This is a genomic window from Porphyromonas gulae (genome assembly GCF_000765945.1).
GTDB lineage: Bacteria > Bacteroidota > Bacteroidia > Bacteroidales > Porphyromonadaceae > Porphyromonas > Porphyromonas gulae.
Genome location: NZ_JRAT01000024.1, coordinates 1 through 56772 on the forward strand (window position 1 = coordinate 1; position 56772 = coordinate 56772).

Annotated in this window: 56 protein-coding genes (1 of these 56 only partly in view); 15 read left to right on the forward strand and 41 right to left on the reverse strand. The window is 52.4% G+C overall.

Features of this window, described 5'->3' with window-relative positions:
• The 5 genes from HQ49_RS08685 to HQ49_RS12780 form a co-directional block, all read right to left on the reverse strand.
• On the reverse strand, positions 1 to 479 hold a 479-nt coding region (locus HQ49_RS08685; RefSeq protein WP_039419551.1), incomplete at its 3' end, for a fimbrial protein.
• Positions 480 to 487: 8 nt separating this feature from the next.
• Entirely contained in the window at positions 488 to 1825 is a 1338-nt protein-coding gene (locus tag HQ49_RS08690) for a FimB/Mfa2 family fimbrial subunit (protein ID WP_039419553.1), read from the reverse strand.
• Between the two features lie 195 nt (positions 1826 to 2020).
• Complete coding sequence (gene mfa2 / locus HQ49_RS08695; protein ID WP_039419554.1) at positions 2021 to 2977, reverse strand: fimbrial anchor subunit Mfa2; 957 nt, start codon at positions 2975 to 2977, stop codon at positions 2021 to 2023.
• 121 nt (positions 2978 to 3098) lie between these two features.
• The gene (locus tag HQ49_RS08700; protein WP_162832561.1) at positions 3099 to 4607 is read right to left on the reverse strand and encodes an Mfa1 family fimbria major subunit; all 1509 of its coding nucleotides are present in this window, start codon (positions 4605 to 4607) and stop codon (positions 3099 to 3101) included.
• Positions 4608 to 5731: 1124 nt separating this feature from the next.
• A complete protein-coding gene (locus HQ49_RS12780) occupies positions 5732 to 5848 on the reverse strand; it encodes a DUF1661 domain-containing protein (protein WP_152566886.1) in 117 nt (38 codons plus the stop codon).
• On the opposite strand from HQ49_RS12780, the gene HQ49_RS12785 reads away from it, so the two are divergent.
• The 3 genes from HQ49_RS12785 to HQ49_RS08710 all read left to right on the forward strand — a co-directional run bounded on the left by HQ49_RS12785 (position 5793) and on the right by HQ49_RS08710 (position 9034).
• Complete coding sequence (locus tag HQ49_RS12785; protein ID WP_152566887.1) at positions 5793 to 5915, forward strand: DUF1661 domain-containing protein; 123 nt, start codon at positions 5793 to 5795, stop codon at positions 5913 to 5915. The genes HQ49_RS12780 and HQ49_RS12785 overlap by 56 nt on opposite strands.
• A gap of 253 nt (positions 5916 to 6168) precedes the next feature.
• Positions 6169 to 8610 (forward strand): FAD-dependent oxidoreductase, encoded by a 2442-nt coding sequence (locus HQ49_RS08705; RefSeq protein WP_039419557.1) that lies wholly within the window; start codon positions 6169 to 6171, stop codon positions 8608 to 8610.
• 43 nt (positions 8611 to 8653) lie between these two features.
• Positions 8654 to 9034, forward strand: a complete 381-nt coding sequence (locus HQ49_RS08710; RefSeq protein ID WP_196246896.1) for a winged helix DNA-binding protein — start codon at positions 8654 to 8656, stop codon at positions 9032 to 9034.
• Between the two features lie 58 nt (positions 9035 to 9092).
• Here the strand turns inward: HQ49_RS08710 and HQ49_RS08715 are convergent, their stop codons facing one another.
• From HQ49_RS08715 to metG, 3 genes are read right to left on the reverse strand one after another with little or no spacing between them, the layout of a single operon-like run.
• A complete protein-coding gene (locus HQ49_RS08715; protein WP_039419558.1) occupies positions 9093 to 9875 on the reverse strand; it encodes a 3'-5' exonuclease in 783 nt (260 codons plus the stop codon).
• Positions 9872 to 11644, reverse strand: coding sequence for a bifunctional metallophosphatase/5'-nucleotidase (locus HQ49_RS08720; protein ID WP_039419559.1), 1773 nt, complete (start codon positions 11642 to 11644; stop codon positions 9872 to 9874). Before HQ49_RS08720 ends, HQ49_RS08715 begins: the two co-directional genes overlap by 4 nt.
• Before the next feature lie 29 nt (positions 11645 to 11673).
• Entirely contained in the window at positions 11674 to 13716 is a 2043-nt protein-coding gene (metG, locus tag HQ49_RS08725) for a methionine--tRNA ligase (protein WP_039419561.1), read from the reverse strand.
• A gap of 282 nt (positions 13717 to 13998) precedes the next feature.
• On the opposite strand from metG, the gene HQ49_RS12790 reads away from it, so the two are divergent.
• Complete coding sequence (locus HQ49_RS12790; RefSeq protein ID WP_394331910.1) at positions 13999 to 14151, forward strand: DUF1661 domain-containing protein; 153 nt, start codon at positions 13999 to 14001, stop codon at positions 14149 to 14151.
• Positions 14152 to 14298: 147 nt separating this feature from the next.
• Here the strand turns inward: HQ49_RS12790 and HQ49_RS08735 are convergent, their stop codons facing one another.
• From HQ49_RS08735 to HQ49_RS08745, 3 genes are read right to left on the reverse strand one after another with little or no spacing between them, the layout of a single operon-like run.
• Positions 14299 to 14907, reverse strand: a complete 609-nt coding sequence (locus HQ49_RS08735; protein ID WP_039419563.1) for an IMPACT family protein — start codon at positions 14905 to 14907, stop codon at positions 14299 to 14301.
• A gap of 3 nt (positions 14908 to 14910) precedes the next feature.
• Positions 14911 to 15459 carry a DUF4924 family protein gene (locus HQ49_RS08740; RefSeq protein WP_018965255.1) on the reverse strand — a complete coding sequence of 183 codons (549 nt, stop codon included), beginning with the start codon at positions 15457 to 15459 and terminating at the stop codon, positions 14911 to 14913.
• A complete protein-coding gene (locus HQ49_RS08745; RefSeq protein WP_039419565.1) occupies positions 15456 to 16691 on the reverse strand; it encodes an alkaline phosphatase family protein in 1236 nt (411 codons plus the stop codon). Before HQ49_RS08745 ends, HQ49_RS08740 begins: the two co-directional genes overlap by 4 nt.
• A 924-nt stretch (positions 16692 to 17615) precedes the next feature.
• On the opposite strand from HQ49_RS08745, the gene hemH reads away from it, so the two are divergent.
• The 3 genes from hemH to HQ49_RS08765 are packed head-to-tail and all read left to right on the forward strand — an operon-like array spanning position 17616 to position 20797.
• Positions 17616 to 18653, forward strand: a complete 1038-nt coding sequence (hemH, locus tag HQ49_RS08755; RefSeq protein ID WP_018965252.1) for a ferrochelatase — start codon at positions 17616 to 17618, stop codon at positions 18651 to 18653.
• Between the two features lie 7 nt (positions 18654 to 18660).
• On the forward strand, positions 18661 to 19635 hold the full coding sequence (locus HQ49_RS08760) for a lipopolysaccharide kinase InaA family protein (protein WP_039419567.1): 975 nt from the start codon (positions 18661 to 18663) through the stop codon (positions 19633 to 19635).
• A gap of 16 nt (positions 19636 to 19651) precedes the next feature.
• A complete protein-coding gene (locus HQ49_RS08765) occupies positions 19652 to 20797 on the forward strand; it encodes a glycosyltransferase family 4 protein (RefSeq protein ID WP_039419569.1) in 1146 nt (381 codons plus the stop codon).
• 137 nt (positions 20798 to 20934) lie between these two features.
• Here HQ49_RS08765 and gpmA read toward each other — a convergent pair whose 3' ends face one another.
• Together gpmA and HQ49_RS12300 are read right to left on the reverse strand one after the other, a co-directional pair.
• Positions 20935 to 21681 carry a 2,3-diphosphoglycerate-dependent phosphoglycerate mutase gene (gene gpmA / locus HQ49_RS08770; RefSeq protein WP_005875265.1) on the reverse strand — a complete coding sequence of 249 codons (747 nt, stop codon included), beginning with the start codon at positions 21679 to 21681 and terminating at the stop codon, positions 20935 to 20937.
• Between the two features lie 13 nt (positions 21682 to 21694).
• Complete coding sequence (locus HQ49_RS12300; RefSeq protein WP_235290109.1) at positions 21695 to 21934, reverse strand: hypothetical protein; 240 nt, start codon at positions 21932 to 21934, stop codon at positions 21695 to 21697.
• On the opposite strand from HQ49_RS12300, the gene HQ49_RS12305 reads away from it, so the two are divergent.
• Positions 21917 to 22006 carry a hypothetical protein gene (locus HQ49_RS12305; protein WP_394331911.1) on the forward strand — a complete coding sequence of 30 codons (90 nt, stop codon included), beginning with the start codon at positions 21917 to 21919 and terminating at the stop codon, positions 22004 to 22006. The genes HQ49_RS12300 and HQ49_RS12305 overlap by 18 nt on opposite strands.
• Here the strand turns inward: HQ49_RS12305 and HQ49_RS08780 are convergent.
• Genes HQ49_RS08780 through rsmA form a run of 4 tightly spaced genes read right to left on the reverse strand, consistent with a single transcriptional unit; the run spans position 21965 to position 26959 of the window.
• Positions 21965 to 23275, reverse strand: a complete 1311-nt coding sequence (locus tag HQ49_RS08780; protein ID WP_039419571.1) for a hypothetical protein — start codon at positions 23273 to 23275, stop codon at positions 21965 to 21967. The two genes, HQ49_RS12305 and HQ49_RS08780, sit on opposite strands and share 42 nt — an antisense overlap.
• Entirely contained in the window at positions 23272 to 24777 is a 1506-nt protein-coding gene (locus HQ49_RS08785; protein ID WP_039419572.1) for a polysaccharide biosynthesis C-terminal domain-containing protein, read from the reverse strand. Before HQ49_RS08785 ends, HQ49_RS08780 begins: the two co-directional genes overlap by 4 nt.
• A 20-nt stretch (positions 24778 to 24797) precedes the next feature.
• Positions 24798 to 26150 (reverse strand): magnesium transporter, encoded by a 1353-nt coding sequence (gene mgtE, locus HQ49_RS08790; RefSeq protein ID WP_039419574.1) that lies wholly within the window; start codon positions 26148 to 26150, stop codon positions 24798 to 24800.
• Between the two features lie 32 nt (positions 26151 to 26182).
• A complete protein-coding gene (gene rsmA, locus HQ49_RS08795) occupies positions 26183 to 26959 on the reverse strand; it encodes a 16S rRNA (adenine(1518)-N(6)/adenine(1519)-N(6))-dimethyltransferase RsmA (RefSeq protein ID WP_039419575.1) in 777 nt (258 codons plus the stop codon).
• Positions 26960 to 27089: 130 nt separating this feature from the next.
• On the opposite strand from rsmA, the gene HQ49_RS08800 reads away from it, so the two are divergent.
• From HQ49_RS08800 to fabD, 3 genes are all read left to right on the forward strand, one after another.
• Complete coding sequence (locus tag HQ49_RS08800) at positions 27090 to 28139, forward strand: lysylphosphatidylglycerol synthase transmembrane domain-containing protein (RefSeq protein ID WP_052073476.1); 1050 nt, start codon at positions 27090 to 27092, stop codon at positions 28137 to 28139.
• Positions 28140 to 28169: 30 nt separating this feature from the next.
• The gene (gene pepD / locus HQ49_RS08805) at positions 28170 to 29624 is read left to right on the forward strand and encodes an aminoacyl-histidine dipeptidase (RefSeq protein WP_018965243.1); all 1455 of its coding nucleotides are present in this window, start codon (positions 28170 to 28172) and stop codon (positions 29622 to 29624) included.
• A gap of 106 nt (positions 29625 to 29730) precedes the next feature.
• Entirely contained in the window at positions 29731 to 30612 is an 882-nt protein-coding gene (gene fabD, locus HQ49_RS08810) for an ACP S-malonyltransferase (RefSeq protein WP_018965242.1), read from the forward strand.
• 182 nt (positions 30613 to 30794) lie between these two features.
• On the opposite strand, the gene HQ49_RS08815 is transcribed toward fabD, so the two are convergent.
• From HQ49_RS08815 to HQ49_RS11505, 16 genes are all read right to left on the reverse strand, one after another.
• Positions 30795 to 32141, reverse strand: a complete 1347-nt coding sequence (locus tag HQ49_RS08815) for a lytic transglycosylase domain-containing protein (RefSeq protein ID WP_039419577.1) — start codon at positions 32139 to 32141, stop codon at positions 30795 to 30797.
• A gap of 18 nt (positions 32142 to 32159) precedes the next feature.
• Positions 32160 to 32867, reverse strand: coding sequence for a DUF5683 domain-containing protein (locus HQ49_RS08820; protein WP_039419578.1), 708 nt, complete (start codon positions 32865 to 32867; stop codon positions 32160 to 32162).
• Positions 32868 to 32886: 19 nt separating this feature from the next.
• Positions 32887 to 33756: a ParB/RepB/Spo0J family partition protein gene (locus HQ49_RS08825; RefSeq protein WP_018965239.1), complete on the reverse strand. Its 870-nt coding sequence runs from the start codon at positions 33754 to 33756 to the stop codon at positions 32887 to 32889.
• A gap of 8 nt (positions 33757 to 33764) precedes the next feature.
• Positions 33765 to 34541 carry a ParA family protein gene (locus HQ49_RS08830; RefSeq protein ID WP_018965238.1) on the reverse strand — a complete coding sequence of 259 codons (777 nt, stop codon included), beginning with the start codon at positions 34539 to 34541 and terminating at the stop codon, positions 33765 to 33767.
• Positions 34542 to 34755: 214 nt separating this feature from the next.
• Entirely contained in the window at positions 34756 to 35634 is an 879-nt protein-coding gene (locus HQ49_RS08835) for a carbon-nitrogen hydrolase (RefSeq protein WP_018965237.1), read from the reverse strand.
• A gap of 17 nt (positions 35635 to 35651) precedes the next feature.
• Complete coding sequence (locus HQ49_RS08840; RefSeq protein WP_039419579.1) at positions 35652 to 36677, reverse strand: agmatine deiminase family protein; 1026 nt, start codon at positions 36675 to 36677, stop codon at positions 35652 to 35654.
• A 350-nt stretch (positions 36678 to 37027) separates the two neighbouring features.
• Positions 37028 to 37414, reverse strand: coding sequence for a preprotein translocase subunit SecG (gene secG, locus HQ49_RS08850; RefSeq protein WP_018965234.1), 387 nt, complete (start codon positions 37412 to 37414; stop codon positions 37028 to 37030).
• Positions 37415 to 37416: 2 nt separating this feature from the next.
• Positions 37417 to 38124, reverse strand: a complete 708-nt coding sequence (locus tag HQ49_RS08855) for a hypothetical protein (RefSeq protein WP_018965233.1) — start codon at positions 38122 to 38124, stop codon at positions 37417 to 37419.
• Between the two features lie 11 nt (positions 38125 to 38135).
• Positions 38136 to 38675: an LPS assembly lipoprotein LptE gene (lptE, locus tag HQ49_RS08860; protein WP_039419580.1), complete on the reverse strand. Its 540-nt coding sequence runs from the start codon at positions 38673 to 38675 to the stop codon at positions 38136 to 38138.
• Entirely contained in the window at positions 38662 to 39915 is a 1254-nt protein-coding gene (locus tag HQ49_RS08865; RefSeq protein WP_039419582.1) for a sigma-54 interaction domain-containing protein, read from the reverse strand. Before HQ49_RS08865 ends, lptE begins: the two co-directional genes overlap by 14 nt.
• A gap of 27 nt (positions 39916 to 39942) precedes the next feature.
• Complete coding sequence (locus HQ49_RS08870) at positions 39943 to 41211, reverse strand: LysM peptidoglycan-binding domain-containing protein (RefSeq protein ID WP_039419583.1); 1269 nt, start codon at positions 41209 to 41211, stop codon at positions 39943 to 39945.
• A 36-nt stretch (positions 41212 to 41247) separates the two neighbouring features.
• On the reverse strand, positions 41248 to 42552 hold the full coding sequence (gene rimO / locus HQ49_RS08875; RefSeq protein WP_039419584.1) for a 30S ribosomal protein S12 methylthiotransferase RimO: 1305 nt from the start codon (positions 42550 to 42552) through the stop codon (positions 41248 to 41250).
• Entirely contained in the window at positions 42549 to 43502 is a 954-nt protein-coding gene (ftsY, locus tag HQ49_RS08880) for a signal recognition particle-docking protein FtsY (protein WP_039419586.1), read from the reverse strand. The genes rimO and ftsY overlap by 4 nt, the downstream gene beginning before the upstream one ends.
• Positions 43503 to 43528: 26 nt before the next feature.
• Positions 43529 to 44665, reverse strand: a complete 1137-nt coding sequence (nspC, locus tag HQ49_RS08885) for a carboxynorspermidine decarboxylase (RefSeq protein ID WP_039419587.1) — start codon at positions 44663 to 44665, stop codon at positions 43529 to 43531.
• Positions 44666 to 44674: 9 nt separating this feature from the next.
• Positions 44675 to 46438, reverse strand: a complete 1764-nt coding sequence (aspS, locus tag HQ49_RS08890; protein WP_039419588.1) for an aspartate--tRNA ligase — start codon at positions 46436 to 46438, stop codon at positions 44675 to 44677.
• A gap of 185 nt (positions 46439 to 46623) precedes the next feature.
• On the reverse strand, positions 46624 to 46809 hold the full coding sequence (locus tag HQ49_RS11505) for a DUF1661 domain-containing protein (protein WP_152569167.1): 186 nt from the start codon (positions 46807 to 46809) through the stop codon (positions 46624 to 46626).
• Between HQ49_RS11505 and HQ49_RS12795 the strand changes: the two genes are divergently transcribed.
• On the forward strand, positions 46808 to 46915 hold the full coding sequence (locus HQ49_RS12795; RefSeq protein WP_152569168.1) for a hypothetical protein: 108 nt from the start codon (positions 46808 to 46810) through the stop codon (positions 46913 to 46915). The genes HQ49_RS11505 and HQ49_RS12795 overlap by 2 nt on opposite strands.
• Here the strand turns inward: HQ49_RS12795 and ribD are convergent.
• Positions 46869 to 47861 (reverse strand): bifunctional diaminohydroxyphosphoribosylaminopyrimidine deaminase/5-amino-6-(5-phosphoribosylamino)uracil reductase RibD, encoded by a 993-nt coding sequence (gene ribD, locus HQ49_RS08895; protein ID WP_039419590.1) that lies wholly within the window; start codon positions 47859 to 47861, stop codon positions 46869 to 46871. The genes HQ49_RS12795 and ribD overlap by 47 nt on opposite strands.
• Positions 47862 to 47885: 24 nt before the next feature.
• Here ribD and prmC point away from each other — a divergent pair, with 24 nt between their 5' ends.
• The 3 genes from prmC to HQ49_RS08910 are packed head-to-tail and all read left to right on the forward strand — an operon-like array spanning position 47886 to position 49973.
• A complete protein-coding gene (gene prmC / locus HQ49_RS08900; RefSeq protein ID WP_039419591.1) occupies positions 47886 to 48767 on the forward strand; it encodes a peptide chain release factor N(5)-glutamine methyltransferase in 882 nt (293 codons plus the stop codon).
• Positions 48764 to 49249 (forward strand): regulatory protein RecX, encoded by a 486-nt coding sequence (locus HQ49_RS08905; RefSeq protein WP_039419593.1) that lies wholly within the window; start codon positions 48764 to 48766, stop codon positions 49247 to 49249. Before prmC ends, HQ49_RS08905 begins: the two co-directional genes overlap by 4 nt.
• Positions 49233 to 49973 (forward strand): ComF family protein, encoded by a 741-nt coding sequence (locus HQ49_RS08910; RefSeq protein WP_039419594.1) that lies wholly within the window; start codon positions 49233 to 49235, stop codon positions 49971 to 49973. Before HQ49_RS08905 ends, HQ49_RS08910 begins: the two co-directional genes overlap by 17 nt.
• Before the next feature lie 118 nt (positions 49974 to 50091).
• On the opposite strand, the gene HQ49_RS08915 is transcribed toward HQ49_RS08910, so the two are convergent.
• The 7 genes from HQ49_RS08915 to HQ49_RS08940 all read right to left on the reverse strand — a co-directional run.
• A complete protein-coding gene (locus tag HQ49_RS08915) occupies positions 50092 to 52161 on the reverse strand; it encodes a M13 family metallopeptidase (RefSeq protein WP_052073477.1) in 2070 nt (689 codons plus the stop codon).
• Between the two features lie 18 nt (positions 52162 to 52179).
• Positions 52180 to 53082, reverse strand: a complete 903-nt coding sequence (locus HQ49_RS08920) for a nucleotidyltransferase family protein (RefSeq protein ID WP_039419595.1) — start codon at positions 53080 to 53082, stop codon at positions 52180 to 52182.
• 181 nt (positions 53083 to 53263) lie between these two features.
• A complete protein-coding gene (locus HQ49_RS11715) occupies positions 53264 to 53404 on the reverse strand; it encodes a hypothetical protein (RefSeq protein WP_160224197.1) in 141 nt (46 codons plus the stop codon).
• A 97-nt stretch (positions 53405 to 53501) separates the two neighbouring features.
• Entirely contained in the window at positions 53502 to 54083 is a 582-nt protein-coding gene (gene sigP / locus HQ49_RS08925; RefSeq protein WP_004583806.1) for a T9SS-regulating ECF sigma factor SigP, read from the reverse strand.
• Between the two features lie 313 nt (positions 54084 to 54396).
• The gene (locus HQ49_RS08930) at positions 54397 to 56046 is read right to left on the reverse strand and encodes a diphosphate--fructose-6-phosphate 1-phosphotransferase (protein WP_039419596.1); all 1650 of its coding nucleotides are present in this window, start codon (positions 56044 to 56046) and stop codon (positions 54397 to 54399) included.
• A gap of 195 nt (positions 56047 to 56241) precedes the next feature.
• On the reverse strand, positions 56242 to 56556 hold the full coding sequence (locus HQ49_RS08935) for a DUF1905 domain-containing protein (protein WP_080732375.1): 315 nt from the start codon (positions 56554 to 56556) through the stop codon (positions 56242 to 56244).
• Positions 56531 to 56772, reverse strand: the 3' portion of a protein-coding gene (locus tag HQ49_RS08940) for an RNA-binding S4 domain-containing protein (protein ID WP_018965215.1). The gene runs 196 nt beyond the window's last position; the window shows 242 of its 438 coding nt (coding positions 197-438); the start codon falls outside the window, past its right edge — the gene reads right to left on this strand; the stop codon is at positions 56531 to 56533. Before HQ49_RS08940 ends, HQ49_RS08935 begins: the two co-directional genes overlap by 26 nt.

Below are 56772 nucleotides of genomic sequence, written 5' to 3' on the forward strand. Positions count from 1 at the left end.
GACATCAAGAAAGGAGAGGCCATATTCAAAGACCATGGCTGTGAAATTGTCTTCTTTACATTCTGCAACCCATTTTCTGTGGTTATGACATCAAGTGCTGTTTTAATCGTATTATCCACGTTGGCCACAACATACACCCGGCGCAAACCGGCTTGATTCTGTGTCATATCCAACTTCACTTTCATTTCCACCGGATTCCATGTACCTCCGGCAAACGTGCTTCCATCGATATAGTACCTGACTGGATTGGTTCCATTATTGTCGAAAAGAAAAAGATAGAGATTCTTGATGATGCGCTCGGCATCGCTTCCCTGATTTCTCTCGATTGTGCGAAAGGCCTCACCGGATTTAGTGAAATCATCCACTCGTAAAGATATTTCAATGCGCTTGTCTTCTGCTGGCTCATCCGAGTTGTTCTTTGAACAGGAAACGAACATGAAGCTCGTTAGGAACAAGGCATAAAGCAAATATTTTTTCATAAGTCTATCTATTTCTTGATGAAAACTTTATCGGGACCGGCTCCTGCTGTCCCCGGAACTTGGTTGTAATAAACCTCCAAATAGGCAGAGCCAACAGGTACGGCATCCTTATTTACTTTGAAGGTCTGAGTGGCTCCGTCTGCTAATTGGGAAAACTCAACCATAGTATGGGTAGCATCTGTTCCGAAATATGCTCCATTCTGAGCCTTCAGTCTAACAATATGGGGATCACAATTCGGAATCGTATTGGTAATAGTAATATTGCCTTCATCATCCACCTCCACATTATATCCGTATCCCATGTATGTGTCGTTGGTCACTACATTCCAGTCCGAAATAGAATATTTCACCTCGATCTTATCCGGCAAATTCTTCACCTGATACTTATAGTGATGGTTCCGATAGATCGTGTAGTCCGGCTTCTGTGACAGCTCAGCCTTGGCAAAAGGCAGATACTGACCGCCCGGGATAGCATTGTCATGTGTTATAATAGGCACATCATACATTATTCCACCCTTAGTCGTAATACGGAAAAAATTGATAGGCTTGTTTTCAATATCTCCGGTATTTCCCCACCAATTCGTTGGTTGAACAATTGCCTCAGGCATATAGGCTAAAAATGTATTCGCATTTTGTACCCGCCTCATTTCTATCGGACCAAAGTATTGAGTAGGTGGGGTTTGGATAGACGACAGAGAGAAATGCCTGTTGGCATTGAAAAGCTCTACCTTCTCAAGGTTGTCTATACCTACTGTTAGATTAATCTCCAACTTACCAACAACACGGATCAATTTAACATTTTCTTCTCCATTTGGTTTGAATGGCATTGGATTAGAGGGGGTACCTCCTATAGCAACAGTCTGATTCCTGTACTCGCGCGCCATCGGAAAACCGCTATTATCGGTTGCTTCCAAATAATGAGTAGCAGCCAATTCGCGAACTTGATTCATAAAGTTGAGCATATCGGTCTTGTTGGCAATAGCACTCATTGCTGCTTGAGAGCCCGGCATATTGGCTATAAAGAAGAAATCACGTTGTCCGGGTGTCAATTTTGTCGTAAAGGCGTAAGAAGCCACTCCACTTTCGATCGTCGTGGTAAAATGCTCGGCTATCTTATTTCCGGTTCCCGAATCAAACACTAACATGGAGAGACTGTGCACACGGTCTTCAAAATCCTCCATATCCATATTAATGGATTCTTCGCCATTCGTATGCGCGGCTCTAGCAGTAACAGCCAAATAGACATCCGGCTGTGTATCTGGCTGCGGCTCAACCCCCTTATTGCATCCGAAAAGAACGGATACAAAGGCGGCAAACGCAATATATCTCATTTTAATTAGCATCATATTCCAGATATTATAGTTGTAAGAGAGAAAGATTCTCCCCTCTGTTTCAGAACCTTCTTGTCTTTTTATTCGAACTGAGTAGCGGAATCTGAAATTAGCAGATTCGGACACCAAAGATCAGACCTCCTTTATAATCGTTGTCTTGGGGAAGAGATGTGGATCCAGAGGAAAAGCTCTCAGCCCTTGGTTGTCTCTTTAAAGTTCTATGTCATAGCTATGCACCAGCCAATCATTAACCCATACCTCAACAATGACATAAGTAGCATCAGGACAATTACAATGGTGTGCCACTAATCTTACATCAAAGTCGTTCAAACAGCGTAAGTTAATATTCTGGGCATACTGGCTCGAAAGGATAACACCCACAAGGTCGGTGCGGAACATTTCTCGTCCCGTCGGCTTATGAATTACAGAAAGGGTGTTTTCATGCCCACTCTCCAACTTCAAGGTTGTGAAGAAAGCGCGGCATGTACTATCACCTACGACTTTGGTTTCACCAGGATAGTAGGTGGAGTCTGATTTGGCAACTCGCCCATCGAAGCGATAGGAACCATTGCTCGAAGCCAAATGAATTACATAGTCTTCCGGTTCAGGAAGACTGTCAATCGTCACCGTCACACGATTAGTATACTCACGGAAATTGGCTCTCGTACGCACGTACTGATCACCGGCTTCTTCCATGTCTTTCAGTTCAACAACAGGACTCGTCGCATACCACAGGGTCGTCCCATCTATATTGGTAGCCCATTTCCCTTCCTGTTTCAAGCGCATCAAGATCTCCTGCTTGGTTGTTTCTCCAACCTTAATATCGCCTAAATTATAATGATCACTGATATTCCCCCAGGCCAAAATCGTGTATAAGCCGTTTTCTTTTAAGGGTACAAGCCATTCGTTCGTTTCGGACAGACGGACATTTTCGAACAGATTAGCACTGCGAAGAATATCATTCCGATCGAAAGCATAGACATTCAAGCGACCTATCTCCTCCGGATAAGAAGGACTTTCAGCACATTCCGTTTGGGAATAGAAGTTGACATAAACTCCTCTGGGACAATCATCATAATTGTCATAAATCATCTTATCACATGAAGCCAAACTTCCCAACACGGCGAGAACGACCGGCAAAGCAAAAAACAGTTTGCGAATATCCATATGCTTACTATTGTAATAGTTATTAGAACAAATAAAAGAAGAGGGAGAGAGATACTCCCGAAAGAGACAATCTTCAGGAGAAATCCCTCCCCTTCCTGATAAAACAAATCGCTTCTACCTCTTAGAACTCGATATCATAGTTATGCAACGTCCAAGGTGTCACTGTCACGTCCACAACCATGTATGTCTTCTGAACCGGCAGGGGCTCTTCTGGATTCGGAGTGTCAGGGTCTTCGGGGTCCGGAGTATCAGGATTATCAGGAGTATCCGGGTTGTTCGGATCAGGATCCGTAGGAACAAATGGATTACCGGAAAGACCGATGTTGCGGAACTTAGAGATATTCACGTTGTAGATATTGTTACGACGAGCAGGAGACATAGTCCAGGTCGTAGGATCCAACGTGTTCGGGTTCAACCAGGCATAGTAATAAACTGCTGCTCCTTTGTAAGTCACTACTCGAGGATTACCCACACCCCCAGAAGCGGGGTTAGCAGCATTTGCAGTGGCTTCACTTGCATAGAACTTACCGGTTACAAGACCCAAGAAGAGGTCATTACCCTCTTGATATGCAGCTTGCTCTCCTTCAGCCCACATGGCAGCGACAGGCTTCAGCTTACCCTTTACGAGGATATAAGTCGTATTACCTTTTCTGTAATCATTGTCGGCATGAGTGGTCTCTGAGACATACTTATAAGGCACATTAGGAACATCAGCCACACTATAAGGAGCGTTCAGCTGGTGAACATCAATTCTATTGGCCAACTGAGAATAGTCATAGTGCTTCATGGCGCCATTAGCCCCATTATACTCATCGGTACTTGCAGGCACAAAAGAAGCTGCGGGAGAGAGTGCGTCATCTTTCTGCTGCAGATAGTACTTCTTTTCGTACTGGGCTACCGACCACTTCAGATCGGAAACCGTAGCGATGACAACCTCCACATTACCCGGACGAAGGGCCTTGATTTCATAAGCACCATTTACGGGCTGCTGAGTAATGGTCATTGACGCACGTATCGCAGCACGCTTAACGACTATAGAAACCTTGTTCTGCGCAGGAGCATTGGCTGCACTCACATTAGGCAAAATAGTCTGCACCACAGGCTTACCAGACATAATCATCTGATCCTTTTTTTCCTGATTCGGACCGAGAACCAGCGTAGCAATCTCACTGCCGGTATCAGAAAATGCTGCATAGGCCGCCTCATATGCCACCTTGAGGTCAGCAGCATTGGTCGCGGCATTAAGAGCCTCTTCCACCTTAGGAGTGATATTAACAACAGCATAGACAGTCTTTTCACCACTTTTTACCTGGAAAGGTGCTGTCACAATCGTCGTATTGGCTCCCTGATTTACTTGCAGATCTGCTGCAGAAAGCTTTCTCACATCAATCTTGCCATCACCCACAACATAGACTGTCAAATCATTGATCTTGTCTATACCTCCGTACTCACCTACATGATTGTAGTCATTGTCGCCGGCGCGATTGTGCTGAGGCAATGACATAGAAACAGACATGTGAGTATCTGCAACAGAAGAGTTATCAGGTGATGGACCATTACCCTCCTTGCTACATGAAGCAAAGCCCAACGAGAGCATTGCCCCAACCAAAAACATCTTGTTTAACTTCATAAGCTAATTGTTTAAAGAATGATTATTATTAAGAACACTAAACAACAATAGAATCCAGANGAGCATTGCCCCAACCAAAAACATCTTGTTTAACTTCATAAGCTAATTGTTTAAAGAATGATTATTATTAAGAACACTAAACAACAATAGAATCCAGACAGAAAAAGTTCTGAACATTAATCCGATATCGACTTTACATATTTCACACATCTAAGATCTACAATCTATCCGCTCTGAAGCGGTAGGCTGAGCCACACTGCAAGGGTATCCTATCAAAGAAGATCGACCTCCTTTACAGAATTTACAGAACTAAAATATATCGCCCCCTCGGGAGCGACATAAGAAACCGCACTAGTATCGGCCTCATAATGTCTAAAACAATATTCCATCAAACTTTATCTATAGTGTGCTTTATCCACAAATTCTCGACAAGAGCCTGCATTCAGAGAATAAAAAGGTAAAGAACACAAAAAAAGAGAAGTCGCATAATTCTGCACCTCCTTTTACCTATAGCAAAGTAAAACAAATTTTCCATACTAAAAATTAATTATAACAATAATTTGTTCGTCACTACGTGTTTATACGTAGAGAAAACAAACAAGAAAAGCACAATAGCATAGTGACATAACAGTATTGACCAATGAAACAGATAGTGTTTTGAGCCACACAGCAGTAATGTTTTTTCCGGGGGACTCCGATTTCATCCCATTGATTATTAAATCATAGAGAGAAAATAATCGCTGGATCGGATACCGCGGTTCTTAGCACCCATAGGTTCGTTCCCGAAAAATCTCTTAGAACACGATGAGATCAAAGGTCATCTTAAACTAGCCACCGGTACTATCCAAATGCAAGCGCAACACAGGGCATTACAGAAAGAGTATGCTGAAATTCCTATTTCCAGACATCTTATCTCCAATTTCTCGGCCATTGCTCTTCTCTTCTGTTAAACGTCTATTAGGTGTTTTTGTTTCCTGCTTTTTACTGCTTAGAAATCCAAAAATCAACATCCGTCTTAAATGTATACGTCGAATTAGAGAGCATTTAGATTACAGAAGGAATAGCCAGAAAGAGGGGCTTCAATCGGCCTTTAAAAGTTTAAGGAGAGGGGCTAACAGGTTGGTTTACGTGCGGGAATTTTCTCGTTTGCGACGCCTGAAAAGGTGGCGCGAGATTTTTTTTGTTTTGGTTCGAGAAGCAAAAAATTTACGCACGAGAACGAAAAAATTCTCGCTCCGCATTTTCAGAAAACACGCGCCACAGTCGAAGCATTTTAGGCGCGTATTTCTCAAACAGCACAGCTTGTAGAATCTGATACACCGAGCAATAATAAAGCATTATACCCCCTCCCCGCATGGGAAACTATACGGCGATCGAGCCTTACTTAGGCACAAATCATACCACCTTGGAATTGCCACTTGGCCGTCTCTATCCAGCTCGCACTCTCTTCTCTATTATACGTTTTCGAGTTTTCGCCTATATATTTTCATCAGAATATATTTTCCAATAGAAATTATTTGTATGTTTGCGACAGAAAACGAACAAAAAAAGAGTAATCAGTATGAGATACGTAATCGTAGGCGGGGTAGCCGGAGGAGCTACAGCAGCAGCCAGACTAAGGAGAATAGACGAAAAAGCAGAAATCATCCTGTTCGAGAAAGGACAGAATATATCGTATGCCAACTGCGGCCTGCCGTATTATATAGGTGGGGTAATCAAAGAGAGAGAAAATCTTTTCGTGCAGACACCCGAAAAATTCGGCCAACTACTGAATCTGGATATTCGGGTACAGAGTGAAGTACTGTCCATCGACCGATCCAACAAGCAGATAAGAGTGCGCGAAGCCAATGGCAGAGAATATAGCGAGCACTATGACAAATTGCTGCTTTCCCCCGGAGCCTTGCCTTTTGTCCCTCCACTGCCGGGGGTAGACAGCCCGGGAGTCTTCACACTGCGCAATGTGGAGGATACGGATGCCATTAAAAGTTATTTGGACACCCACAAGGTCAAGCGTGCCATCGTAGTAGGAGGTGGATTTATCGGCTTGGAAATGGCCGAAAACCTACATGCGCTGGGCATTGCCGTCAATGTCGTTGAGATGGCTCCACAGGTAATGGCACCGGTGGATTTCTCGATGGCAACGATCGTTCATGCCCACCTGCAAGAAAAAGGTATCGGTCTCTATCTGGGAAAAGCGGTGAAAAGCATCGAAAGACAGAGAGAAGTATTGTCTGCTTCGCTTGACTCGGGCGAAAAAATCGAGGCCGAACTCATCCTTCTGTCTATCGGAGTACGTCCGAATACGAAGCTGGCAGCCGATGCACAGTTGGCTATCGGACCGGCACGTGGCATCCAAGTGAATGAATACCTCCAGACATCCGATCCGGATATCTATGCCATCGGAGACGCCATCGAATACCCACACCCTCTTACCGGAAAGCCGTGGACCAATTTCCTGGCAGGGCCGGCCAATCGACAAGGGCGTATCGTAGCAGATAATATGCATGGCCAAACCATCCGGAGCTATGAGGGAGCTATAGGAACAGCTATCGCCAAGATTTTCGACCTCACGGTTGCAGCTACAGGGCTGTCGGCAAAGGCTCTCAAGCGCGAAGGCCTTGCCTATGAGACAGTGACGGTACAGCCCAACAGCCATGCCGGCTATTATCCCGATGCCTACCCGCTTACGCTTAAAATCACCTTCCACTCCGAGACCGGTATGCTCTACGGTGCTCAGTGTGTAGGCATAGAAGGCGTGGACAAGCGAATAGACTCCATCGCTCAAATCATCAAGCGCAAAGGCGGAATCACCGATCTGATGCAAACGGAGCAAGCCTATGCTCCTCCATTCTCGTCGGCCAAAGATCCGGTAGCCTTGGCAGGATATGTGGCCGACAATATCATTACAGGTCGTATGAAGCCTCTGCATTGGCGCGAAATGAAAGAGGTCAATCCCAATCGAGTAACCCTCATAGATGCTCGCCCCAGACAGGCCTACGAGGTAGAGCATATCCCCGGAGCAATCAGTATGCCAGTGGAGGAAATAAGGGCACGCGTAGGGGAAATCCCTCACGACAAGCCGATATACGTATATTGCACCGTGGGGATGAGAGGGTACTTCGCCTCGAACATCCTGAGACAGTGTGGCTTCTCAAATGTACGGAACCTGATCGGCGGCTACCGTCTGTATTCTACTATAACGGCAGACTACAGTTCTGCTGCCAAACCTGCGACCGCACAACTTCCAGCGAAGGATAGTCCTTCTTCTCATACACAGGTACTGGAGGTGGATGCCTGCGGCATGTCCTGTCCGGGGCCGATCCTCAAGCTCAAACAATCCATGGATCAAATAGCTGTAGGAGAGCAGCTCTGCATCCTGGCTACCGACCCCGGATTTGCTCGTGATGCTCAGGCTTGGTGCGACACGACCGGGCACAATCTGATCCGACAGGAGACCATAAAGGGCAAATACAAAGTGACCATCGAAAAGACTGCTTGCAAGGAGGAGGGCACTTGTGTGAGCGAGACTCCATCCAAAGGCAAGACATTCATTCTCTTCAGTGACGATCTGGACAAGGCTTTGGCCACATTCGTACTGGCCAATGGAGCAGCAGCGACGGGACAGCCGGTGACCATATTCTTTACATTCTGGGGTCTGAATGCCATCAAAAAGCCTCACGCCGTAAAAGCGAAGAAAGACATTTGGGGCAAGATGTTCGGCATGATGCTTCCGAAGAACAGCAAAGGGCTGGGACTGTCCAAAATGAACATGTTCGGCTTAGGAGCGAAGATGATGCGCATGGTCATGAAAGAAAAGCATGTGGATTCACTGGAGAGCATGCGCAAGCAGGCGTTGGAAAACGGCGTAGAGTTTATCGCCTGTCAGATGTCCATGGATGTAATGGGGATCAGTCGGGAGGAATTGCTCAACGAGGTAAGCATCGGCGGAGTTGCCACTTACATGAATAGAGCGGAAGAAGCCAACGTCAATCTATTCATCTAAATTTGTGCAGTAACAATCAATCGAGGCTACGGCCTTCCAGCCGATGGAAAATGTAGAGTGTATCTGTACGATGAAGAAGCTGATGGTCGCCATCCGAGAATTGGAATCCAATCTTTTGGATTCCACCGGATGCGATCTCAATCAGGCCATGCTCCTGTGCGTGATAGCCGATGATTCGCTATCAGCGTCCGAAATAGCTGCACAAATAGGCGTATTGCCGGCCCAAAATTCCAAACTGCTTGCGGCGGCAGAAGACAGGGGGTGGGTCATGCGCAGGCTGGGACATGACGACAAGCGAAAGATTTATTTCAATCTGACCGAAGAAGGTCGAAGGCAATTGGAAAAGGTGAAAGCACTGAACATCGATGTACCGGATCTGATCCGCCCCATACTGGATTCATCGGAAAACGAAAGGAGGGAGTAAACTCTCCCTCCTTCTTTTTTTAGCTTTGCTCAAATTGCGCACGCACCAATCGGGGATCTTACTCCAACGAGGGCGTGGTCGGATTCATCCGACGCAGACATGCTCCTACGAGACGTATATCGTTCCGCACCTTCTCGCGATAGGTCGTCCTAACTCCCGGCAATCCGAAATAGAGGGCACCGAACAGCTCGGTCAGGCGTGGCAGCTTCCACGTTCCACAGCTCCCGTACAAGTGGGTAAAATCGACTCCCGCCTCCATCGTACAATAATCATCAAGGGAGAACAAGGGAGACGGATCTAATCCTCTCCGTCTCATATCATAGACCAAAACAGAACGGTGAAAGGCCAGATTGTGGGCAGACAGTACTTTTGCTTTCGACACAGCCCCAAGCAAACGTGCGTACACCTCATGCGGATCATCGCCGTGTAGCGAAGCATCCGCGATGCCGTGCAGAGCTGCAGCCTCAGGTGACACTGGTTCGTCGGTGGACAGCCGGCAAACGACCTCCTCTATACATCTGAAACGAAAGTCCAACAGCTGCCAACCGACCGATACGGGTGCCGGTGCATCTGCTCCGGCCATGAACTGCGTTTCATCGGCGGGCAATCCGGTCGTCTCCGTATCGATAACGAGAAAACAAGGACGGCTATCCACAGCAGCAGGCACAGGCACCAACAAATGTGAGGCATCGGCATCGATGATCCCCTTGCGACGAAACTGATCCGAAGAGCCTTCCGATGGCAGGTTGTCAGCCTGCCATGGATCTTTCGGCTTCCATAACGTCATAAAAGCCATGCCTGCGATCAGCACAAGCAGGGCAACAGCCATCCACAGCGTCATCGAGTAGTTTTCTTTCTCTTACCGAAGAGAAACTCCCGATCGCGTGCGATCGCTTCCTTGACTGATCCTGCCGGCACAAATTGCCAATCGCAAAGAGGAGGCACCTCTACCCTACCGATGCGGCGCACATAGCGAATCAGAGCTTGCCGAATATCCACGGCTGTAGAGTTCTTGAGACGAGTGCGCAACTCTTCAGGCGCAATACCTGCCCCTTCCGTCATCAGTCCGCCCCCACCGTTGGCTCGATATGAATTGAGAGCCACCGTGTATACGCTATCAAGTGCAAAGGGCTTGTATACCCCATCGCCGGACATCTTGTCCCTCACTTCTGTGATGAGCACTCTCTCCCCTATCGGTTTGGTCACATCTACGGTATAGCGCAGTCCTCCCGCCGCACTGAAGTTGAAGGAAGGATACATCGTTTTGAAGCGGTCGGAAGCGGTGACATCCTTTTTCATCAGGATCAGATGGCCATTTTGCAGGGCAGGATCTGTCACCCACCGAGAGTAGGAAAACTCCAAATAGTCATGTATTTCGCGGCCGGTCATCTGCATCGTGCAAAGAAAATTCTCGTACGGATAGACGGCGAACATGTGGTACATATAGATCGAATCCGCCGGCAAATCCGTATTGGTGGAGAGAGGAGCTGCAAATGATATATCCGCGCCGGACTCGCTCAGCATCACATGATGAATCAGATCCATGAAAGGAGACGGGCCGAACAGAGCGTCAGCAGAGCTTATTTCGGTGGAGGAAACACACATAGGCTCGTTCACAAACCGGCGAACGGCAGCTTCATCGAAGGAGAAATGCGCCATAAAGGCCGAATCGGGAGTAAGCCGCGATATGTCCGTCAAGCCACCTTCCACTCTTTTGTGCAGCACCTTGTCCCCTTTGCGAGTGAGACTGAGCCGCACATCGGACACTTTGTCCAAATGGTTAGCCGGGTTGAGAATGAGAACGGAGTCGGCTCCCCCTCCTTTCACCCTCCGGCTGTACTCCTGATGATCATGTCCGAGCAGCAGTAGATCTATGCCTGCGACTTCACGCGCAAGGGTCATACCGGCGTCTTCGAGGTAGTTCGCATTGTCGTTCTCCCTACCGGAATGCAGTACGCAGACGACAAAGTCCGGTTTTTCCTCTTGAATCACAAACGGCACCCAGTACTTGGCCGATTCGATTATATCGTCGAATCGCATCCCCGTCCACAGGCTTTGCGGCAGCCACTCAGGAATAGCCGGAGTGATAAAGCCCAACAGAGCCACCCTCAGCCCGTTCCGATCGAAAACCGTATAAGGAGCCCAATATGGCTTGCCGGTCTCGGTGTCGATAGCGTTTGCCGCCAAGAAAGGGAAGTCGCAGCCGGCTACCCATTTGTCATAGACGGCATGGCCGGTCTCGATGTCGTGATTGCCCGGTATGGCGGCATCATAGCGCAAGTAGTTCATCGCACGGGAGAAAAGATGAGTACCCGTCGTGTCCATGTAGTTATAATAGTAGGCCGTAGGATCGCCCTGCAATACGTCGCCACCATCGAAGAGCAGCAACTCCGATCTGTCCGACCGGGCAACTTTCAGGAAGGAAGCCAAGCGCGACATTCCACCCGAAGTCGGTCTTAAAGCTTTGAAATCAGTGGGGAACACATTCCCGTGAAGATCCGTAGTGTGGATAATGCGAAGGGAATGCTGCTGCCTGCTTGCACATCCACCGAGGAGAAACGTCGCCAGCGGAAGCAGGACGGACAGCAAACCGAAAAGTCTCTTCTTCATACCGTGCAATCTGTAGTACTCCTAAAAGTCTATTTCACCTGACTACCTGCAGCAACTTCAACTGCCGGCATAATGACCCTGAGCGAACCGTCCGCATCCTCTGCCGAAAGAATCATGCCCTCGGACTCGATACCTTTGAGCTTGCGCGGAGGCAAATTGGCGATGAAGCATACCTGCTTGCCTACCAGCTCTTCCGGAGCATAGTGTTTGGCAATACCCGAAACGATCGTCCGGCCACCCAGACCATCATCGATACGAAAACGCAAGAGCTTGTCCGCCTTAGGCACCTTCTCACACTCCAGCACCGTGCCCACACGGATGTCCAGCTTGAGGAAGTCCTCGAATGCAATGTCTTCGGCTATCGGAGCAGCCTGATGGGCAGCCTTTTCGTTGGCCAGCTTGGTAGCCTGCAATTTCTGAATCTGTGCATCTATCACACTGTCCTCCAGCTTTTCGAACAGCAATTCGGGACTGCCCAAGACATGACCTTCGGGCAAGAGATCCGTACTACCCAAACGATCCCAGCCGAAAGGACAGTCGGTGGAGAGCATAGACAGGAGCTTTGCCGAGGAGAAAGGCAGGAACGGTTCGAAGGCGATAGCCAGATTGGCCGTTATCTGCAGGGACAGATTGAGGATCGTAGCCACACGGTTCAGATCCGTTTTTGCCAGCTTCCAAGGTTCCGTATCGGCCAGATATTTATTGCCTATACGCGCCAGATTCATCGCTTCTTTCAGAGCTTCGCGGAAGTGGAACGTATCCAACTGATGCTCCAGGGCGTGCTTCACGGCTGCAAACTCCTCTATCGTGCGGCTGTCGTAATCCGTCAGCTCGCCTTTGGCCGGCACAGCACCACCGAAGTACTTATGAGTAAGCACCAATGCCCGGTTCACGAAATTGCCGAATATGGCTACCAGTTCGTTGTTGTTGCGAGCCTGAAAGTCGCGCCATGTGAAGTCGTTGTCTTTCGTTTCGGGAGCGTTGGCCGTGAGCACATAGCGCAGGACATCCTGCTTGCCAGGGAACTCTTCGAGGTATTCATGCAGCCAGACAGCCCAGTTCCGACTGGTGGAAATCTTATCTCCTTCAAGATTGAGAAACTCGTTGGCAGGCACATTGTCAGGCAGGATAAACGAACCTTCGGCACGGAGCATGGCCGGGAAAACGATACAGTGGAATACGATATTGTCCTTACCGATAAAATGAACGAGACGGGTATCTTCCGACTTCCACCAAGTCTCCCAACTATCGGGACACAGCTCTTTGGTATTGGAGATATAGCCTATCGGAGCATCGAACCACACATACAGCACCTTTCCTTCGGCACCCTCCACCGGCACGGGGATACCCCAGTCCAAATCGCGACTCACGGCACGGGGTTGCAGACCCATATCCAGCCAACTCTTGCACTGGCCGTAGACGTTGCTCTTCCACTCCTTATGTCCATCGAGGATCCACTCTTTCAGGAAAGACTCATGCTTGTCCAGAGGCAAATACCAGTGTTTCGTCTCGCGCAGCACGGGAGCACTGCCGGATATCGTACTGCGGGGATTGATCAGGTCAGTGGCATTGAGCGAGGTACCGCAGGCTTCGCACTGGTCGCCGTAAGCCCGATCGTTGCTACAGTGCGGACAAGTACCGGTGATATAGCGGTCGGCCAGGAATTGCTTGGCTTCTTCGTCATAATACTGCTCGCTCGTCTGCTCCACGAACTCACCCTTTTCATACAAGGTCTTGAAGAACTCGCTTGCCGTACGGCGATGCATATCGCTTGTCGTACGTGAGTATATATCGAAGGAGATACCCAGCCCCTCGAACGATTGCTTGATCTGTTCGTGGTAACGGTCTACGACCTCCTGCGGAGTACAGCCCTCGGCTTTGGCTTTGAGTGCGATGGGTACGCCATGCTCATCCGATCCGCCGATCAGCAGGCAGTCTCTGCCACGCAGGCGCAGATAGCGTGCATATATATCGGCCGGGACGTAGACGCCGGCCAGGTGTCCGATGTGTACAGGCCCATTGGCATACGGAAGGGCCGTGGTGATAAGAGTTCGTTTGAATTGTTTATCCATTATTGTTCAGATTGTTTTTTCGTATCTAATTGCTGCAAAGATAATGATTTGACCACCGTTGATAATTGTCCGAAAGTCTCAATGCTACCGATGCCGCCACGAAGATCAGAATTAGAAAGAAGCCATACGGCGACACTATTTGTATTAGAGCGGCATTCATATCCTGCTTTTTTGTTCCGATTCAGTGCTATTTCCTTCTTGATTCGCCTCTCCCCTCTTTGAGCTTCTTACGTTCCAAAAAATGATCACGCACGGAGCGAAAAAACGTGGCGCGAGAATTTTTTGCTTCCCGCGCCAAAAGAAAAAATTTCTCGAACCAAAACGAAATTTTTTAGGCGCGAGTTTTTCAGAAAACACGAACCGCAATTTGTCCGTTTTACGCTCGAAAAGCTCAATTTGCCCTTTCTCGACAAACAGACTTTTCCCAACGGTTGAGAAAAGAGTCGGATGGTGAAGTAGTAACCGGAGGCAACAGGCAGAAGTTCTGCTACGCATAAAACAGCTACCACACAAGTGCTTTCGGAATGAAGTGCATCTGTAGTCGGTTTTATATGCTCTCTTCGGTTCGGAAAAGGGAGTGGATCAATCTTCGTCTTGGAGGAGGGTGACGCCGTAGATGGCTGAGAGGCGATTGCGCAGGATGGCGGCATCGTTGCCGCGGAGGCTGACGGTAAGCCTGCAATTCTCGGCAAAATCCTGTGAGCGGATAGAGGCTCCGGCATCTTTCACCAGTCGCATCACTTCGCCCAGCAAAGGATACTCGAAGGCGATGGTCAGTTCTTCATACAGGATCTCTTCTTTTCGGTCGGCTGCTTCGAGAGCTTCGCGAGCTGCTTCGCGATAGGCAACGATAAGACCGCTCGTGCCCAACTTGACACCTCCGAAGTAGCGTACCACGGCAACGAATACCTGCGTAAGCCCCAGCGATGTGATCTGACCGAGGATGGGTTTGCCGGCAGTCCCCGACGGTTCTCCGTCGTCATTGGATCGGGTACGTTCGCCTTTGGCTCCCAGCTTGTACGCCCAGCATACATGGCGCGCATCGAAGTAGCGGCGGCGCAGATCGGCTACAAGCGAAAGTGCCTCCTCTTCCGAGCTCACGGGATAGGCGAAAGCCAGAAAGCGGCTGCGCTTCTCCGTGTACTGCGCTTCCGAGGGAGCACCGATCGTGAAGTAGGAATCTTCGGCCATGGTTCAGAGAAGAGCCTCTTCCGTGCCCTGCTCTTGGGCGGCAAACTTTTCGGACAGGACGGAGAGGAGCGTACTCATTTGTTTGATACTGGCGAGCGTCTCTTCGCTCACTTCCTTTTTTTGCAGGCGCAGGGTCAGCAGACCGTATATGGCAGTCAGGCAAGTCTCTATCTCTCCCGTATTGCTGCCTGCGCTCTTGGCTCTAAGCTGTACGATGGCAGGGAGTACCTGATAGTAAAGTCCTTGATAAATCATCTCTTTGGGGTCTGCCATCAACCGCGTATGGATCTCTTCCATTTGCATGATGGCTATGCGGACGATATTGATATGCCCCTGCTCGCGGACGCCCTCGGTCAGCATCATATCCACCAGCTCGGCATACCAGCGGTCTATCTCGGCAGTCGTCTCCCTATCTTGCCGGTATTGGGCGATGACAGTGGTGCGAAGCCGCTGCATATCCAGTTCGTTGGCACGTATGAGATCCTCTATCTGCCACATGTAGAGGACGTACTCGGCGATATTGTTGCGCCGTTTTTCCCTTGCTATGATCATAGTCGTTGGTCTCGGATGAGGTCGTTCAGCAACGTTTCGTCTGCGTCATTGGGCGCAGGCTCTATGCCCAACAGTCTGCATATCAGCGGATAGATGGTGATATTCGGCAGATTTTCCACCCTGCTGCCCGGACGAAAACCGGGTCCCACAGCCCGTAGCAAAGCCCGCATTTCCGGTGCTTGGTTGTCATAGCCATGTGCCGCTCCCGGACGAATACCTTCGTTCGTAGAGAAAAAGACGGTGGAGCCTATGTCCGGGATTACGACCAGTTCGCCCAAGCGTGGATTGGTACCGCAGTGCAGGCGCGCAGGCACATCCCTTTTGCGGTAAACCGATATATGAGGAATGTTCCGCAGGATCTCATAGGCTCGCTCGGTATAGGAGGGCTTCGGGTACAAGTGGGTGAAGGCTCCGGTGGCCATGTAGAGGAAGCTGTCCGCAGGCAGATGATGCGCCAGATTGACGCATTTCTCATTTTCGTACGTGGCCATACCATGATCGGATACTATGATGAAGTCGGTCTGAGCGGCTATGGGAAGAGACTCCAACCGTTTGCGGAAATAGCCGACCACACTGTCCAACCGCTCTACCATGGCCAGTGTCAGCGGGCTTTCGGGCGTTTGGGAATGGCCGATCATATCCGGCTCCTCGATGTACCACATGAGCAAGCGCGGTCGCTCCTTTTCGGGCAGACTGAGCCACGCGATGACGGAGTCGGCACGGTTACGAAACGGAACGGTGGAGGAGAATTTTTTCCACCGCCACGGCCGAAGCCCATTTACAGCCGTCTCGGATCCTACCCAAAAGTAGACACCGGCACGGATGCCTTGGCGTGCAGCCGTATTCCAAACCGGCTCACCGCCCCAGAATCCGGGAGTCTCCACGGCTTTTCGGTCGGATATGCGAAAAACGCCCAGAACCGAATCCACAAACTCATTGGCTACGATGCCGTGATGGTCGGGGTAAAGCCCCGTAGCCATGCTGTAATGATTGGGAAACGTAAGCGAGGGGAAGCATGGCCGGAGCGACCCGCTCAATCCTTCCTGCGCCATCCGATCCAACTCCGGTGTATGTGCCCGATCGGTATAGTCCGGCCGGAAGCCGTCCAAAGACAGGACCACGACGTACCGTTCCGATTGCTTAGGTGTTTGTCGGGCTGTCCGGCAACCGACATAAGAGAAGGCAAGAAGCAGAAACAGGATGAAAGGAAATAGAGGTAAATGCTGTCTCATTTTTATAAAAATCTTTCGATTTGATACGGCCAAAGGTAAGGGATTCCTCTTTTACTACCGTAAGCAGATCGGTTTTTGAGCCGATGATTTTCACATGTCATCGGGAGTGCAAAAATCACAGGCATACCCACAGCTGACCCTTCCGACCTCTCCAAGAGCAGCACGACAGACTTTTTTGGTCGGGAAAGTGTCATTGTTCGTCGGGAATCTGCATTTCGGTTCTGCAATGCAGATTGTTCGGCGTGCAAACCTGCAAGTCGGACACGAAATTCGTTCCCGCAAGTTGCGGGAAAGCATCTCCGAGCCGAAAACCCTCGCCGCAACTTGCGGGACGACAAGTTCGCGACAAAAAAGCTCCCCGCAACTTGAGGGAAGCTTTTTCGGGTCAAAGATGTATTCCCGCAAGTTGCGGCGACCTTTTTGGTTGGGAAAGTGTCATTGTCCGCCGGGGAATTTGCATTTCGGCTCTGCAATGCAGATTGTTCGGCGTGCAAACCTGCAAATCGGACACGAAATTCGCTGCTCCGAATTGGAGGACGACAAGTCCGCGCCGAAAAACCTTCCTCCAACTTGGAGCATGACAAAGTTGCGCCGCAATTGCTTCCTCCAAGTTGGAGGGCGACAAGTCCACACCGAAAAAGCTTCCTCCACCTTGGAGCGACCTTTTTCGGCTCCGCGATGCAGATTTCCTATCGGACATTCCCTCTTTCGCCGAAAGTGCCCGTATATCCTATTCAGAGAGAGACTGCCGCACGGCATTTTCGTCGGATCCTTTTGCAGCAGAGTCGATCCCTTTATTCATTGCACATCCGAGCTTCGGCCAATATGACTTCCTTACTCCGTTAATGCTCACATTCATTTAGGGAATGGGATCGGAAAAATAAGGGACGCGAACGGAATCTTACCTATCTTCGTCCTGAAATTATGGCAGATAGTAGAAGAACCGATGACAATAAAGGTGCGGAAGAGGTGGTATTGCTGCTGAATATCGGCTCGCCGGACAGCCCTGAGGTGAAGGACGTGGCGCGCTACCTCAATTCTTTTCTGACCGACAGGAGGATCATCACTTTGCCTTTTCTCCTGAGACAGCTGCTCGTACGAGGCATTATCACTCCTTTCAGAAAGAAAAGTTCGGCTCGCAAGTATCGGACTGTTTGGGACGAAGCCTCCCGATCTTTCCCCCTCTTGTCGCATACGAAAGCCATAGCCCGAGCACTGGCACATACGGGCAGAGAAGTCCACGTAGCCATGCGCTACGGCAAACCGGCTGTAGCCGATGTACTGAAGGAGCTGCCGCGCGATCGAAGTCTCGTCGTCCTGCCGCTCTTCCCACACTATGCCATGAGCAGCTACGAGACGGCCGTGGAGCACTGCAAGGCCGAAATCCGCCGCCTTTGTCCGGATCTTTCCTTCCGCATCGTGCAGCCTTTCTACGCACACGAAGCCTATATTCGTACCCTTGCCGATAACATCCGGCCCTATCTGACGAAGCCTTTCGACAAGCTCGTGCTTTCCTATCACGGTATCCCCTACGATCATTTGGACAAGACCACCCGACAGGCTTTAGACCTCCGGCATCCCGAAGGGTGTTGCACGGAGGAGGATCCTACGGCAAGCGTCTGCTACCGCCATCAGACATACAGGACAACGGCACTGATCCGCGAGGCACTCGGCTTGAACGAAGAGCAGGTAGAACAAGTATTCCAGTCTCGCGTAGGCCATACCGAATGGCTGCGCCCCTATTTGGTGGAGCGACTGTCCGCTTGGCCGCAAGAGGGAACCAAACGTATCCTCATAGCCTGCCCCTCCTTCGTATGCGACTGTCTGGAGACTCTCGAAGAAGTAGCCGATCACGGACAGAGCATTTTCAAAAAAGCCGGAGGCACGGACTTTACCTACATTCCCTGTCTCAATAGCGAAGCCCGTTGGATCGATGCGCTCCGAACCATCTTGAAAGAGTAATTACAGCATGCTCAGTTATCATACCGATATACCGACAGACCTGCCCCTCCTGATGCAAGCCGTCGAAGCCATCCGCCGAGAAGAATCCGGCGGTGCCGTACCCGATACCGATCCTCCGAGGGTGATATACGAAGCGCGCAACCGGCTCTACGCCATTCGTACCGCACAGGGAGAGCAGGTGGTGAAGAGCTTCCGAATCCCTATTGCCATCCAGCGCATCGTCTACTCATTTTTCCGTCCGTCGAAGGCTGCCCGCTCTTATCGCAACGCCATACGGCTGGGTCGATGCGGCATCGGCACTCCGCGGCCGGCGGGCTATGCCATCGAGAGCGAAAAAGGGCTTCTGCGCAGGAGCTATTACGTCTGCGAGAGCATGCACGACTGTCGGGATATTCGTCTCTCCATGCAGGGCGTGGAAGGAGGCGAGGCATTGCTCCGTGCGCTGGCCGGATTCATCGCCCGAATGCACCGAGCAGGCATCCATCACATTGACTTGTCGCCGGGCAACGTACTGTATCGGACAGACGAGAAAGGCGAGTATTCGTTCTACCTCATAGACCTGAACCGGATGAAGTTCTACGACAAGCCGATTACGGGACGGAAAGCCTGTGCCAACTTTGCGCGTCTGAGCTTCTGTCCGCCGGTGAGCGGGCAGCTTGCCGAATATTATGCCGAGGCACAGGGCTTGAATACGGATGAAGTGGTCGAAGGAGTGCAAAGCGAATCGGATCGGTTCTTCCGCAGCAAAGTCCGCAAGTATGCTCGCAAGGCACTGGTGCGCGAACAAAAGCGAATGAGCCGCTCCGCTTTCCGTCGGGCATATATCCGCTATCGCTCGGTACGCCTTGTCCGAAAGCTCACGGGCAGCACTCGTCTCTTCCGTATCGAGAACGATCTGTACTTCTCCTTTCTTGAAGTGGGCGACCTGCGCCATACGCTGAAAAGAGCCGAAGGATATTCCTCGCCGAAAAACATTCAATAAGAAAAAAGGAAACCGGATGAATCGTATAGCTTTTGATGCCAAGAGAATCACATCCAACGCCACCGGATTGGGCAATTACAGCCGCTTCGTGGTCGAAGCCTTGGCCACCTTTCACCCCGAACACCGCTACTACCTCTGTTCTCCCAAGAAGGGCAATCCGGCTCTGTACTCCACCTTGCAGCAACGCGAGGGCATAGAATGGCTGCTGCCCGAAGGTGGTACGGGAGGATCGCTTTGGCGCAATTTCGGTGTGGTGCCTCGATTGCAAAAAGAGGGCATCGATCTCTTCCACGGTTTGAGCCACGAACTGCCACTGGGCATATACGGCAAAGGTATCGCCACGGTGGTAACGATCCACGACCTGATCTTCATTCGCTATCCCCACTATTATAAGCCTGTGGACAGGCTGCTCTATCGGCTCAAATACGGCCATGCTGCCCGTCGTGCCGACAGGGTGATAGCGATAAGCGAGCAGACCAAGCGCGATGTGATGGAGTTTTTCCACGTGCCTGCCGATCGGATCGATGTCGTCTATCAGGGTTGTTCGCCGGCCTTCGGACAGGCTGCCGAGGAGGATGAGTCGAGAGCGAGGGAGCGGTATGCTTTGCCTGAGCGTTACCTGCTCTATGTGGGAAGCATCGAGACGAGGAAGAACCTCCGACTGGCCGTGGAGGCTCTGGCACACTCTCGCGACCGGCAAATCAGGCTCGTTGCCGTAGGGAAGCGCACGCCATACTGTGCGGAGGTGCAGCAGTGTGCAGAGCGATCAGGGGTGGCAGACCGGCTCATGATGCTGCACGATGTCCCGTTTGCCTTCCTGCCGGGCATCTATCGCGGAGCAGAGGTATTCGTCTATCCTTCGCGCTTCGAGGGCTTCGGCATCCCGATTATCGAAGCACTGGCTTCGGGTGTGCCGGTCATTGCAGCCACAGGCTCGTGTCTGGAAGAGGCCGGAGGTCCCTCGTCCCTGTACACCGACCCCGACGATGCGGAAATGATGGCATCCATGCTGGACAGCATCCTCTCCGACAGCTCACTCCGAGAGAAGATGATAGCCGACGGGCGTGCCTATATAGAGCGTTTCTCACCCGAAGCCGTAGCCCAATCCCTGATACGTGTGTATGACAAGGTCTTGCAGGAGAAAAACCTCCGGCACAAATAACATCCACTGCAACCGAGCAAAAAGATGAAATGAAAAGAGAGCGTTGCACCGCTAACGGTCGTGCAACGCTCTCTTCTTGTTTTTTCTCCTTGCCCTCTGTCGAAAAGCAGAACAGGAAAGGGCCGGCGATGGGGGTTTTATTTCTTCTTGCCCTGATTGGCTACTGCCTCCATCAGCTTTTTGATCTCTTCGGGATCGCCGAGGAAATAGTCCTTCACCAGACGGAGATTGTCGTCAAATTCAAAAACGTAAGGCACGGCCGTCGGGAGGTTCAGGCTGATGATGTCTTCGTCCGAAATGTTTTTCAGTACCTTGATGATACCGCGCAGACTGTTGCCGTGAGCCGCTACCAATACCTCGTCATGCTCCTTGAGCGTGGGGAATATGGTTTCGTTCCAATAGGGGAGGATACGATTGACCGTGTCGCAGAGAGCTTCTGTCAGTGGCAGGTCTTTCTCGCACACGCCTTTGTAGCGCGGATCCATGAACGGAGAGCGCGGATCCTCTTTCTCCATAGGCGTGGGGGGAACGTCGTAGCTGCGACGCCAGATGAGTACCTGCTCGTCCCCGTACTTCTCGGCAGTCTCGGCCTTGTTGAGGCCTTGCAGCATACCGTAGTGCTTTTCGTTCAGACGCCAGGTCTTCTCCACCGGTATCCAATCCAAGTCCATTACGTCGAGGACACCGTTCAGGGTCTTGACGGCGCGTTTGAGATAGGAGGTATAGGCTTTGGTAAACTGAAAGCCTTCTTTCTTCATGAGCTCGCCGGCTTTCTTGGCTTCTTCAATACCTTTTTCGGACAAATCCACATCTGTCCATCCCGTAAAGCGATTTTCCTTGTTCCACAAGCTCTCGCCGTGGCGAATCAATACTATTCTTTTCATAATTACACTGTAATCAAAGTCCGGTGCGAAAATAATGATTAAAGTTCAATGCCATACCTATGGCAAAAATAGCCGATACAAATAGAAGAAAAACGGCATCAAGGCGCAGAGCCATTCGGCCGATCAGGAAAAAACACGAGCCGAAAATTGCCCGAATCGCAAACCAAAAGCTGAAAGGAAGTGGCGTGAGAATTTTTTCGTTCTCGCGCGAGAATTTTTTCATTCCCGAACCAAAATGAAAAAGTTCCCGCACCACGTTTTCGGGCGTGGAGAACCAAAAAATTTACGGACGAGATGTGAGCAAAGTGTCGATGATGACCTCTGAGGCAGTAGCCCCTCGGGGAGGAAGCAAATAGTCCCGAATGAAGGCCCGACGCCTATCGGCTACGGGATCGGGTCTGCGCTCTGCTATCTTTTGTAGAAATGAATCGATGTCTTCCGCAGAATCTGCCATATCGTGCAACGCGAAGGCCTCTTGGGCGGCTCGGTTGAGCCCGTGAGGCAGGCGTCCGTTCTTCCGCATAAAGAGAGACGGACGCCCCACGATCTGATATTCCACGGTGAAAGCACTGCAATCATGCACGAGAGCCGAAGAGCGACAGAAGAGATCGACATAAGTTCCTTCGGCCAATTCGGCATGAGGCATATCTGTCCATTCCCGGTAGTACCGATCCGTTCGTTCGCGTCCCCACGAATCCAAGGCATAGAGTTTGGTCTTGAGTATCGGATGCGGCTTGAAAGCAAAGCGCAATCGGCCTTCGTACTTCCGTGCCAATCGGAGGAAGGTATCCGCATAATCGAGGAAATTGGACAGGCTATATCCCCAAGGTTCTATCGAATGGTGCGGAGCGATGATTACGAGGGGTAGCTCTTCATCGTTTTTCTCCGTTCGATCCCTCATTTCGGAGGAGAAAGCATCAAACAAAGGTGCTCCGCTGACCACTCCGTTGCGTCCCTTCGCGCGCGAGAGTCGCGAGTAGATGCGAAGGTCTTCTTCCGAAACTAAAAAATAGTACCCCAAAAGATTGTGAAACAGGAGGTCGTACCAGTCAGGATATTCTTCGAGGGGATAGCCATACAGGCTATAGCAAGTGAGTATATCGGGGAAGGCCCTCTGGCGAAGGGGTGGCGGCAACTGGATGTCGTAAGGTGTGGTATAGAAAATGTAATCCGGTGCAAATTCTGCCCGAATATCTCTTACCTCTCCATTGTCCCGACAAGCCGGCTGCGGATCGAAGCCTTTGGCTTGAAAGTGGGCAAGTATCTTTTGCAGGAGTTCGCCCCGTTCGCCGGCCGGCAGATTGTTCGCCGGACAAACGATGAGTACAGGCCGAACGCGCGGATGCCGGAGCATGGCAGCAAACAGGGCATCGTATTTCCACATGGAGTCGTACACGGCAAGGAATACGACATTGATGGTTTCCTTGTCGCATAGTTTCTTTTTTAGCTCGTCGTTGCGCTGCAGTGCTTCGCGAATGAGCCGAGGCTCTACCGTTAGGCGGCGCAGGCGGCGTTTCCCCTCTGTAATGACGTACTGCATCCGTTTGGGAGCGAGGGCATAAAGACGAGATGTGAATCGGCGGAGGAGGTTCATCGGCGACGGAAGTATTTGTCTACGGCTCTATTGAACTCGGGAGACAGGCGCATGGCATAGACAGCAGCGAGTGCTCCCACTCCGATAGGGATGGAACGGAGGGGTATGTCGATCCAGGGAGAATCGACATGAGGGATCAAGGCATTGGCACCAAAAAGGAGGGCGAAGAGAGCCAACAGACGGAAAAGGGCCGGAGAAAAGGGCGAAGCATGCAGCTTCCGGCTGATCATAAATTGCTGTACGCCATAGCTCAGCAGTGTGGTCAGGAGCGTAGCAATGGCTGCTCCGTTGATGCCCAAAACGGGGATCAGCCACAGATTGGTGAGCACGGCCAGGATGGTGACGAGGAAAGTATAGTAAAGATTCCAGTGATAATACTTGGAACAGCTCACGATCGGATTGCCGTAGTTCAGCGTGATTTCGATCATCTTAGCGATCCCCAAAAAGAAAACCACGTATTTGCCGGCGGCATAGAGATGACCGTTCGGGAGGATGGAGAAGATGCTGTCGATATTGAACCAAATAAGCAAGAAGATAAGGCCACCGGAAAGAAGCTGATGCAGCGAGACGCGCTTGAAGAGTTCGTCGGCTTTGACCAGATCGTTCCGTTTCATGGCATCGGCCATCAGGGGAGAAGAGACGCTGAGCAGGGATCTGGAGGGTATTTCCACCACGGCTACCATATAGAAAGCGATAGAGAAAATACCGCCCGAATCCAATCCGCCCTTGTCCAGAGAACTGACCATGAAGAGATCCAAACGGCTGCTGAGCTTGCTGCCTATACTGGCTACGACATAGAAGAGGGTGTAGCGGAGAAAATTGCGCTTCAGCTCCGGTGTCAGAAAGCCCCGATTGTGACGGAGATTGACCTTGCCGATTCGCCGGATATAAGCCAACATCAACAGCATACATGCGGCGTAGGCGGCAATAAATATGGCGATAAAAATCTCCAGACTCACCCATCGGAAAGCATAGAGCAGATAAACAACGATCAGCATCAGCCTGAGCACTACCTCACGGATCAGCTTGGGCACGGCTATCCGCATCAGTTGTGTGGCATAGAGTTCGAAGACAGACCAAAAGAGCATGAAGACGAACAAGGGAACGATGCTATAGTAAAAGTCCACCAGCTCTGGACTATTGCGGCTGAACATGGCCACAAAGGGGCCTTTGGCCAGCAGCATCAGGAGGGTCATAAGCACTCCTCCGACGAGGGCTACCGCCATCATATAGTAGAAGTAACCATTGTCCCGAACTCCATCGGGGGAGGCTTCTCCGCTCTCGCTATGGAAGTAGGGGTAGAACCGGAAGGCAGAGGAGTTGAGCCCGAGAAGCGCAAAGCTGCTGATCAGCGTAGCGGCTTCGACTATATTGCGAGTAAGACCGACTTCCTTGGGGGTCAAGAACTCGGTGATAATAAGGAAGGTGGTCAGGAAGCCGATGAAAGCCCCTGCATAGCTGACGAGGGTTCCTTTGATACTCTGGCGTTCGACAATCCCCATAGCTCGCGTCCTGTCCGAAATTACAAAGCCTGAGCAAGCAGCGTGGCTACAAGCATATAGATCATCATCCCGATGAGGTCATTCGTAATGGTGATAAAGGGGCCGGTGGCTATGGCCGGGTCTATCTTCAATCGATCCAGCAGCATCGGCACCATGGTGCCGAATATGCTGGCGAACAATACGACGGAAAAGAGGCTGATGGAGACGGCGGACATGACGAGGACGTCACCGAGGAAAAAATAGTTGAACAGGAAGACGACAAGGCTGATGATAGAGGCATTGATCAGGGCTACGACGACTTCCTTGGCTATGAGAGTCCAGAGTTTGGCCTGCTTCAGGCTGTTGTTTGCCAGTCCCTGCACCACGATGGCCGAAGACTGGATGCCCACATTACCGCCGGTGCCACCGATGAGGGGAATGAAGAGAGCCATCTTGGGATTGGCGGCAAAGAGGGAGTCGAATCCTCCCAGGAGGATGGAGTTGGCCAATCCTCCTGCCATACCGATGAGAAGCCACGGCAGACGTGCTGCGGTCTGCATATAGACCTTATCCGAAGCTTCGATGTCGTGCGAAATACCCGAAGCCAGCTGGTAGTCGCGTTCGTGCTGTTCGCGGATTTCGTCGATCACATCGTCGATGGTGATCCGGCCTACCAAACGACCGATACTGTCCACCACCGGCAGAGCTACGAGGTCGTACTTCTCTATCTTCTCCGCGACTTCTTCGATCGGGTCATTGTCTTTGACGGAGATAGGCTCGGTCTTCATCACATACTTGATCTTCGAGGCGGAAGGGCTGGTGATCAGTTTCTTCAGTGGCAGCACCCCTTTGAGCCGTTCTTCATCGTCGATGACATAGACGTAGTATATCTCGTCCACATCTTCTGCCTGCAAGCGCATCTCTTCGATACACTTGGGCATACTCCAGTTCTCATTGACGATGATCATCTCGGTACCCATGAGGCTACCGGCTGTGTCGTCTTCGTACTTGAGCAGATCGATAATATCTCCGGCCTGCTCTATATCGGTCACCTGACTGAGAATCTCGTCTTGCTGGTCTTCGTCCAGCTCACGAATTAGCTCGGCCGCATCGTCGGTCTCCATATTGCCGACAAATTTTCCGGCGATGGTCTCGGAAGGAATCCTTTCGAGTACCTTGTTTCGCTCATCCTCATCCAGCTCCAAGAGCACGAGACCGGCTTTCTCTCCATCGAGCAGAAGGTAGAGGTAGACTGCCTCGTCCAGATCCAGCTCGTCATAGAGATCCGCAATATCCTCGGGGTGGAGCTTGCTCATCAGGTCGAGAGCATCCGCATCGCGCTTTTGGTCGATGATCTGGCGAAGATTGTGAAGATATTCTTTCGTGAAGTCCATAAGAATTCGTTGATCAGGGGGAAATGAAAATGCTATTGCTGCAACAAGAGCGTAAGTGCGACGAAATCATCGGGGGACAACTGCTCCGGTCGCTTCGAGAAAACAGGATCGTCGAAACGATCGAATCCGACCGGCAGGATACCGCGAAGAGAGTTCCTGAGCGTTTTCCGGCGCTGTCCGAAAGCTGTTTTCACCACCGTCTTCAGTGCTTTTTCGCTACATGGGAGTTCCTTGCGGTCATTGCGTGTCAGACGTATTACGCCGCTCTGCACTTTGGGCGGAGGATCGAAAACGGAAGCGTCTACGGTGAAGAGGTATTCGATATTGTACCAAAGCTGCAATAACACGCTCAATATGCCATAATCCTTTTTCCCCGGAGGCGATGCCAGTCGCATAGCCACTTCGCGCTGGAGCATCCCCGAACAGCAAGGGATCTGCTCGCGAACGTCCAACAGACGGAAGAAAATCTGGCTGGAGATATTGTAGGGGTAATTGCCTATCAGGCAGTATTGTCGTCCTTCGGGGAACAGCTCCGACAAAGGATAGTGCAGAAAATCGCCCTCGATGATCCGATCGGAAAGCTCCGGGAACTCTTCTCGCAAATAGCTGACGGACTCTCCGTCGATCTCTATGACGCGAACATCATGCCCCTTGCGAAGCAAGAACTGCGTAAGCACTCCCATACCCGGCCCGATCTCCAGTACAGGCAATGCTTTATGCTCGCAGAGGGTGTCGGCTATTCGCTCTGCAATACTCAGATCGCGGAGGAAGTGTTGCCCCAGTGCCTTCTTGGCTTTTACTCGCATCATGAAATATAAATTCTTTATATTTGCGTTGTTTAGAAAATGCTAAGGTACGATATTTTGATTGTTATTTTAATGGCATCGTACTAAGGGTAATCTAAATAGCAAAATCATTTATCAAGATAAGAGCAACTAAATGACTAATAATATAGGGCAAGAAATAGTGACAGCAGACAGGTCTAACAAATGGAAGTCGGTAGCTAAGGTCATTATTCCTCTCGCCATAGGCGGTCTGCTCCTCTGGTTGGTGTACCGCAAAATGGATTTCTCCGCCATTGGCAAGATCGTCCGCGACGGTGTCAATTACTACATCATAGCTTTCTCTCTCTTGTTCGGATTGGCTGCCAACTGTATACGCGGTCTGCGCTGGCAACTCCTCATAGAGCCTCTGGCTTCTCCTCATCCACGGAAAATCAATGCCATTCTGACTACTTTGGGCAATTACACGGTCAATATGGCTCTGCCCCGTGCCGGAGAATTTTGGCGATGCGCGGAAGAAAGCCGCTACGAGAAGATACCTTTCCCCCAGCTCCTCGGTACGCTCTTCATGGACAGGATCATGGACTTGGTGATGGTCGGACTCATTACATTGAGTATCATGATGGGCTTTCAGGGCTTTTTCTCCGCTTTCTTTGCTCGCAATCCACAGCTGACGCAAGGCTTTTTCACCATTTTCAGTTCCATCTGGCTATACGTTGCTGTCGTAGGTGTCGGGCTGCTTTTCTTCTTGCTCTATAAATACCTCTCACACGTAGGCCCCGTTCGCAAGATAGCAGCACTCATCGGTAGAATACTGGAGGGGCTTCGCTCTATCTGGCACATGGAGCACAAGTGGCTCTTCATCCTGTATTCCATCCTCTTGTGGGTAGGATATTTCTTTTACTTCTACACCACATTCTTCGCTTTCGACTTTACCCGATCGCTGGGCATGGGAGTGGGGCTGATCAGCTTTGCCATGAGCAGTATAGCCGTAGCCGTACCCGTACAGGGAGGGGTAGGGCCGTGGCACTTTATGGTCATTGCTTCTCTTGTGGCTTTCGGTGTGACGAAGGAGGATGCCGGAGCGTTTGCCTTGGTGGTACACACGACTCAAACCGTTTGGACTACGGCCGTCGGGTTCGTGGCTATCGGCTTGCTTCCTTTTGTCAATAAGAAATACGATCGCATAAAACAGTCAAACAATTAACAACAATCATCCAAAACACTTTTCACAGTTATGTCAACAGAGATCAAAAACCTCAAACCACGAGCCGTCTGGGAATACTTCTACGACCTGACACAAATACCTCGACCTACCGGACAGATGGACGAGGTGACCAAGTACGTATTCGACTTCGGTAAGAGACTTGGTCTGGAGACCGAGCAAGACGAGGTGGGCAATGTCATCATTCGCAAGCCGGCCACGCCAGGCATGGAAAGCAGACCGATCGTGACCCTCCAATCGCACTTGGATATGGTGCCTCAAAAGAATTCGGACGTCGATCATGATTTCACCAAAGACCCCATCGATGCATATATCGACGGAGAGTGGGTGAAAGCTCGTGGCACTACTTTGGGAGCCGATAACGGTATCGGGGTGGCCTATGCCATGGCAGCTATGGCAGACTCTACTCTCAAGCATGGTCCGCTGGAAGCTCTCTTCACCATCAATGAAGAAGTGGGAATGGACGGTGCCAATGGTCTCAAGCCAGGGTTCTCTCGTGGCGACATCCTACTCAATATAGACTCGGAGGCTGAAGGCAAGCTCTTCGTAGGCTGTGCAGGAGGTATCGATGTCAATGCCACACTGGAATATAAGGAGGAAGAACTCGTTTCGGACGAAGAAATAGGTGTAAAGGTATCTTTGACAGGACTCAAAGGAGGACATTCGGGTGTCGATATTCACCTTGGACGAGCCAATGCCAACAAACTGATGTTCAGATTCCTGAAAGAAGCTGTAGGATTCTACGGTGCTCGCTTGGCATGGGTAGAGGGAGGATCGCTCCGCAATGCTATTCCACGCGAAGCATTTGCCGTTATCACCATTCAGGAAGAAGAGGCCGGAGCTGTATGGGAACTGGTATCCGACTATCAGGATTTGTTCCGTAAGGAATTCAGCGGCATAGAGGAAAACATCAAGTTCGAGGCCAGTCGTATCGAATGCCCCCGAACGATTATCCCCGAAGAGATCCAGGACTGTCTGATCAATGCCGTGGAAGCCTGCGTCAATGGCCCGCAGTCGATGCTCCAAGACTTCCCCGGTACGGTAGAGTCTTCATCCAATCTGGCGTTGATCACAGCCAAGGAAGGGGTGATCTCCGCTCGTTTCCTGGTGCGTAGCTCTTCCGAATCGCGCAAGATGTGGGTAGCATCGGCTATCGAGAGCGTTTTCTCTTTGGCAGGAGCACGAGTGGAATTCGACGCTTCGTACAATGGCTGGCAGCCTAATATCCAGTCGCATATCCTCGAGGTGATGAGTAAAGTATTTGAAGAGTATTACGGCCAAAAGCCCGAAGTGCTGGTGATGCATGCCGGCTTGGAGTGCGGTATCATCCAAGGCGTAATGCCGGATATGGACATGATCTCGGTAGGCCCCGAACTCCGATCGCCGCACTCTCCGGACGAGAGGGTTCATATCGAATCCGTAGCTCGCACGTGGGAGGTGCTGGTGAAAGTACTGGAGCGGGTGTAGGCCGAATGTGGAGAAATCGTCCATCGTCTTTTGATGCTCGACTTTAACAGAATAGAGAGACTAATAGAATAATCGGAATCATAATCAAGACTATAACGAAACAGAGATGAAAGCATTTGTATTCCCCGGTCAGGGAGCACAGTTTGTAGGAATGGGAAAAGACCTGTACGAACAGAACCCCGAGGCCAAAGCATATTTTGAAAAAGCCAATGAGATATTAGGCTTTCGCATTACGGACATCCTCTTCAACGGCACGGCAGAGGAGCTGAAACAAACCAAAGTGACCCAGCCGGCGATCTTCCTTCACTCGGTGATTCTGGCCAAGACGATGGGCGAAGACTTCCGTCCCGATATGGTCGCAGGCCACTCGCTCGGAGAGTTTTCGGCATTGGTCGCAGCAGGTGCCATGACCTTCGAAGATGGTCTTCGCCTCGTATCGAAACGTGCCATGGCCATGCAGAAAGCATGCGAAGTACGCCCCTCGACTATGGCGGCTGTACTGGGTTTGCCTGACGAAAAGGTAGAAGAAATCTGTGCCCAAGTGACGGACGAAGTTGTCGTACCGGCCAACTACAACTGCCCGGGACAGATCGTTATATCCGGTTCGGTAGAAGGAGTGGACAGAGCTTGCGAGCTGCTCAAGGAAGCCGGAGCCAAGCGTGCTCTTAAGCTTGCTGTCGGTGGAGCATTCCATTCCCCTCTGATGGAACCGGCTCGTGAAGAGCTGGCAAAAGCCATCGAAGAGACTACGATCAGTCAGCCGATCTGCCCCATCTATCAGAATGTAACGGCTTCTGCTGTCACCGATCCGGCAGAGATCAAGAAGAACCTGATAGCACAGCTGACGGCACCGGTTCGCTGGACACAGAGTGTGCTGAATATGACTGCCGATGGAGCCGACCACTTTATGGAGTTAGGCCCCGGAAATGTATTGCAGGGCTTGGTGAAGAAAATAGCGCCTGACGTGACAACGGAAGGACGTCAGTAACCGGATCATAAGACTTTCTAAAAGAAGCGGTGTGCCGAGATCGCCCGAACAGCGATTCAAGAGGCACACCGCTTTTCTATTGCCTACAGACTATACGACCGGCTTATTCTCCGGACTTTTCTTGTCATAGGCCTTGGAGAGTATAGACGGTTCGTGTTTATTCGGAAGAGGGTGGCGGAGGATTATTTCCTTCTGCGGGACTTTCGCTTGGCTCTGTACTTGCCCTTTTTCTTGGAGCCGGAGGAGGAACTTTTAGTGATTTGCAGCTTCTGACCGGGTTTGACGGAAGCCGACTTCAAGCCGTTTGCCTTCTGAATGGCTGCCACCGAGGTGCCGTAACGTTTGGCGATGGATGAGAGCGACTCGCCTCGTTTGACATTATGGAAGATGATGGTTCGTCCCGATCCTCCTGAGCGTTGTCCGCCTTGCTCAGGGAAATCCGATACGGAAACTTCCAAGTCGGGGGAATAAAGCGAATCGCGAACCTTGTCCAATTCCTTGATGGCAGTGACGGGAAGGCGTAGTCGGCACAGCTGGGTATTGCCGGGGATGATGCCCCTTCTGTATTGGGGATTGAGCAGCTGCAATTCGTCGTTGGTCACACCGGACAGGCGGCGAATGTGATCGAAGGATACTTGTCGGGACAGCATGATCGTATCCGTAGCCAAGGGAACGCCTGTCTCTCCGGCGCAGATCTCATGTTCGATATGGTAGTGCATGGCATAGTATGCACCGATGAAGAGCGGGATGTAGTTCCGCGTTTCGCGAGGAAGATAGGGATAGATCTCCCAGAAGTCGGTCTTACCACCGGACTTTCGGATGGCTTTGTTCACATTGCCGAGTCCGCAGTTATAAGCTGCGATGCAGAGGAGCCAGTCGCGATAGAGGTCGTACATGTCCTTGAAGTAGCGGCAGGCAGCCTCTGTACTTTTCTGCAGATCGAGCCGTTCGTCGATGAGGCTGTTTATAGTGAGTCCGTATATCTTGCCCGTAGCCAGCATGAACTGCCATATACCGGCTGCTCCGGCCGGTGATACTGCGGTAGGGTTGAGAGCCGACTCCACGATGGTCAGGTACTTCAGTTCGATCGGGAGGTTATGACGGTCGAGCGTCTCTTCGATCTGAGGGAAATACAGGTCGGCCAGCGAGAGCATATAGCGGACAAGGCGACGACGTTCCTCGGTGTAGAGCTTGATGCACTGCTTGACGGCAGGGTTGAATTGTATGGGCACGGCCGATGGCAGGGCGGAAAGCCTCCGGATGTACACGGAGTCCGGAGTATAAGGACCCGTATCGGAGTTGATGCACGGACGCTCGCCACGTTTTGTCTTGGTGGAATATCCTTTATGCCAAGTGCGGAGGAGTCTCTCCAAATCCTTGTCCAAGTCCGAAGAGGGTAGCAGACGACGGGCTGCATTGCGCACGTCCTGAGTAGAGTCCGCCGGAGTGTAACGACCTATGGCATAGGACGATCGGATCGGCAGAAAAGCCAGGAAGGCAATGAGGGCGGGGAGGAGATATTGTTTCATCCGGAGAGTAAGGGGAGGTCAAAAAGTGAGGCCGCAGCTAACTCCATAACGGAAAAGGCCGGACTTATCGTCTGTACCCACCGTCGGACTGAAATGAAAAGAGAGGTCGGGAGAGATGTTGAAGTCGAACAATTCGGCATCCACATAGGCATCCAGCATCGTCAGAAAGTAGACGCCGAGCGTAATGATGATACTCAAATCCCTGTTGCGACGGTAGTACTCCGTGCCGCGTTTGAGTCGTGCTCTGAGCTGTTCGCTCTTGACGTAGTCGGCCGGATCGGCCCCGAAGGGAAGGAAATTGTGCCAAGCCGTCTGCGAAGGATCGCCACTCATGAAGTCGGCATAGGCTTTACGATACTCGGTGTACGTCTTGTTGTTCCAGAGGATGGCATAGCCGCATCCCGTGAATGCACCCCATACGATCGGCAGCTTCCAATACTTGCGGTTGTAGATCTGACCTGCTCCGGGCAGGAGGGCCGAGTAGAGGAGTGCACGGGTGGAATTGGGTTTCCACGCCTTGGCTGTCAGGAGGTCGTGGGGAGATGCAGTAGCGGCCGGCAGGGAAGGCGTCTGCACTCGGAGCGTATCGGGGAGCTTCGTAGTCGCGGTATCGGCCGCACTCGTCGTCGGCCGTGCGATACTGTCAGGCACGATGCTCTGTGCCATTGCCTGAGAAAGACAAAGGCAGAGGAACAGGACGACAATTCTCCAACGACTTCCGGACATAACGGCTACGGTAAGAGGATTAGCGGATACGCTCGAGCAAAGCCATGATTCGCTCCAGCTCTTCTTCCGATGCGAAGGGAATGGTCAGCTTGCCTTTCCCCTTGGCATCGCAGTCGAGCTTGACCTTCGTCCGGAAGAATCGGGACAACTGACCCGTGAGCAGGCGGTACTCTTCCGGCAGAGACTGCTTGGCCTTCTTCTGCTTGGCGGACGAATCGGCTCCCTCTTCGCGATAACGCGCTGCCAGACTCTCCACGGCACGGACGCTGAGTCCCTGCCTGATGATCTCGGCATAGAGGGCAAGCTGATGCTCGGGATCGGGGATACTGAGCAAGGCGCGGGCATGCCCCATATCTATTTTCTTCTGAGTCAGACCTATCTGTATCTCGCCCGGGAGCTTGAGGAGGCGCAGGTAGTTGCTGATCGTGGTGCGCTTCTTGCCCACGCGGGTGCTGAGTTCCTCCTGTGTGAGGTCGTAGGTCTCGATGAGCTTCTGATAGGCCAGAGAGATTTCGATGGCGTTGAGGTCTTCGCGCTGGATGTTTTCGATCAGTGCCATCTCCATCACATGTTCGTCCTCTTCCGTCTTGATGTATGCCGGCAGGGTAGTCATACCGGCCATTCGGGCTGCACGCCAGCGGCGTTCTCCGGAGATGATCATATAGTCGCCGGTGGACTTCTTCAGTAGTGTGATGGGCTGTACCAATCCTATCGAATGGAGCGAAGCGGCCAGTTCTTTCAGGGACTCTTCCTCGAAAGTCCGGCGCGGCTGATCGGGATTGGGGTATATATCGCTGATGGCCACTTCGCTGATGGACGAAGACCCTATGACCTCCGCATCGAGGAGGGAGTCCAGGCCACGACCGAGCGTTTTCTTCGTATGCTTCATAAGTAGAGTCAGGCTCCTTTCTGTTTGTGCTTTTTGATCAGCTCGGCCGCCAGCTGCATATGATTGACCGCTCCGCGGCTATCGGCATCGTACAGCAGTGCCGGGATACCGTGGCTGGGGGCCTCGCTTAGTTTGATGTTGCGCTGGATGACCGTATCGAAGACCAGATCGCGGAAGTGCTTCTTGACCTCTTCGTATATCTGATTGGCCAGTCGCAGGCGGCTGTCGTACATGGTCAAGAGGAAACCCTCTATCTCCAGTGTGGGATTGAGCTTGCCTTTGATAATGCGGATCGTATTGAGCAGCTTGCTGATCCCCTCGAGAGCGAAGTATTCGCACTGCACGGGGATGATGACGGAATGCGCCGCCACGAGCGAATTGACCGTGATAAGGCCCAGTGAGGGGGAGCAGTCGATGAGGACGTAGTCGTACCGATCGGCTATGCCGCGCAGCAGACGGTGCATCACTTTCTCGCGCTCCGGCAGGTTGAGCATCTCGATCTCTGCACCGACGAGGTCGATATGCGAAGGGATAATGTCCAGCCCGTCCACGGGAGTGGGCAGCACAGCTTCGGTCACCGGCAGATTGCACACGAGACATTCGTATATGGTGTTCTGCAGGGAAGCGATGTCTACGCCCAGTCCGGAGGAAGCATTGGCCTGCGGATCGGCATCGACCACCAATACTTTCTTCTCCAAAGTAGCGAGCGAAGCTGCCAGATTGATAGTCGTTGTAGTCTTGCCTACACCGCCTTTCTGATTGGCCAGAGCGATTATTTTACCCATATTTCAAGAATATCAATGCGCCAAAACTACGTATTTTCGATCTACTAACGTGGCACATACGTGGAACATTGTATTACAACTGTTGAAAACTCCTCTATATTGTTGATAAAGGTTACACTATATAATAGTAGGAAAACGCCCCACGGAAAGGAACGATCCGGCTCCTTTTCCAAGGGGGAGAAAACGGACGTCATCCCCCCTCTTGCCTTGACAATCAACCCCGAAGGAAACGCTCCGTGAGGCCGGAGAAAGCGTCGATCCGCCGATCCCGGAAGAACGGCCACCAGCGGCGCACCTGCTCGGTTCGGGAGGGATCTATATCCACTACCTCCACAGCCTCTTCCGTTGCGCTCAGCTCGGCCAGCAGTTCGCCCTGCGGTCCGGCTACGAAGCCGGAGCCCCAGAACGTGATGCCACCGGTGCGGCCTGAAGGGTCTGCCTCGTAGCCGACCCTGTTCACCGCCACCACGGGGATGCCGTTGGCCACGGCATGTCCGCGCTGTACGATCTGCCACGCTTGGCGTTGGCGGAGCTGCTCGGCAGGCACGTCCGTGCTTTCGGTACCGATAGCCGTGGGGTAGATCAGTATATCGGCACCCTGCATGGCCATCAGTCGCGCCGCTTCGGGATACCACTGATCCCAGCAGACCAATACGCCGAGGCATCCGACGGACGTCGGGATGGGGGTAAAGCCCAAGTCGCCGGGCGTGAAATAGAACTTCTCGTAATAGGCAGGGTCATCGGGTATATGCATCTTGCGATACTTCCCTGCGATAGTGCCGTCTCGCTCCAGCACGACGGCCGTATTGTGGTAAAGCCCCGGAGCGCGCTTCTCGAAGAGGGAGAGCACCAGCACGATGCCGGCTTCGCGTGCGATGGTACCGAAGAAATCGGTACTCGGTCCCGGGATGGTCTCTGCCTGGTCGAATACCTGCACGTCTTCCGTCTGGCAGAAATAGAGCCCGTTGTGCAGCTCTTGGAGTACGACCAGCTCGGCACCGCGTCGGGCGGCTTCGCGGATCTTGTCCGCCAGTCGCTCTTGGTTCGAGCGGACGTCCGCGGTGTTGGCTTGCTGAATGAGTGCTACTTTCATAGTCCTTTGCTGTGGAATTAGCGTATGAATCCTTGGGGGTACTGCATCGTGACGCAGTGGAGACTGCCATGCTGCTTGACGAGTGCACGGCAGTCGATGCCGATGACCTCTCTATCGGGGAATAGCCCCTGCATCACCGAGAGGGCGACGGCATCGAGGCGCGAATCGTAGGTGGGCACGAGTACTGCCCCGTTGATGATGAGGAAGTTGGCATAGGTGGCGGGCAGTCTGTCCGCTCCGTCGTATAGGGCTTCCGCCATGGGCAGCGGCACGAGTCGGTACGGCTCTCCGTCCGGGCGGCGCAGCTCCTTCAGCTCCTGCTCCATGGCCGTGAGGTCGGTATGGTGCTCGTCCGTGGGATCTTCCGAGCGGACGTAGACGATGGTACGGGCATCGACGAACCGCGCCAGCGTGTCGATGTGCCCGTCGGTGTCGTCGCCGACCAAGGCTCCGTGGCGGAGCGAGAGTACACGGCTGACGCCGAGGCTCTCTTTCAGCATGTCGACAATGGCCGCACGGCTCAGGCCGGCATTGCGGTTCGGCTCGAAGAGGCAGCTGTCCGTGGTGAGCAAAGTGCCTTCGCCGTCCGTCTCCAGTGCTCCACCTTCGAGGACGAAGGCGAGGCGATTGTCGAGGGTAACTCCTTCGGCGAAGAGACCCAGCGCGTGGAGCCGCCTCGTGATGAGATTGTCGTGATGGGCGGCGAACTTCATGCCCCAGCCGTTGAAGGTGAAGTCGGCTATCATCGGCCGTCCGTCCGAGAGGAGGGAGATGCCTCCGTGGTCGCGCGCCCACGTATCGTTCGAGGGTAGCTCGAAGCAGCTGAGCCGGTGGTGCAGCTCCGGAGGTAGCAGGCCGAGCACCCGTTTGCGATCGGGGCAAACGACTATCAGCCGCTGGTGGCGGAGTATGGCGGTGGCTATGCGGACGAAGCAGGTTTCCACCTCTTCGAGCATATATGCCCAGTCGGTCAGGGGGTGAGGCCAGGTCAGTTGTACGGCCTCTTGCGGTGCCCATTCGGGCAGGAATAGTCTCTTTGTCATTGGCTTTGTCGTCTGCTCTCTTGTCGGGGCTTTTCAAAACGTCTAGACCTTTCTCTAAAAACGTCTAGACGTTTGTCTCAATACGTCTAGACGTTTCGGGCAAAACGTCTAGACCTTTTTGTCGAAACGTCTAGACGTTTTTTCGGGGTACGTCCGTTCGTTCCATCAGCAAGGGCTTGTCGCACCCCTCGGAAGCTCTGTCGGTCTGCATGCTGTCCCTCTGCCGAAGGGCGGCGGAGCGGCCGCTCCACCAAAGTAAAACGTCTTTGCCCTCAAGCCTCGGCTCAAAGACAAAGACGTCTGTCGATCCCCTTATCTCCTGCAAGGGATATAGAAAGGGCTGATCCTCCTTATTGTGCCTGCCCCTCCTCGGGAGTGGTCTCTCCTGTCGCGGGCTGGGCGGATTCCGTAGCAGCGGCATCTCCGCCGAAGTTGATCACCGCAGAGTTCTTTTCTTCTTTCACCTTCTTGTTCAGGGTTTCCTTCATGACGTTTTGGCTTTCATCTGCTTTCCCTGTGTGGAGGAAGTGAGTAGAAACGATCGCCAGAACGGCAATGATACCGGCCGACCACCAAGTGGCTTTCTCGAGGAAATCGGTAGTCTTGCGGACGCCCATGATCTGATTGCTGGATGCGAAGCCTGCTGCCAAGCCTCCCCCTTTGGAGTTCTGTACCACTACGACCAGAATAAGGAAGAGCGATATGAGCAGAATGAGAATAGTCAGTACGATGTACATCTTTATAGTTTGTTTTTGTCGTTAATAATCAACTTCTCTAAGAATCGAATTTGATCCGCAAAGTAAAGGTTTTTTTCCGGATAATTCAAACTAATGGTACGAATTATCCTCAGTGCCTTATCGTAACGTCCCTGCTTGATGTATATACGCGCGAGGGTTTCGGTGAAGAGCCCTTCGTCCAGCTCGTCCGCCGGGACGATCGGGGCCGGATCCTTGGCTGCCGGAGGCGTGCTCTCAGGCGGTGTGTCGGCTGCCTGCACGGACAAGACCGGCACGCTATGGGACGATTCGGCCTGATCGGCAGGTGCCGTGGCGGCGAAGTAGTCCGAAGCCGAAGCGATACCGCTGTCTCCTCCGTAGGAGATCTCCGAAGGCAGGTCGGCCCCGCTTCGGGTCATTTCGTCGAGGAAGTCATCGATGAGCGAGAAGGCGTCCGGCTCCTTGTCGGCCGAGGCAGGTTGTAGCTGCTCCGGATGCGTATATTGCTCCACGAGCAGGTACAGCTTGCGCCTGTCCGGCAGATAGGGTGCCAGCCGGCGCAGCTCCGAAGCATAGCGCACGTCCTGCACCACATACATATTATATAGGTATAGGAAGACGAAGGTGGAGCAGTAGGGATAGGCCTCGTACAGGGCTTTCATCTCGGGCAGCGTGGCAGCCGAGAGTCGCGAGGGGTGCTCCATGTAGGCATACAGGTCGTTAGTCGTCATGGTGGGGAGGATTACCAGTTCTCTACCGTAGCGTTATACACCTGCTTCACCAGGTCCTCGACCATATTGGCCAGAAGGGCGTCCTGTACCGTCACCAGATCCTGGCCGCTGTCGAAGTCCGTAGAGGAGGTGAAGTCCCGATCGAAGCTCTGTTCGGGGAAAGCCTTGTTCTCGTAGTGCACCTGTATGGATAAGGTTACCTTGGTACGTGCGGCCAGATCGTTGTCCTGCACGGCGAGGGGAGCGAGGTCGTAATTAGTGATCACCACCTCGATGATCATGTCGGCATCGTTGGTTCGTGCCATTTCGAGCTTGGTGCGGCGCGTAAAATGGTTTTGCAGGGCTTCAGTCATATTCTGCGCCAACGGAGGATATACACGGGTGGCCTGATTGGTCACATCCGGCATATAAAGCGTTTTCACGCGGCTATAGTCCAAAGCTCCTCCGTTGAAGCTGTAGGAGATGCTGCATGCCGAGCAGGTCAGCAGGACGATAAGCACCATCGCAAAAGCGGAAAGGCTGTATCGGCCAAGGGTTCTATTCCAGTCCATACTCCTTGATTTTACGGTATAGTGTCCGCTCCGAAATCTTCAGTTCCTCGGCCGTCTGCTTGCGCTTGCCGCCGTGGCGTTCCAGTGCGCGGGAGATCATTTTCCTCTCCACCTCCTCCAGCGAAATCGGATCCTCGGTGTATTCGCTGGCTTCCTGTATCGGCTCCACGGGGTCTACTGCTTCCGCGATGGGGGACGTATGCGTGCTGACGCCCCACTTGGCGTCCGCATTGCGCTTGTCGTCACCGCCCCAGACGTCCGTTCCCACAGACCATGAGGGCTGTTCGTGGTGCGCCAAGCGGTTCATCATTCCTTTCAGATCGGCTATCTCCTTCTTCATATCGTATAGCACTTGGTAGATGATCTCGCGCTCGTAATGGGGGATTTGTTTGTCCGCTTCGGTCGGTTCGTTCCGCCGGATCACCACGGGGTGGAAGTCCTGCATGCCCCCTGCGTCCAGGTAGCGGGTGATGGTCTCTGCCGATACCGTCCGCTCCTCCTCGAGGATGCTCAGCCTGTCGGTTATATTGCGCAGCTCTCGCACATTGCCGGGCCAGCGGTAACGCATCAATATGGTACGGGCTTCGTCCGAGAGGCGCAGCGGAGGCATCCGGTACTTCTCCGCGCTGTCAGCGGCAAAACGGCGGAAAAGCAAGGGCACGTCGTCCGGTCGCATACGCAGCGCAGGCACCTCGATCGGTACCGTATTGAGACGGAAGAAGAGGTCTTCACGGAACTTCCCGTTCGCTACCGCCTCCTTCAGGTTTACGTTCGTCGCCGCTACGATACGGACATCCGTCTTCTGCGACTGGCTGGCTCCTACGGGGATGAACTCGCCCGTCTCCAGCACCCTGAGCAGCCTCGCCTGTGTAGGCAAAGGCAGTTCGCCCACTTCGTCCAGAAAGATCGTGCCGCCGGATGCTTCTTCGAAGTAGCCCTTGCGGTCCGATACCGCTCCGGTGAAGGAACCTTTGCGGTGTCCGAACAGCTCGGAGTCGATGGTTCCTTCAGGGATGGCTCCGCAATTAACGGCAATGTAGCTATGATGTTTCCGGGCACTGTAGTAGTGGATTATCTGTGGGAAGAACTCTTTCCCCGAACCGCTCTCCCCCGTCACGAGGACGGACATGTCGGTAGGAGCCACCTGCGCTGCCACTCGGATGGCATGTTCCATCAGCGGACTGCTACCGATGATGCCGAAACGCTGTTTGATCTGTTGTACATCTATATTGGTGCTCATGACCACAAAATTAGAAAAACCCCGACGCTACTGCCGTCCTTCCCTCATTCCTATCCGGAACTGGAGGGACGAAGCTCTTCTCAACGAAGCCGTATCGGCTGCATCTATCCCGTACTTCTCAGGTAAAGGAAGTACTAGCTCCGTACCCAAAGGGATGTTGTTGGGATCTGCGATTTTCTCTTTGTTCTCTTCATATATATAGACCCAGAATACGCGGTCGCCATACTTCTCCAAGGCGATGCGGGCCAAAATGTCCCCTTTGCGGATAACGATCCGGCCGAGATCCGTCGCGGCAGGTACGGTCTTTACCGTATCGGTCGTCTTGGCGGTCGTATCCACGGGTGAAGACATCCGGACGGGAGGTTCTTGTCGGGTCGGCTCTTTTGTCGAGAGCACAGGCATCCGATACAGTAGCAAGTATGCCGCAGCGGCACCCAATATCAGGACTGTCAGGAAGACAATAGCGGTCGTCCTCCTGCTCTTTCGCCCCCTCTCTTTCTTCTCCGCCGGCTCTTCGGTCGGGGCGGAAGGCTCCTTCGCTGCCGGCTGCGGTACCTCTTCCGTATCGGGAAGCGGTTCCTCCGTCAAGGCTTTCTCCTCGGCAGGTGTAGGAAGTATATCGGCTTCCGTCTGCACCGATCTATCCGTATCGCTTTCGGCAGGGACGGGGATCTCTTGAGGTTCTGCGACTTCCTCTTGGCTCTCCCTCTGCAATGAAACGAACGAAACCCCTTCTTCGACAAGCGGTTTGGTGATGGTATCGGGTATCTCTCCGGTCGGTAACAAATCGACTTGGGGGAACATGGAGAAAGGTCTGTTGAGCACCTCCGACAGCTCCCCTTCCGCGATGAAGCGGTATCCTGTCAGGTCATCGCCTTCTTTCACCGGCTCGAAGCGTCCGAACTGCGACCAGGAAACGGGATGTCCTCTTCGGAGAAGCTCCGAGAGCAGTTCGGGGATAGCCTTCCACCAGCGCATCACGACTTCCTCCGTATAGGGTACCAAGTCTATAAGAGCATGAGGGATTGTCTCTCGGATGGCTGAGGAACTCGAAGACGTCAGCCGGAGTTCTATCCTCGGCGGCACCAGCACGCGTGAGCCGTCCGGGCGGATTCCTACATATTCATCCGCCTTCACAGCCTGCCACAAGCCTATACCATCCTGCCTTACGGCGTCCCCTTTGGAGAGGAACTGACCCATCAAACGACAGTAATGAGACCATAGTTCGTTCGAGGTCGATACATCGACACCTGAGGCCGTGGCCAACTGCGCAATCCAAAGTTCCTGTTGTATCATCCGGTTCTGCTTTTGGTTTCGGTAGGAGGGGTTTTATCAGTCCACTATACGTGCATAGAGATCGAAAGGCTCTGCACCGGTCACTTCCGCCATATAAAACCGCCCGGGTTTCAACTCCTGACCGGACACGAACGGGATCAGTACCTCAGGATCGACCTCAGGCGAATCGTATTCCGTCCGCCCTACATAGAACCCATCTTCCGCACGGTCTATGATCACACGCAGGCGGCTGCCGATCTTCGCCTCGTTATGAGCGGCAGAGATACGTTCCTGCACGGCCATCAGTTCGCCAAGACGTTCCTGCTTGACGGATTCGGGTATATCGTCTTGATAGTTCTTGTCGCAGTAGGTGCCACTCTCGTGCGAATAGGTGAATGCCCCTAACCGTTCGAATCGGATGTCTCGCACGAACTGCAGCAACTCCTCGAAGTCCTTCTCCGTCTCGCCCGGGTGGCCGGTCATCAGCGTAGTACGCAGATGGATGCCGGGTACTTCCGTTCGGATCCTTTGGATCAGACGGTAGGTCTCCGCCTTGGTAATGCGCCTGCGCATCAGTCTGAGCATCGGATCGCTAATGTGCTGCAGAGCCATGTCGAGGTATTTGCAGACGTTAGGCCGCTCACGCATCACAGGCAAGAGATCCAAAGGAAACTGTGCCGGATAAGCATAATGGAGTCGAAGCCACTCGACCCCTTTGATGTCGGACAAACGAGCTGTCAGTTCTGCCAGACGGTTGGCTCCGTACAGGTCGAGGCCGTAGAAGGTAAGATCCTGAGCGATCAGTTGGAACTCCCGAGTACCATGCTTTACGAGCATCCGCACCTCTTCGACTAAGTCTTCCATCGGGCGCGACCGATGCCGGCCGGTGATAATCGGTATGGCGCAGTACGAACAGCTACGATCGCAGCCCTCGGATATTTTCAGATAGGCATAATGCCGCGGCGTGGTCAGTTTGCGCCTGTTCTCCGCCTCGGCATAATAAGACTTCCCCAAATGGGAAATGAGCTGCTTCCAGTCGAACTTGCCGTAGTAAGCATCTACTTCGGGTATCTCTTTCTTCAGATCCTCCCGAAACCGCTCGCTCAAACAGCCCATTACATACAGCTGACCGATCCGTCCGGCTTTCTTCGCCTCCACCATCTCCAGAATGGTATTGACAGACTCCTCCTGTGCATCGCCTATAAATCCGCAGGTATTCACCACGACGATCTCGCCGCATACCGAAGCCGGATCATGATGCACCGTATAGCCGTTGGACAGGAACTGGCGCATCAGCACCTCGCTGTCCACCAAATTCTTGGAGCATCCAAGCGTAATGACGTCTACTCTGTTTCTTCTCATTCGCCAAAGAGAGAGTCCACGAATTCTTTCTTACGGAAGATCTGTAGGTCGTCCATGCCCTCACCCAAGCCGATGTACTTCACCGGTATCTTGAATTGATCGGATATGCCGATGACCACACCGCCCTTAGCCGTGCCGTCGAGCTTGGTTACGGCGAGGGCATTCACTTCAGTCGCTGCGGTGAACTGCTTTGCCTGTTCGAAGGCGTTCTGACCGGTGGATCCGTCCAATACCAATAGAATCTCATGCGGAGCGTCGGGCACTACCTTCTGCATCACACGCTTGATCTTCGTCAGCTCGTTCATCAGATTGACCTTATTGTGCAGACGTCCCGCCGTATCGATGATCACGACATCGACGCCGTTAGCCACAGCCGAGCTGACCGTGTCATAAGCCACCGAAGCCGGATCGCTACCCATCTGCTGCTTGATGATAGGTACTCCTACCCGCTCCGACCAGATCTCCAACTGCTCTACGGCCGCAGCACGGAAAGTATCGGCAGCTCCGAGCACGACACTCTTGCCGGCCTGACGAAAGCGATGTGCCAGCTTGCCGATGGTCGTGGTCTTGCCTACGCCGTTTACGCCTACTACCATGATCACATAAGGTTTGGTACCGGAGGGTATGTCGAAGTTGTCGCCATCGGCCGATCCGTTCTCCGTGAGCAGCGAGGCGATCTCCTGACGGAGAATAGCCGTCAGTTCGGAGGTGGAAACGTATTTGTCGCGAGCCACTCGCTCCTCTATACGCTTGATGATCTTGAGCGTGGTATCGACGCCCACATCCGAAGTCACCAGCACGTTTTCCAATTCGTCCAAGACCTCATCGTCCACTTTGCTCTTACCGGCTACGGCACGGGTGATCTTGGCGAATACGTTTTCTTTGGTCTTGGACAGGCCTTCGTCCAAAGTCTCTTTTTTCTTCTTCGAGAATAATCCGAATAATCCCATATCGTATATACTGTTATATCTCTTCCTTAGTTCATTCTGTTCTTGTAATCCTCATAATCGAATCGGCGCAAGACCTCTTTCTTCCCATCGGTACGCAGCAGGACGATGTCCGGATGGCGTACTCCGTTGAACATGGTCGTCTTCACAGTCGTGTAGTGGAGCATGTCCTCGAATATCAGTTCATCGCCCACCTGCAACGGCCGGTCGAAGCTCCAGTCGCCGATGAAGTCGCCGCTCAGACAGCTGCATCCGCCTATCCTGTATGTGGGCAGGCCGGGTACCGGCTCCTGATGTGCTCCACGAATGACGGGTTTGTAAGGCATCTCCAGACAGTCCGGCATGTGACAGGTGAAGGATACGTCCACGATAGCAGTGGCAATGCCCTGATGCTCTACGATGTCCACCACCGTGCTCTTGAGGAACCCCGTCTGCCAGCCGAAAGCACTGCCCGGCTCCATGATAAGATGCAGATGGGGGTGGCGACGGGAGAAGTCGTTCAGCACTTGCACGAGGTGCTCCACGTCATAGTCCCGACGGGTCATCAGGTGGCCGCCGCCCATATTGAGCCAACGCGCTTGCTCCAGCACGGAAGCGAAGCGATCCTCAATGATCTTGAGGGTCTTCTCCAGTTCATAGCTTGTACTCTCGCAAAGCGTATGAAAGTGCAGGCCCTCAATACCCTCCGGCAGGGTGTCGCCCAGTTCGGAAGCCGACACACCGAAGCGCGAACCCAATGCACAGGGATTGTAGAGAGCGGTCTCCACGGCCGAGTATTCGGGATTGATCCTGAGTCCGAGCGATACGCCTACGTTCTTCACCATGGGCGAGAGCAGGCTGTACTGGCTGAGAGAGTTGAACGTAACGTGGCTGCTATAGCGCAGTATCTCCGGAAACTCCTCCGGCGTATAAGCCGGACTGAATGTATGAGCCGGTGCCCCCATCTCTTCGAAGGCAAGGCGGGCTTCCCATACGGAGCTGGCCGTACTGTGGGGTACGTATTCCCGGATGATCGGGAAGGTACGCCAAAGGGCATAAGCCTTGAATGCGAGGATGATCTCCACGCCCGTACGGTCGGCTACGGACGCGATCAGGGACAGATTGCGCCTGAGCAGATCTTCTTCCAGTACGTAGGCCGGAGATGCTATGTCGTGGTATCTTGCCATCTCTCAGGATTAGTTCTCGTTCGGTATCAGTTCCAAAAATAGCTCTTGGAGCTGTGCCTCATCAATGACAGAGGGGGCGTCGATCATGACATCCCGACCGGCATTGTTCTTCGGGAAGGCGATGCAGTCGCGGATGCTGTCCAAGCCGGCGAAGAGCGATACCCAGCGGTCTAAGCCGTAAGCCAGTCCGCCGTGAGGAGGTGCCCCGTATTTGAAGGCATTCATCAGGAAGCCGAACTGCTCCTGTGCTTTCTCCGGTGTGAAGCCGAGCAGCTCGAACATTTTCTGCTGCAGGGCACTGTCGTGAATACGAATGGAACCGCCTCCGACTTCGACACCGTTGATCACCATGTCGTAGGCGTTGGCGCGTACGGCACCCGGATCGGTATCCAGCAGTGGGATGTCCTCCGGCTTCGGACTGGTGAAGGGGTGGTGCATGGCATAGAATCGCTTCGTCTCTTCGTCCCATTCAAAGAGGGGGAAGTCCACTACCCAGAGGCAGGAGAATGTATTCTTATCGCGCAGGCCGAGCTGAGAACCCACTTCGAGGCGCAGTTCGCACAGCTGCTTGCGCGTCTTCATGATGTCGTCTCCGCTCAGGATCAGAATCAGATCGCCCGGCTCTGCCTCCATCGTTCGGCGAAGCTCTTGGAGCGTCTCCTGTGTGTAGAATTTGTCCACGCTGCTCTTGACGCTGCCGTCCGCTTCCACACGGGCATATACCATCCCTTTGGCTCCCACCTGCGGACGCTTCACGAAGTCCGTCAGTGCATCGAGTTGCTTACGGGTGTAAGAGGCAGCCCCCTTGGCACAGATACCTCCGATATAAGCTGCGGAGTCGAATACGCTGAAGCCGTGGCCTTTCAGCATATCCATCAGCTCTACGAAGCGCATTCCGAAGCGCGTATCGGGCTTGTCCGAGCCGTAGTACTTCATGGCATCGTGCCACGTCATACGGGGGAAAGCCTCCGCAATCTCCACGTGGCGGATGGTACGGAAGAGATGCTTGGCCATACCCTCGAAGGTGGATATCACATCCTCCTGCTCTACGAAGCTCATCTCGCAGTCGATCTGCGTAAACTCAGGCTGGCGGTCAGCGCGGAGGTCTTCGTCGCGGAAGCACTTCACGATCTGGAAATAGCGATCGAAGCCGCTTACCATCAGTAGCTGCTTGAAGGTCTGAGGCGACTGGGGAAGAGCGTAGAACTGGCCGGGATTCATCCGAGAGGGCACGACAAAGTCGCGAGCACCCTCCGGCGTGGACTTGATCAGCATGGGAGTCTCCACTTCGAGGAATCCCTCGCCGTCGAGATACTTCCTCACTTCCAGAGCCATCCGGTGGCGCAGTTCCATATTGGAGCGTACACAGTGGCGGCGCAGGTCGAGGTAGCGATATTTCATGCGGAGGTCATCGCCTCCGTCCGTTTCGTCTTCGATAGTGAAAGGCGGCACTTCGGAGCGGTTCAGCACATCCATTTCTCCGAGTGCTATCTCTATATCGCCGGTGGGGATATTCGGATTTTTGCTGGAGCGTTCCATGACGGTGCCCGTGGCGCGGATCACCCACTCACGTCCCAAGTCTTCGGCGCGGTCGCATAGTTCGGCAGGTGCCGAATCACGGTTGAAAACCAACTGCGTAGTACCGTAGCGATCGCGCAGATCTACAAAGGTCATGCCGCCCATGCGGCGCACGCGCTGTACCCAACCGCAGAGGGTAACGGTTTGTTGCAGATGAGAAAGGCGCAACTCGCCACAAGTATTTGTTCTGTACATAATGATAAGGGGTTCTTCTATTTATGATTGATTTTGTGGAACAAAAGTACGAAACAAAGCGGACTTTTCCGCCTAAAACACTCGATGCCGTCTGGGGGTAATACCCTAAAAGCAAAGGCCTTGCAGATTTCCGGAAAGTCCTATGACGAAAGCAATTCTTTGACCCGAATGGGACTTTACAAAGGTTACGTAGAACAAGAGGCACCGTGATCTGACCGCATGTACTCTGCTCCCATCATCCGATAGCTCTCCCTTCGTATAGCAGTTCTCAGACCAAAAATGCATAGGACATCAGTCGAAAAAACGTGGTTCGAGAATTTTTTCGTTTTGGTTCGGAAATGAAAAAAATCTCGCGCGAGAACGAAAAAAATCTCACGCCACTTTTCGGGAAAACACGCGCCGCAATTTTATCGATTGCGGTGCGTAAAATTCAGCGAGAGGGAAGAAGAGGGGCACGAACTCCCTCGTTTAAGATAAGGGTGCTGCGTTCGATGCGCACATCGTCGTACAAGCCGCTGTCTATGAAAGACCGGAGTATGCAGGCTCCTCCCTCCACCAACAGCGACTGTATGCCACGAGCATGCAGCTCGGCCAGCATCTGCTCCACGGCAGGACGGGAGGGATCGATCCGAACGAAAGAGACGGACGGGGGATAGCCGGAGGGTTGTTCTCTTTCGGTGAAGACCAGTGTAGGTACGCTGCCATCGAAGAGGCTAAGGTGGCGTGGGAGGGCCAGATGACGATCTGTGACCACACGCAGCGGATTTCGGCCGTACCAGTGCCGAACCGTCAGAGAGGGATTGTCCAAAAGAGCGGTACGGAACCCCACCAATATGGCATCGTGCATCATTCGCCTGTGGTGCACAAAGCGTGTGGTCAAGGGAGTACTCAGCCTGACAGGAGGTGTGGAGGCATCGTTGCGCAGTGCATCGATGAATCCATCGCTACTCTCAGCCCACTTGAGCGTGACATAGGGGCGGTGCTGCCGTTGGGCCGTGAGGAAATGCCGATTCAGCTCCTCTGCTTCGTCAGCAAGCAATCCGACCTCGACTGAAACACCTCCTTCTCGCAACATCTTGATCCCCCTTCCTGAAACGGAAGGGAAAGGATCGAGCATGGCCACTACTACATGTGGAATGCACTCCCGAAGGATCAGCTCGGCACAGGGAGGCGTTTTGCCATAGTGAGAGCACGGCTCCAAACTGACATAGAGGGTACTCTCTTTCAGCAAAGACCTGTCTCGTACAGAGCGTACGGCCATGACTTCGGCATGGGGCATGCCGGCACAGTGGTGGTAGCCCTCGCCGATGATACGCCCACGAGCCACAAGGACTGCTCCGACAAGCGGATTGGGAGAGGTGAATCCTTCGGCATTCTGTGCCAATTCGATGGCGCGGCGCATATACAGGGGATCGGGAGTCATACCTAATTGCTAATTTTGTTTCTGATGATTACGCTTAACGAAGCCCAACAGCGAATCGAATCGACACTGAACGACCGATACGAAAAAGACGAACTGCGCAGCATCGCGCGAGAGCTGCTGACCGAGGCAACCGGCCTAAGCCGCTCCGCACTTTTGCTTGCAGACAAAGATACGCTTTTATCGACCGAAGCATCGCAAGCTCTATCCTGCTATCTGGATCGCATGAGGACAGGGATGCCGCTACAGTATGCCGTGGGACATGCGCCCTTCTTCGGGCGTGAATTTGCGGTAAATCCTTCCGTGCTGATCCCTCGTCCGGAAACAGAGGAACTGGTGGAGTTGATCCTGCGAAAGGAGAGGTCTGCGGCGGCTCCGCTTCGTCTGCTCGATGTCGGCACAGGCAGCGGATGTCTGGCCATCACATTGGCGCGAGAACTTCGAGCCGAAGTATGGGCGATGGATGTTTCACCCGATGCTTTAGCCACAGCTCGCGCCAATGTCGGCAAGGGCGACCGGATATTTTTCTTCGAGGGCGATATTCTTTCTCCCGATAATCGTTGGGATATACTCCCTCCTGTGGACATTATCGTCAGCAATCCTCCGTACATCATGCCTGCGGAAAGTACCGGCATGGCGTATCATGTGCTGGGACATGAACCGGCCCTTGCACTCTTTGCGCCCGAGGAGGATCCACTCCTTTTCTACAAAGCCATTGCCAACCTTTCCGGCAGCGGTAAGCTACGCTCCGGCGGACGGCTCTATGTGGAGCTGAATCCTCTATTGGCAAAGGCCACTCGCAATATATTCTCGGCCGAAACGGGATGGAACGATGTCCGATTGCACACGGATCTCTCCGGCAAGAGCCGTTTTCTCTCGGCAAAATATTTACCCGCCAACAAAGTATGAAGACTGAGGAAGAACTACTTAATCGGATGCAAGCCTACTGTGCCCGTACGGAACATTGCAGGTCAGAAGTGGCGGCCAAACTGCGACAGGCAGGAGCAGACGAGCTGATGATAGAGCGGCTGTTGCAGCGACTTGTGGAGGATCGGTTCATCGACGAAGATCGTTTTGCCCGTGCTTATGCTCGTGACAAATACCGATTCAACGGCTGGGGGCCCAAGCGCATCGCTTTGGAACTGGCCAAACGGCATATTCCGAATTCGATCATCGGTTCGACCTTATCGGATTTGGAGGAGGGAGAAGACAAGATAGAGGATAGTCTGCCACATCTCTTGGAGCGCAAACTTCGGAGCATAAAGGACACGGACGATCGCAGTCGTCTGCACCGCTTGGTGCGCTGGGCAGTGGGACGAGGATTCGAATACGAACAGGTGATGAGGGAGGCATCACGCCTCCTCCGCAAAGGGTATGAGGAAGACTGCTAACGGTACGGGCCGGCATATCCGATTGCTGATTCGTAAGGCGTTGGATCTCTTTTTTCCTCGCTATTGTCCGGTATGCTACAGCTTGCTCGCCGAGACGGAGATTGGGGTCTGTCCTCGTTGCATGGTGAGAATGCCGCGGTATATCGAAGGAATACAATACGGATTGGATCGTCTGAATGGAGATGTCTATATCGACGCGCTGTACAGCCTTTTTATTTTCAAAGAGGACGGGGGTGTAAGGCCTATGATACACGCACTAAAATATCGAGGATACAGTGAAATCGGCGAAATGCTCGGACGAATGGCCGGCCGATCCTATCCTTCCCTGTCCAAGGATTACGATCTGATAGTACCGGTTCCTTTACACCCACGCAAACAACGTAAGCGCGGCTACAATCAGGCACTCCTCATCGCACAAGGATTAAGTCGCGTAACGGGAATACCTGTTCAAGAAGGTTTGCGCAGAAAGGTATATACGGACAGTCAGACCGGACAGTCCTATTCGGAACGAAAGTCAGCCATGAAAGGAAAGTTTGCCCTCTCCCCGAATACGCGCGTGGCAGGTATCCGTATTCTTTTGGTGGATGATGTGCTGACTACCGGAGCTACGGTACAGGCTGCGGCCGAACCATTGGCAGAGGCTTTTGCTGCCAAGATCGGCGTGCTGGTGGCAGCCGTCACCAAACGTCCGTCAAATTGGTCTCATTATTCTGATGAGCGATAGAAAGAACTTATAAAGCTTCTTCCTTTCGATTGATTTCCCCCTCTAACGAGAGAGGCTGTGTCCCAAGGAATAATCCTCGGAACGCAGCCTCTTTTTCATATGGGAGTTGTTGGTGAGCTTACCAAACGACTACACGCTTTTCAGGCTCCAAATACATCTTATCGCTGGGCTGTATATTGAAAGCTTCGTAGAAAGCATCGATATTGCGCAGTGCTTGATTGACGCGTAGCTCGCCCAAGCTGTGCACATCGATCTGTGTGAGGCGGAGAACCTCTTCCGGACGAATATTTTGTCCCCATAGACGGGCATAACCGATAAAGAAACGCTGATCGGGAGTGAATCCGTCGATTTCTTCCATTACCTCGCCCTTGGCCGCATTGCGGAAAGCCAGATAAGAGACGAGGAGACCACCCTGATCTGCGATATTCTCTCCGAGCGTCATGTTACCATTGGCACGAACACCATCGGCTACATAGATCTCGCTGAACTGATCGGCCAGCTTTCCGGCTGTGGCCTCGAACTTCTGAGCATCTTCAGCAGTCCACCAGTTGATCATATTGCCGTCTTTGTCGAAGTTGCGTCCTTGATCGTCGAATCCATGCGTCATCTCGTGTCCGATCACTACACCGATACCGCCATAATTGACAGCATCGTCTGCATCCATGTTGAAGAAAGGAGGTTGGAGGATAGCCGCAGGGAAACAAATTTCGTTCGTGGTCGGATTGTAGTAGGCATTGACATCCTGCGGATTCATCAGCCAACGCTCGCGATCTACGGGCTTACCGAGGTCAGCCATATTGTCGTCATGCATCCATTTGGTGGCGCGTTTGATGTCAGCATAGTAGCTGTCGCCCTTGATTTCCATCTTGGAATAGTCTTTCCACTTGTCGGGATAACCGATCTTGACGATGAAGGAATTGAGTTTTTCCTGAGCTTTCATCTTCGTGGAGTCGCCCATCCATGTGAGCATATTGATACGTTCTCCAAGAGCCGTCTGCAAGTTCTTAACGAGTTTGAGCATACGTTCTTTTGCTTCGGGCGGGAAGTATTGCTTTACATAGACTTCGCCCAGTGCTTCGCCGAGAAGGCCGCTTACCATACCTACGGAACGTTTCCAGCGAGGATGCATTTCGGTGGTTCCACTCAGCGTCTTGCCGAAAAAGTCGAAACGGGCTTGCTCGAAGTCATCGCTCAGATAGTTTGCTGCACCACTGATCGTGCCGGCGAGGAGATAGTCCTTCATTTCATTCAGATCGGCTTTGGCAAACCAAGAGTCGAACTTCTTGAAGAAATCGAATTGCTCCACATCCCACTCTTCAAGGGAGGCGAGCTGACGATCGGCGAGGTAAGTGGTCCAATCGAAGCCTTGGTACTTATCCGTAAACTCCTTCACCGCCATCTTATTGTAGTTACGATGGGTATCGCGTAGTTCTTCTTTGCTGTAGCAGATTTGTGCCAGTTCGGTTTCCATCTTCATGGCATTCTCGGCAATACGAGTAGCGGCCTCTTCATCGTAGCCGGCCAGCTTGGCAATCTTATTCAGGTATGCTACATACGCCTCACGTATTTGCTGAGACTTGGCATCCTGCTTGAGATAGTAGTCGCGATTGTCAAGAGCCAAGCCGGTCTGGGTGATATGGAAGATATTCATCTCGCTATTCTTGGGATCGGCATACACATACGATCCGAAGAACGTGCCTCCACCCATATTATCCTTTGCGGCAGCATACTTCACCATGGCTGCTCTGTCGGCAATAGCTTCGATCTCTCGGAGATCTTCCTTGAGAGGAGCAGCTCCGTCTTTATTACGCTTGACGCTATCCATAGCTTGGCGGTAGAGCGTAGCTATACGATACTCGTTAGTGCCCACTTCGTACTGTCCTGCTGCGAGGTTGTCCACAATCAGGTGTACACGCTCGAGCGTGCTGTCGCGCAGGATGTCGAATGAGCCATAGCGACTGTAAGCTGGTTTGAGCGGATTGTTTTTCATCCAATTGCCATTACAGTAGCGATAAAAGTCGTCCTGCGGGCGTACGGATGTATCCATGGCACTGAGGTCGATGGCCGGTACCGGCTCACGCTTCCTGTCAGTACCGTTAGTCTGACCCTTATTGCCATTGCAGCCGGTCAGCACCAATGCGCCGATCATTGCCGGCGTAAGGCAAAGAAACTTGATTGTCCTGTTCATTGTTTGTGATATTTGGCGTTAAAACAATTTCGTTGGGTATTCTCCGGCTTCTGTCAGCTCCCGTAGCTTGGCTACGACATTGGGGCGATCAGCCGAATAAGTGACACCGAACCATTGAGCGGTCGTATCGAGGACTTCCACCGAAGCTCGACCGGTGCTAATAAGATCGTTCACAACGAAGGGAATGAAGAACTCGCTCTTCAGCTCCTGTCCATGAGCGTTCAGGAAGTTGATGAACAGTTCTTCCGAATAGTCGAAGTAGTCAGGAGTAAATCCCCACATATTCATCGAAACGGGTGCATCCTCTGCCAGCGTACAGATCTTTCCAGTCTCATCTCGGAATGAGATAGTACCGTCTATGCGCTCGATACCAGTACGCTCCACCACACCGGTGAGCAAATGTTTTTCGTCTACCTGGCATACTCCACGCGAAACGCCGCCGCTTTCGCTCAGGGTATTACCAACACGGTAGCCAACCATGCAGTATTCGCCTTGCTTACCCTCCAGCGTCATGAGCTTCCGAGCCAAAACTTCGAAGCCGTTGCATCCATAGAAATCGTCCGCATTGATGACGGCAAAAGGTTCGCGAATCGCATCTCGTCCCATCAGAACGGCGTGATTCGTTCCCCATGGTTTCTCGCGCCCTTCCGGACAAGAGAATCCTTCCGGCAAGCGATCCAATTCCTGAAAAACCAGTTCGACAGGGATACGACCTTCGTATTTGGTCAGAATTTTTTCGCGAAATTCTTTCTCGAATGAATGACGGATTACGAAGACCAGCCGACCGAATCCGGCACGAATGGCATCGTAGACGGAATAGTCCATGATCGTATCGCCACCGGGGCCTATGCCGTCCAGTTGCTTGAGACTACCATAGCGGCTGCCCATACCTGCAGCCAAGACAAAAAGTGTGGGTTTCATCGGTTTCTAAAAACTCTTTTTTATATGTAATGCTGCAAAGTTACGATTATCCACAAAGGGAGCAGCCGAAACTGTACAGGTTTTCATACCTCTGTACAGCTTCGGCTGCTATATCTTTTCAGTAGGGGATGCTCCGAAACGCTATTCCTTATTACTTGTACGGAAAAGGAAACAGCTGCTATCACGAGCAACGTGAACGGGCCATAAGTTTGAGCTTGTCAAGGATTTGTCTGTGCCTGAGGCTGCATCGCTCTTCCGCCGCATCGAAAACGATTTGCAGCTTCTTGCGATCAAGAATACGGTAGATGTCTGTCATAAGCATACTCGCCAAAAGGGTTAAGGATGAAAGGAGTCATTCTCCTTCTTTCCATTCCTTTAGAGAACGCTTACGACTGCTTTATTATTGTATGGAATATCGACTAAGCCGACATACCCATCATTTTGCGCAGATTGATCAGCGCATACCGCATTCGGCCGAGTGCCGTATTGATGCTTACTCCGGTAGCATCCGCAATCTCTCGGAAGCTCATGTCCTCCCAGTAGCGCATTCTCACTACTTCCTGCTGCACTTCGGGCAGGACGCTCAGGTACTGTTCCAACTCTTCGATGGTAGCCAGTTCGATCAGTTGTTCTTCCGCCGTCAGATTACTGTCCGCCACCTTTTCGACAGGAGCGGCGTCGTCATCATCGAAAGACTGCAATCTGGCTCCTTCCCCTCTGACCCGGCGGTAGTGATCCATCACGAGGTTGTGCGCAAGGCGTAGCAGCCAAGCTTTGAACTTGCCGGTGGGGATGTATTGTCCACGACGAAGCGTATGGATCACCTTGATAAAAGTGTCCTGAAAAATATCCTCTGCCAAATCGGCATCGCTCACGGAAAAACGGATGTAAGTATGAACTACAGCATCATACCGGGACAGTATGACATCGAAAGCCTCATCGCATCCTTCTGTATAAAGGCTGACCAATTCATCATCAGTCAGCTTGTGGAAACTGCTCATAGGAGAATCCTATTTATTTATTGTTCAAAAGGTAGATATGCGTCGATAGGCTATTATTTTAGATGAGACTTGTTGCAAAGAAAAACATTTTTTTCGACAAAACAAACAGAAGTAAGCACTTGCCAGGACTATCGCATTTGAAAGTTTATACTGTATCCTTGGCCTCTTTCTTGTATAATTTGGGACTCTAGTACATTAATTCGTACTTGTTTTGATAACCGAACGTAGCAATCGTTAGGTTTACAAGTGTGTTAACAGTTCAAATGCGATTGCCCTGAGCACTTGCCAACTCAACCAATGCAGCGGAAGAGAGTCAGCGACCGTTCTTTTCCAAGCGGAGTGTCATCGTGGGACTATCGCATACATGTTCGGGGCCGAAGAACTGTATCGGGCCGGGGTAAACGTATTCGGTACTCAAAGCCCATTCGCGGCGCATCTCGCGCAATGCTCGGTACGGCTCACCGTCCATATCCACCAATGCTTTTCGAATCACGGGCTTCATCTTTCCGCTCCGACGCTCCATATTCATCATCATCGTCATGGGTACGCCACCAGCTTCCCATTCGGATACAGGGTCTGCCGTATTCTTGATCGCAGCCATGTAGCCCGTCTTTCCCGTTGCGATCAGGATAGAAGCTGCACGTCCGAGACAGTAGCAGTAGTTGGCATCGAAGTTGGAAGGCATGGCACAGCGTCCTTCGTAGCCGAAGAAGTGGGTGAGCGTGCTGAACCGCCCCTGAAATCGTCCTTCTTCCGCCCATTCGGCCAGCTTCTGAGCCGTCATATCCGCCAAGAGCTTCTCGGTGGCGATGAGCGACACCTGTACATTGCCGTGAGGATCGCGGTCGGCAATCAACTGCCGAGCCACATCCGCCGGCAAGCTGTCGTACAGGCGGGAGTTTTCGGGACTGAGTTTGTTTTTGATATACTGTCTCTGCGCCGAACGTTTGATGAGCTTGAATTCGGCATCATTTTGGGAAAGAAACTCATTCAGCTCCTTGATCAACCTCTTCATGGCCGGCAGGAATTCGATCAATCCCTCCGGGATCAGTACCGTCCCGAAGTTCATTCCTGCCTCTGAGCGACGCACCACGGTCTCGGCGATATAGGTCACCACATCGTCCAGATAGTAATTGTTGGCCTCCACCTCTTCGGATACGATACAGATATTGGGGTGGGTCTGGAGGGCGCACTCCAGTGTAATATGAGATGCCGAACGCCCCATCAGCTTAATGAAGTGCCAGTACTTCCGAGCCGAATTGCAATCGCGCTGGATATTACCGATCAGTTCGCTATAGACTTTGGCAGCCGTGTCGAAGCCGAAAGAGGTTTCTATCTGTTTGTTTTTCAAGTCGCCGTCGATCGTCTTCGGACAGCCGATCACTTGTATTCCGGCATCGATCGAAGCATAGTATTCGGCCAGGATACAGGCGTTGGTGTTGGAGTCGTCGCCACCGATGATGACCAATGCCTTGATATCCAGCTCGCGCAATATCTCCAGTCCGGCTTCGAACTGTTCGGGCTTGTCCAGCTTAGTGCGTCCGGAGCCGATCATGTCGAAGCCCCCCGTATTGCGGTATTCATCTATTACCTCAGCAGTCAGTTCGCGATACTTATGCTCTATCAGACCATCCGGCCCCATGAGGAAACCGAAGAGCCGGCTGTCGGGGTTGAGCAACTTCATCTCATCGAACAGGCCGGCTATCACATTGTGTCCGCCCGGTGCCTGCCCGCCCGAGAGGATAACCCCCACATTCGTAGGAGGATACTCCGTCCGCTCTCCTCCGGATGCGAAAGAAATAAGCGGCAAGCCGTATGTATGGGGGAAAATAGCAGCAATCTCTTCTTTGTCCGAAACCGCCTCCGTAGCTTCTCCTTCTATTATCTTCACTGCTCCCTGCAGAGACGCAGGCATTTTAGGCCGGTAGGACATCCGCGCCAGATGTAGTGCACTCTTTGCCATAATAATAAGCTGAACTTAATGTGACCGTATCTCCGGCGAATAGCATCTACACACAACGGAGACAAAACAAACTTAATCATTTATTTCCGCCTTGCAGTCGAAAGAGGATCCGTATCCATCCATCGTGCAAGGACTATTCTTCACTTCTGCCGACTCCCACAGACAAGCTATCCGCAGGAAGCGATAGCAATCATTTCAGACAGGTAGGAGGGTAACACGCACGCTATCCCCCGGCTGCTTGCCTATGGCTCGCCTAATATCCTGCCGCAGACCGAGTATGTGACAGGGCAAGCCCATACGAACGATAGACCCCGTATAGGGATAACCGTCGAAAGTAGCCTTGACCCTCACACGCCCTTTGCCATATACTGCTTTAACGTCGAATGGAATCTCTACGTATGCGGCATCCATATCGGCCACCTTTCGGATGACGGCATCGAATTCGATCGGGCAGTTCGAACCGTTGCCCACAGAAAAGGGGGCCTCAGTCTTCGGAAAAATCTTCTTCATCCCAATCGAACGACTCGAATGAATACTGCTGATGCGGCATCTCTTCGCTAAACTGCTCCAGCTCTCGCCTATCCTTTTTGGTCGGACGCCCGGTACCTTTGGCCCTATCCACGAAGCCCGAAATGCGCTGCATCTCGAGTATCTCGTACTCTTCGGGAGGAGTGATATTCTCCAGAAAGTCCTTCACCAGCTTGGCACCCATCCGATTCTGAGCCA

Excerpts from the sequence above, each read along its gene's own strand:
- mgtE (WP_039419574.1), bottom strand. The coding sequence starts at position 26,150 with ATGGACTTCACGAAAGAATATCTTCACAATCTTCGCCAGATCATCGAC.
- HQ49_RS08830 (WP_018965238.1), bottom strand. The coding sequence starts at position 34,541 with ATGGGTAAAATAATCGCTCTGGCCAATCAGAAAGGCGGTGTAGGCAAG.
- ribD (WP_039419590.1), bottom strand. The coding sequence starts at position 47,861 with ATGACTCCCGATCCCCTGTATATGCGCCGCGCCATCGAATTGGCACAG.
- HQ49_RS08930 (WP_039419596.1), bottom strand. The coding sequence starts at position 56,046 with ATGGCAAAGAGTGCACTACATCTGGCGCGGATGTCCTACCGGCCTAAA.
- HQ49_RS08800 (WP_052073476.1), top strand. The coding sequence starts at position 27,090 with ATGACTAATAATATAGGGCAAGAAATAGTGACAGCAGACAGGTCTAAC.
- HQ49_RS08690 (WP_039419553.1), bottom strand. The coding sequence starts at position 1,825 with ATGATGCTAATTAAAATGAGATATATTGCGTTTGCCGCCTTTGTATCC.
- HQ49_RS08905 (WP_039419593.1), top strand. The coding sequence starts at position 48,764 with ATGAAGACTGAGGAAGAACTACTTAATCGGATGCAAGCCTACTGTGCC.
- ftsY (WP_039419586.1), bottom strand. The coding sequence starts at position 43,502 with ATGGGATTATTCGGATTATTCTCGAAGAAGAAAAAAGAGACTTTGGAC.
- aspS (WP_039419588.1), bottom strand. The coding sequence starts at position 46,438 with ATGTACAGAACAAATACTTGTGGCGAGTTGCGCCTTTCTCATCTGCAA.
- HQ49_RS08865 (WP_039419582.1), bottom strand. The coding sequence starts at position 39,915 with ATGAGCACCAATATAGATGTACAACAGATCAAACAGCGTTTCGGCATC.
- HQ49_RS08780 (WP_039419571.1), bottom strand. The coding sequence starts at position 23,275 with ATGAACCTCCTCCGCCGATTCACATCTCGTCTTTATGCCCTCGCTCCC.
- HQ49_RS08820 (WP_039419578.1), bottom strand. The coding sequence starts at position 32,867 with ATGTCCGGAAGTCGTTGGAGAATTGTCGTCCTGTTCCTCTGCCTTTGT.
- secG (WP_018965234.1), bottom strand. The coding sequence starts at position 37,414 with ATGTACATCGTACTGACTATTCTCATTCTGCTCATATCGCTCTTCCTT.
- HQ49_RS08710 (WP_196246896.1), top strand. The coding sequence starts at position 8,654 with ATGGAAAATGTAGAGTGTATCTGTACGATGAAGAAGCTGATGGTCGCC.
- HQ49_RS08740 (WP_018965255.1), bottom strand. The coding sequence starts at position 15,459 with ATGATCATAGCAAGGGAAAAACGGCGCAACAATATCGCCGAGTACGTC.
- HQ49_RS08815 (WP_039419577.1), bottom strand. The coding sequence starts at position 32,141 with ATGAAACAATATCTCCTCCCCGCCCTCATTGCCTTCCTGGCTTTTCTG.
- sigP (WP_004583806.1), bottom strand. The coding sequence starts at position 54,083 with ATGAGCAGTTTCCACAAGCTGACTGATGATGAATTGGTCAGCCTTTAT.
- HQ49_RS08910 (WP_039419594.1), top strand. The coding sequence starts at position 49,233 with ATGAGGAAGACTGCTAACGGTACGGGCCGGCATATCCGATTGCTGATT.
- HQ49_RS08920 (WP_039419595.1), bottom strand. The coding sequence starts at position 53,082 with ATGAAACCCACACTTTTTGTCTTGGCTGCAGGTATGGGCAGCCGCTAT.
- HQ49_RS08720 (WP_039419559.1), bottom strand. The coding sequence starts at position 11,644 with ATGAAGAAGAGACTTTTCGGTTTGCTGTCCGTCCTGCTTCCGCTGGCG.
- rsmA (WP_039419575.1), bottom strand. The coding sequence starts at position 26,959 with ATGATGCGAGTAAAAGCCAAGAAGGCACTGGGGCAACACTTCCTCCGC.
- HQ49_RS12780 (WP_152566886.1), bottom strand. The coding sequence starts at position 5,848 with ATGCGGAGCGAGAATTTTTTCGTTCTCGTGCGTAAATTTTTTGCTTCT.
- HQ49_RS08715 (WP_039419558.1), bottom strand. The coding sequence starts at position 9,875 with ATGACGCTGTGGATGGCTGTTGCCCTGCTTGTGCTGATCGCAGGCATG.
- HQ49_RS08705 (WP_039419557.1), top strand. The coding sequence starts at position 6,169 with ATGAGATACGTAATCGTAGGCGGGGTAGCCGGAGGAGCTACAGCAGCA.
- HQ49_RS08935 (WP_080732375.1), bottom strand. The coding sequence starts at position 56,556 with ATGAAGAAGATTTTTCCGAAGACTGAGGCCCCCTTTTCTGTGGGCAAC.
- fabD (WP_018965242.1), top strand. The coding sequence starts at position 29,731 with ATGAAAGCATTTGTATTCCCCGGTCAGGGAGCACAGTTTGTAGGAATG.
- metG (WP_039419561.1), bottom strand. The coding sequence starts at position 13,716 with ATGGATAAACAATTCAAACGAACTCTTATCACCACGGCCCTTCCGTAT.
- HQ49_RS12305 (WP_394331911.1), top strand. The coding sequence starts at position 21,917 with ATGAAAAAGTTCCCGCACCACGTTTTCGGGCGTGGAGAACCAAAAAAT.
- HQ49_RS08700 (WP_162832561.1), bottom strand. The coding sequence starts at position 4,607 with ATGAAGTTAAACAAGATGTTTTTGGTTGGGGCAATGCTCTCGTTGGGC.
- gpmA (WP_005875265.1), bottom strand. The coding sequence starts at position 21,681 with ATGAAAAGAATAGTATTGATTCGCCACGGCGAGAGCTTGTGGAACAAG.
- HQ49_RS08765 (WP_039419569.1), top strand. The coding sequence starts at position 19,652 with ATGAATCGTATAGCTTTTGATGCCAAGAGAATCACATCCAACGCCACC.
- nspC (WP_039419587.1), bottom strand. The coding sequence starts at position 44,665 with ATGGCAAGATACCACGACATAGCATCTCCGGCCTACGTACTGGAAGAA.
- HQ49_RS08855 (WP_018965233.1), bottom strand. The coding sequence starts at position 38,124 with ATGACGACTAACGACCTGTATGCCTACATGGAGCACCCCTCGCGACTC.
- HQ49_RS08870 (WP_039419583.1), bottom strand. The coding sequence starts at position 41,211 with ATGATACAACAGGAACTTTGGATTGCGCAGTTGGCCACGGCCTCAGGT.
- pepD (WP_018965243.1), top strand. The coding sequence starts at position 28,170 with ATGTCAACAGAGATCAAAAACCTCAAACCACGAGCCGTCTGGGAATAC.
- HQ49_RS08745 (WP_039419565.1), bottom strand. The coding sequence starts at position 16,691 with ATGAGACAGCATTTACCTCTATTTCCTTTCATCCTGTTTCTGCTTCTT.
- lptE (WP_039419580.1), bottom strand. The coding sequence starts at position 38,675 with ATGGACTGGAATAGAACCCTTGGCCGATACAGCCTTTCCGCTTTTGCG.
- HQ49_RS11715 (WP_160224197.1), bottom strand. The coding sequence starts at position 53,404 with ATGCTTATGACAGACATCTACCGTATTCTTGATCGCAAGAAGCTGCAA.
- rimO (WP_039419584.1), bottom strand. The coding sequence starts at position 42,552 with ATGAGAAGAAACAGAGTAGACGTCATTACGCTTGGATGCTCCAAGAAT.
- HQ49_RS08840 (WP_039419579.1), bottom strand. The coding sequence starts at position 36,677 with ATGACAAAGAGACTATTCCTGCCCGAATGGGCACCGCAAGAGGCCGTA.
- mfa2 (WP_039419554.1), bottom strand. The coding sequence starts at position 2,977 with ATGGATATTCGCAAACTGTTTTTTGCTTTGCCGGTCGTTCTCGCCGTG.
- HQ49_RS08835 (WP_018965237.1), bottom strand. The coding sequence starts at position 35,634 with ATGAAAGTAGCACTCATTCAGCAAGCCAACACCGCGGACGTCCGCTCG.
- prmC (WP_039419591.1), top strand. The coding sequence starts at position 47,886 with ATGATTACGCTTAACGAAGCCCAACAGCGAATCGAATCGACACTGAAC.
- HQ49_RS08760 (WP_039419567.1), top strand. The coding sequence starts at position 18,661 with ATGCTCAGTTATCATACCGATATACCGACAGACCTGCCCCTCCTGATG.
- hemH (WP_018965252.1), top strand. The coding sequence starts at position 17,616 with ATGGCAGATAGTAGAAGAACCGATGACAATAAAGGTGCGGAAGAGGTG.
- HQ49_RS08785 (WP_039419572.1), bottom strand. The coding sequence starts at position 24,777 with ATGGGGATTGTCGAACGCCAGAGTATCAAAGGAACCCTCGTCAGCTAT.
- HQ49_RS08825 (WP_018965239.1), bottom strand. The coding sequence starts at position 33,756 with ATGAAGCATACGAAGAAAACGCTCGGTCGTGGCCTGGACTCCCTCCTC.
- HQ49_RS08735 (WP_039419563.1), bottom strand. The coding sequence starts at position 14,907 with ATGGCCGAAGATTCCTACTTCACGATCGGTGCTCCCTCGGAAGCGCAG.
- HQ49_RS08915 (WP_052073477.1), bottom strand. The coding sequence starts at position 52,161 with ATGAACAGGACAATCAAGTTTCTTTGCCTTACGCCGGCAATGATCGGC.